The sequence below is a fragment of the Wolbachia endosymbiont (group B) of Pilophorus perplexus genome (assembly GCF_964028155.1).
GTDB lineage: Bacteria > Pseudomonadota > Alphaproteobacteria > Rickettsiales > Anaplasmataceae > Wolbachia.
The window spans coordinates 1,325,183-1,382,853 of the sequence record NZ_OZ034754.1 but is presented as its reverse complement, the minus strand read 5'-3'; the positions used below and the strand labels follow the sequence as shown (position 1 = coordinate 1,382,853).

The window sequence follows — 57,671 nt, the reverse complement described above, 5'->3', positions numbered from 1 at the left end:
CGCAATTTGCTAATATCTTTATGTCATCTAATTTAACGCTTACTCCATCTTCGTTGCGCAATAAATTTTCAAGCAATACCTTGAGTGAACAAGGCAATTTTGTTAAATTTACTCCTAAAAATTTACCAGCGTTACTTAGGTTAAAGTAGTTATATAACCTTCCATCAATATTTAAAGTCGTCTTTGCATTTAAAGAATTGTTCATCCTGTATTAGTTAAAATTGGAATTACTAGCGCTACTTTTTTGTTGTTGACTTTGCTGCTGATACATAGTTTCAAAATCTATAGGATCTAGCATAAGTGGAGGAAACCCACCACTACTTGTAGTTCTTGCAATTATTTCTCTTGCAAAAGGGAAAAGAAAAGTAGGTCCACCAATAAATAAAGCTTGTCTCACCTCTTCCTCACTTAGCTCTGTAAAATTTTCTATTGAAAAAATACCGCAATACTTTACCTCGCAAATGAAAGCTATATCATCTTTTACATCTTCATCTTTTACCGTTGCTTTGGCTTCTATATGCAAAGTAATTTCATGAAAAGGCTTTTCTTCACTTATTCCTTTTTTATTTTCTGTTCCTTCTAATTTTGCTGAATTAATATTAACCATTACATTAATATCAGGAGCTTTACTAGAAGGAAGGAATGGCGAATTTGGATTCTCAAACGAAAAATCTTTGACATACTGACCATGAATTTTCATTTTGTGTTGTGACATTTCTTACGTCTCCTTTAATTAAGTTGAGATGTTTAATACTTTCTTATATAATATATTCATTTACAAATGAATAGTAAACCTAACTATAGGTTAATATGAAAAACATATTTTTATCAATAATTAATAATATTTAGATACTTTATATATCAAGGAGTTAAGTTACCATGATAGAGCTTGTAATATATGCTTTACTAGCGGCGTTTATTTTTTCACGCTTATATAATTCTTTAGGAAGATCAGCCAGTCTCAACCTAAAAAAGCTAACAGGTGTATTGGATGTAAGTCAAAGTAAAGAAGATGTGGTAGAAAATATCGAAGATTATATTTATAGCAACGACAAAAGTTCAATAGAAACTACTTATGAACAAATATTACAAAAAAACAAAGAGTTTTCTATTTCCAATTTTATAGAAGGTTCAAGCATAGCTTTTGAATTAATAATAAAATATTTTAACCAAGGAAATTTACCTCAATTAAAATCCCTTCTGGACAAAGACTTATATAACAGTTTTGTGGATAAGATTAAACATCGTAAAGAGACACATGAGTCCATAATTGTTTCTATCGTTTCACAAAAGATCTTAGAAATAAAGTTAGTAAAAAACGTAATATTTATTGCAGTATATTTCCTTTCAGAGCAAATTAACTTCGTTAAGAATAACGAAGGAAACATCACATCAGGTAGCATGTCTACTATTAACAAAGTTGAAGATGTATGGCAATTCAAAAAAAATATTAATTCATCAGATCTAACTTGGTTACTTGTTTCTATTAACTATAAGAAGGCAAGTACTGATAAAAATTTAACAACAAATGACAACTGATGAAAAGTAGGCTACGAGAAATAGTACTTGATACTGAAACTACAGGTCTTGATACTAAATCTGGACATCGAATTATTGAGATAGGATGTGTAGAACTAATTAATCGTATTCCAACAGGTAAAACATTTCATCGATATCTCAATCCAGAAAGAGATATACCTTACCACTCATTTAAGATTCATGGTATTAGTGAGGAATTTTTGGAAGATAAACCACTATTCTCAGATGTTGCACTTGAATTTCTTGACTTCATATCCAATGACATTTTGGTGATTCATAATGCTGAATTCGATGTTAAGTTCCTTAATATGGAGTTAGGCAAGTTAAATGCTGGGTTAATTTCCTCAGATAGAGTGCTAGATACATTACCACTTGCAAGAAAAAAGTTTGTAGGATCACCTGCTTCTTTAAATGCATTATGCAAGCGTTTTGATATATCGCTAGAAGGTAGAGAGTTACACGGAGCATTAGTTGATGCTCAATTGCTTGCAAAGGTCTATGTTGAGCTTACAGGAGGATTGCAAACCTTTTTATTTAATAATGAATGTGCTCAGGACAATAACTCTACGTTTATTCAACATAAAGTGCGTAATTTAGCTCGCAGAGAACATTCACCAAGTATTAAAGAAATTGATGAGCATAAGAAATTGTTAGATAAAATTAACAACCCACTTTGGAAGGAATATATTGAATCAATCAACTAATCAATATATGATTTAACTTTATTGGAAACGCTTTAATGATAAAGTTTATAAGGTTATTGTCTAGTTTGCTAATAACAGTAGCAGCTATCTTCTTAGGTTATTGTTATTTTACTAAGCAAGGCATATTTGTTTCACAAAATACAGAAATTAAAATAGGTGGGGATTTTTCTTTGATTAACCAAAACGGGCAAATAGTACGCAGTAGTGATTTCAAAGATAAGTATATGATGATTTTTTTTGGATTTTCCTCATGTAAAAGAATTTGCCCTATGAACCTTGGAATAATTTCAGAAACACTTGCAAAGTTAGACGAGAAAACTGACAACAAGCTACAAACATTTTTTATCACAGTTGATCCTGAGCGCGATAATACAGAAAGGCTTAAAGAATTTCAGCAGCAATTTGACCATAGAATACAAATGCTCACTGGTGAAAGACAAAAAATAGATGAAGTAGTTGCAAAGTATAAAGTATATGCAAGTAAAGTAGATGGAGAAGAGGAAATTAACCATTCTTCAATGATATACCTTATTAGCCCTGAAGGAAAATATGTCACACACTTTGTAGCTGATTTAAATTCAGATGAAAGTCAATCTGATAAGATTCTGGCTGAGATAAAAAAATATGTAAGCTGAACTAAAGAGCTTAGCTTACTTTAAATTTATGCTAACAGCTATTTTGATTAAACTAAGTCGTTTTTTTAATTTTTTCTAGGATCAACTCAGCAGCTTTTTGTTCAGCAATTTTCTTACTAGGAGCGCATGCAGAAACTTTGTCATAACTCTCTATGCAAACTGATATAGTAAATTCAGGATTGTGTGCTGGTCCAGTTTGTTTTACAAGCTCATACTTCGGTAAAGGTAATTTATTTCTCTGAATCCATTCTTGCAGTGAAGTTTTAGGATCTTGAGGAGGATCGAGGATGTCCTTAGCTAGCTTTTCCCAATGTCGGATAATAAATTTCTCAACACTCTCAAGTCCGCCGTCAATATAAATTGCACCTATTAGTGCTTCAAGCGAATTTTCTAAATTTTTTAAGTTACATTTTCCTCCGTTACAACGTTCACTATTATTCATGATAATAAAGTTACCTAACTCTATTTCTTTAGCAACATTAGCAATGGTACTGCCACAAACTAAATCCGTTTTTCTTTTTGCCAATGCTCCTTCTTTTTCTTCAGGAAACATTTTAAACAGCATAACAGACACAACCATATTCAAAACACTATCGCCCAAAAACTCTAGCCTTTCGTAGCTTACAACCTGGTCTTCGCTATTTCTCTTATTTACGCTTGGGTGGGTTAATGCCTCTTCTAATATTGCATAATCTGTAAATTTATAATTAATAACTTTAGATATTGTATCGTTCAAAACTCTCATATTAATCATTCAATAGAAAAGCACTCTCTATCATACCTCTACACTAAAAAGTTAGCTCTACTTTACTAAAACAATATCAATAACTTCCAAAATTAATGTATACAACCCACTGCTTCAGTAATGTTACTAAATCCATCTCTTTTTACCAATTCTGCAAGCTCCAGATTGATTTTGTTCACAACTTGATGCCCCTGGTATACAAGAGCAGTGTACAGTTGTACTAAAGAGGCTCCTGCCTTTATTTTTTCATATGCATCAACACCACTTGAAATTCCTCCGCATCCTATCAATAGAATTCTGCTTTTAGTAAGCTTGTACATGTCACTCAATAACTCGGTTGAAAGTTGAAATAATGGCCTGCCGCTCAACCCACCACTCTCATTATAGTAAGAATCTCGACTTATCGTAGTGTTGCTTACTATTAAGCCGTCAATTTTATATTCTAGTGTAAGCTCAGCGATATTTTCTTTTGTTTGCTGATCTATATCTGGAGAAATTTTTAATATTATCGGTATGGATTCAGAGCTATCGATTGATTTCCGGGTTAGAGTGATAGATTTCAACAATTTGGATAATTCTTGTTTATTGTGCAAATCGCGCAAGTTAGGTGTGTTTGGGGATGAGATGTTCAGTACTATATAATTGCTCTTTCCATATACTATCTTTATTAAGTCAACATAATCGCTGATTTGGTCCTTTGATGTACTGTTTCTTCCTATATTTATACCAAAAATACAATTACCAAGTTTAGTTTCACTTATCTGTTTAAGAAAATAGTCTACTCCTTTATTATTAAATCCCAATCTATTAATTATTCCTTCATCTTTAATTAATCGAAAAATTCTCGGTTTTTTGTTTCCATATTGGGGATGTTTAGTTACAGTACCAGCCTCAATAAATCCAAAACCAAATGAGAGCATCGGCTTTACAACTTCCGCATTTTTATCAAAACCTGCAGCAAGACCTACAGGACTCCTAATTTTATTACCAAAAAAGTTTACATTTAAAGACTTAGGTAGTTCTATAGGTTTCCTACAGGGCATCTTTTTTAACGCCGTTATTACCAAGGAGTGAGCGATTTCAGGCGGCAGTAAAAACAATAAATTACGTAATATCATTTTGTAAAACACTTTGCTTATTTTTAGTTTATTTTTTACCATGCAACAAGAATAACTTAGAAAGCTTGAGGTTTATCAAAATAGTAAGTATATAGTTTCTATGGGTAGTAAAAACTAATTTTTCTGAAGGGAAACCAGAACTTGATCAGTATTTTCATCTACTAATTCGAGGTAGCCAAATTTGTTAATTTGAGATTTTATTAGTATAGGAATCTTATTTCGATTTAAATAAAATCCCTGTTTTGATTGTTTATTAATCCGCAACCTTACATCCCCATTTTTCCAAGCAAGCATCTTATTTATTCCAGATTTTTCTTTACAATTATCTTCATTTACAAATCCTAAGTATTCATCTTCTGAAGAAGATATTGCAATCTCGCATATTCTATACCCTACCCAATTCCCTAGATATGGATCAGTATCGTCTTTTTCGTGAAGCTTGAACTCTCCTTTGACATATTCCCATGGAGCTTTTGCATCACCTACCTTTTTTAGAAAGAGTACGTCCTGATCAAAGTTTATAATGGTCCTTGTATGAAATGTTGTTAAGCTTGTGTCCCATAATAGTTTTTCTGTGATGCTAAAATGCTCTTTATCCTTTTGCATATTTTGAAATGATACGATTATCACATCTGCTCCAACTTCTCTTCCATAGTTAACATATTGACTAGCACGCCCATGTTTGGCTGTGAATGATGACTTACCTATTAACAGAAAGTCATTAAATAACGCATTATATATAGTCTGTGCACTGTAAGCTGTACCGACGTAAACCGGCTGTTTGTTGGATGAAGGGTACTTTTCTGGTGCAAGATGAGTATACGAGCTCTTTAATAAATAGTGAAAAGTGCAACTGGTAAGCAAGAAGGGCAAACCAATCAATAATAAAACTTCTGTTAATCTCTTTGGCATTTTACTGCTTATATTTTGAATATAGTATCTTATTTTTTTAAATATTTCATTAAAAGCCACACTTCTTGTTAAAATTTGAGAAGAAAAAACGATCTAATTGGAGTAAGAGGCCGGGACCGGAATTGAACCGGTATAAAAGGATTTGCAGTCCTCCGCATAAGCCATTCTGCCACCCAGCCGTTTTTTATGCGTAGATATTAATTATATCTTTTAGCATAGATAAAGCATCCTCTTTTTTTCTTTGAAAAGTGTTGCGCCCGATAATTGAACCATTACCACCACCTTGCTTAATTTCTTTTGCCTCATTGTATATATCATCCACTGACTTTGACTCACCACCAGAGAAAACTACTATTCTTTTTCCTGCAAAGCAAGACTTTTTAATATATTCAATTCTTTTAGATAATGATTCAATATTTTCTATTTTTTCTCTTTCCAGATGATTGGTTGGAAGTTTTACTTTTATTATGTTGGCACCGAGCAAAGCCGCTATATGCGCAGCATAGGCAATCACATCAACTGCTGTTTCACCTTCTTTGGAAACCCCTTCACCACGTGGATAAGACCATAGCACTACAACAAGGCCACAAGATTTAGCCTCAGCTATAATTTTGCGAGCTTCTTCCATCATATCAAAACACTTAGCAGAACCAGGATATATAGTAAACCCAACAGCCATGCAGCCCAAACGCAGCGCATCTTTTACAGAGGCAGTTATTGCTTGATCTGAAGTTAAGCTTTTTGAGTGCAAAGAGTTAGCGCTATTAAGCTTCAAAATAAGTGGTAGCATTCCAGCATAAGTTGAAGCACCAGCTTCGATCATACCAAGCGGAGCAGCGTATGCACTTACTCCTGAATCAACTGCAAGCTGAAAATGATAATGTGGATCGTAAGCATCAGGGTTAACTTCAAAACTTTTTATTGGTCCGTGCTCAAATCCCTGGTCTACAGGGAGAATTACTAACTTGCCAGTTCCACCAAGTTTCCCATGCATAAGAATGCGAGTAAGATTCGCTTTTACTCCAGGGTTTTCACTTTCGTAGTAACTTAGGATTTGTTTTACTTCTTCACTCATTAATATCTTCAAATTTACTCAAAGTGTAGCAAAAACTATAGTTGAAGCAAAGACCTTTTTATGCTCTTGTTCCTACGCCTATATTTAAAGGTGTAACTTTAGGATCAGTAGTATGCTGTTGTGGTTTTTCTTGAACTAAATCTTCAAAATACATTTTAACAATAGGAAGAACGAGCGGCATAAGTACTAATTTGTAGTCATACCATGCAAATTTTTCTTTATAACTAAATTCCGCATCTTCTTCATATAAACACTGGGTACAGTATTCACCATATAGTTCAAAAGCTTTCACAAAAGTCCTAAGTAAAGCAATAAGTAATAAATCTAATGCTAAATTAGCTATTAGCATCGTTCCATATTGAACAGGCCAGCCATTTTGTGCAACTTCCGACATTAAACTGCATACAGCAAACGCTGCTGATATACATATTACATAATTATCAGCAGCAATAAGTAGATTGTATCTTCTATTTAACCTATCTAGATTTCCTTCTTGTGAGCCTCTTTGTTTACTTGCTGCATAGATAATACTACAAAAGGATATAATAAATAACCATGGCCAAACTCCAATGCTGAATGCATAAAATTTATAAGCAATATTTTGCACTTTGCCACTGTTAGCAAGTTGTGATAAGCAATATTTGACTTGAGGCGACGGACCAAGTACCACATTTGCTAATATAAAAAATAAACATGCTCTATTCACAGCTTTCTCTCTACGCAATAGAATCTCATTGATTCTCCTTTGTTTTTCCTGCACTTCTCGCTGTAATGTTATAGATATGCCAGCTGCTTTTAAGTCGTTAAGATATTTCTCTAGCTTATCTTTATCTGCACTAAGTTTTTTAAACTTTTCTTCAGCTATTTTTTTCTCTTTCTCTCCTACTACTTTATCAGGGTGACATTTTAATGAAGCTCTTCTAAAGCGCCGCTCAACTAACTTAAGTACATCATCAAACTCCTGGCTTATTACTTCTTCCGCTTTTATTCCCAGCCTTGAAAATAAATTCCGTAAATCTTGATTACTGTAATATTGATTTCTGGTTAAACTTGCCACTATAGCCTCATTAAAAAATAGTGACTATACTACAAATTTAATACTCAAGCAAGAATTTAAACTATATCAAAAGCAATTCCGTGTTTACCAATATAAATCCTTAATTTCTTTCCTTTAATTAATCGACGATTCAGTATTTCTTCAGCCAAATGACTTTTTATCTCTTTTTCAATCAGCCTCTCTATTGGGCGTGCTCCCATTTCTTTGCTATAACCTGTTTGCGCAAGATAAGACTTTACTTCTTCTTCCACTGAGCAGCTTATACCCTTTTGCACAAGTTGTTTTTTTAATTCCTGAATAAATTTATCCACAATGTGCAAAATGACATCCGCATCCAAATCAGAAAAGGAAATGACTGCATCAAGACGATTACGAAATTCGGGGCTAAAAACCCGTTCCATTGCTTTTTCGCTGTCACTGATGTTAAAGTTTTTATACCCAAAGCCAATAGAACTTTTGTTACGTTCAAATGCCCCTGCATTGGTTGTCATAATTAAAATCGTATTGGAAAAATTAACCTTACGTCCGTAAGTGTCTGTAACACAACCATAATCCATGATTTGTAGTAATATATTATAAATATCACTATGAGCTTTCTCAATTTCATCAAGAAGTACTACGCTATATTGATTATTAGATACAGATTCTGTAAGCAATCCACCTTGGTCGTAACCCACATATCCAGGAGGGGAACCAATCATTCTAGATATTGTGTGAGGTTCCATATACTCAGACATATCAAACCGAATAAGGTTCATACCCATATTTTGTGCTAGCTGCTTCGCAAGCTCAGTCTTACCTACACCAGTTGGCCCTGCAAAAAGATACTTTGCCAAGGGTTTATTGTAACTTCTCAGACCAGATTTAGCAATTTTAATAGAATTAACGAGAAACTCTATCGCTTGCTCTTGACCAAAAATGGCCCTATTGAGATTTTCTTTCAAAGATTTTACTCTTTGCATATCATCAAACCCGCAAGGTACGTTTGTAATCCTAGCGATAGTACTCTTAATGTCTCTACTGTTTATAATTTTTCGCCTGCTTTTTTGTAACTTACAATATGCCCCTGCTTCATCTATAACATCAACTGCTTTATCAGGTAATATTCGCCCAGTAATATACTTGTGTGAAAGTTCAGCTGCAGATTTAATGGCATGTTTCGTGTAATATACTCCATGATACCTTTCATAGTAATGCTTTATACCATCTAGTATCTTTACTGTATCATTAATAGAAGACTCTTTTACATTAATTTTTTGAAACCTCCTTGCTAATGCTTTATCCTTTTCAAAGCTATTGCTATATTCTCTATATGTAGTTGCACCTATACAACGCAACGCACCTCTTGCAAGTGCAGGTTTGAGCAGATTGCCAGCATCAAGAAAGCTGCCACTTGTTGAACCTGCTCCAATAATAGTGTGTATTTCATCAATGAAAAGAATAGCGCCAGGTTTTGCCTCAATTACTTTTATTATAGATTTTATTCTCTCTTCGAAGTCACCTCTATAGCGTGTTCCTGCAAGAAGTGATCCTAAATCCAAAGCATAAATTATGCTGGATCTCAGTGCACTCGGAACACTACCTTCAATAATTTTCAATACCAAGCCTTCAACTATTGTTGTTTTACCAACACCTGGTTCTCCGACATATAAAGGGTTATTTTTTCTGCGTCTTAGCAAGATTTCTATAGTGCGATTTAATTCATAATCACGACCAATGACATAATCTATTTTTTTGCTTCTTGCATAATCATTTAAATTTCTACAATAATTTTGTAGAACTTCTTCATCTTTTAATAATTCACCTTTATTTGCTACAGTAGAGATATCGTTATTCTTATCAAGTTTTATCTTGCGATTAGTTACATATTCTTCTATATCACCTGAATATTTTATATTGGATATGTTATAAATCAAATTAGAATCCTTTGCATTCTGTTTGCATAATAGCTCTTCAATGTATAAATCTTGCTCAGACAGAATCTCTAATAGAATACTTGCTCCATTTATTTCTTTTCTTCCCAGACGATGAGCTCGTATCATGGCTTTATGTATTATGCGTTGAAATAGCACATCAGGCTCAACTTTATTGACAGTTAATTCGGAGTTGTCTTGTAAAAAACCTTTTGCATTATTACCACGATCATTCCTTAATATAATATTATCTATATTTATGATTTCACCAGCTCTGATGTTACATCTTGATAAAACATAATTTACATCCACATCTTTGGTTAATGCTAGCAACAAATGTTCCACTTTTGCATATTTAAGCTTACAATCAGAAGCAATCTGTAACGCTCTATTTAAACTTGCCTCTAAATTTTTAGAAATCATCTATTCTCTTTAAAAGTGTAAATTTATATATAATTAGTAGCACACAATTATTAAAAAAACTGAAATCTAGCAGCTCGTTGTAGCCAAATTGAATTAAGCTACAGATTATAGTCCACACAGCCTAACATTATACCGTTGTGATAATCTCAAAACGTTATAAGCAGCAGAATTAAGATTATCAAATTGTAGGTAAATCTAATTTGGGCTAGCTATATATTCTTTCTACCATCCTCCAATCACTTCACTTTGCAGCAAGTTTACTGGAGCTTTTAAAGAATAGAAGAATAGTTAAGTACATTAATACGCTTTTTCTAGTACTCTGCTTTTCTTCTTAAATACATTGATCTTTTTTCTACCGTATTTAGCCTTTAACGTACTTGGCCTTTTAAAGATCTTTTTGCTGTTACGTTTTTGAGATTGCATACTACAATCAAAATTTGGCTCTCCTTCTTTATCTGCTAGTGCAGGCAGTCTTCTCTTATCTTGAGGTGTAACAAAAGATAATGCAAATCCTTCAGCTCCCGCACGTGCAGTTCTACCTATACGATGAACATAATCAGCTTGCGATTGTGGTACATCATAATTGATAACATGTTGAATGTGCGGAATATCAAGACCGCGAGAAGCAACATCTGTTGCAACCATGATTTGATTGCGGCCACGACGAAAAGAATCAATGACTCTTTCACGCTTGTGCTGCCTTAAATCACCATGAATTGCCAAAGCGCTATAGTCATCTTTGTGCAATTTGTCAGCTAGCTGATCCGCTCCTCGCTTTGTTTTGACAAAAATAATGATTGATCCTTTGCGCTGACATAATTGTGTAACAAGCTTGCCATATTTTTCTGATTCTGATGCATAAACAACTTCTTGTTTAATTTTTACAGAAGTTGTAGCCTGGCAATCGACAGAAACACGCTCTGGTTGATTAAGATATTTTTCAGTAAGTTTTACTATTTCTCCAGGAAGAGTTGCAGAAAACATAAGAGTTTGCCTTATTTTAGGCAAATGCTTCATAATTTCTTCAATCTGAATTCCAAAGCCCATATCAAACATACGATCCGTCTCATCAAGCACAAGAATACCAACATTCCGAGTAACTAAAGTTTTACGCTCAATATGGTCTATAATACGACCAGGAGTACCTATTATAATTTGTGGTTTTTTCTGAAGCTGATTTAGCTGCCTAAAAATAGGCTCGCCTCCGATCAACAAAGCAACTCTTAGTAAAGAACTTTGAGATAAGAGTTTTCTTATCTCACTTGTTACCTGATGAGCAAGCTCTCTGGTTGGCACGATGACTAAAGCTGAACCAATGCTTGGCTCATTCATCAATTTAGCAACCAGTGGAATAGCAAACGCTAAGGTTTTTCCAGTTCCCGTTTGAGCAGACCCAAGAATATCTTTGCCCTGAAGAGCTAGAGGAATCGCTTGCACCTGAATCGGGGTTGGAACACAAAGATTATTTTTACTTAGAGCTTGCCTAAGCAAAGTTGGAAGCCCCATTTCATGAAAATTACTCACAATACATTACCCTATTAAAAAGCTTCACGATAGACTAATCTTCCAATCTTAAATTTATTGCAGACTTTTTATCTTCTCCGTTCCTACCACGCTCTTCTTTAAGCTCATAACTTACTCTTTCCCCTTTCATTCCTCTCTTTTTATCCTCTCCTCGAAGTTCATCAGGTCTTATTCCTGAACGTTCTAATGTACTAACATGTACAAAAACGTCCTCACCTTTACCTTCTGGCTTGATGAAACCATAGCCTTTTTCAACATTAAACCATTTTATATTACCAAATTCCATATGGATAACTCCTAAACTACTAACTAACATTATTAATGTGATGAAAAACTTTGAAATTACGATTTAGAATGCTTTAAGCTTAGTTACTGCAACTAAACTTCTATACTCCATAGTCTATTCTTAACATTACATAGTAATAGTACACAATTATTGTACTTAATGCAACTAAAATTTTTAATCACTAAGTGAACCTGCTACTGTCATTTCGCTAACTTTAATCGTTGGTGAATTAAACTGCCCACAGAAAGTTAGGTCATTTGCAACAACTAAATTGCTAAACATATTTTTCAAATTGTCGGCAACAGTAATCTCGTGTATTGGATACGTTATTTTACCATTTTCTATAAAAAATCCGCATGCACCTTGACTATAATCGCCATTGATTAAATTAACACCAAAACCAAATAAATCAGTTACATATATTCCTTCTTTTACTTCCTCAATTAATTCCTTAAACGATCTATTACCATTTTTGAAATAGAAATTACTAGCTGAAGGAATAATTGCAGCATTACTTGCACGAGTTGCATTTGCGGTCGTTTCCAAGTTTAATTTCCTAGCCGAATATAGATCTAAAATCCAGTTTTGCAGTACTCCATTTTTTACAAATTCATTTCTTCTGCTCATTATTCCTTCCCCGTCAAACGGTCTTGATGTTATACCCCTTGGTAACAATGGGTCATCAATAATGCTAATCTCAGTATTAAAAATTTGATTATTTAAACTATTTCTCAAAAAAGAGCTATTATTTACAATATTGCTACCATTTATGGCAGAAGCAAAGCTCTTTACTAGCTCTTTTGCTGCTCTTTTTTCAAAAACAACCGGAAATTTGCCTGTCCTGATTGTACATGAACCCAATTGATCTATTGCTCTTTTTGCTGCTTCTTTCCCTATTGACTCCGGTGTTTTTAAATCACTGAAGTTGCATGCTACATCGTAATCGTAGCCTATTTTCATTTCATTCTTTTCTCCAGCAACAACAGAAACCTGATTAACAAAAGTTGACTTACTAAATGAACCAACAAAACCAGAAACGGTTGATAATACTGTATTTACTGAAGTATGTGAAGATGAAGCTCCTTCGGAATTAATAATATTTTTATGTGCAAGAGCTGAATTTTCTGTAGCTTCAGTAATTTCTTTTAAGTTATCAATTGTTACAACATTATTATCTGAGATATTTAAATCTGCAGAAGAGATATAATTACTGCCATCTACAGCAAAACTAATATAAGGATCTTCCTGGGCATTCTTTGCCATTTCCACCACTTGGCTCACTGCACTACTAAGATTATTCAAATCGTTTGTGGAAATATACGCAGCTTTGTTCTTACCTGCTATAGCTCTAATTCCGACAGTACAGTTTTTAGATTGTGATATTTGTTCAATTTTTGATAGACGCTGAGAAACCGAGGTCTTATTAGTTTCATATATTGTAACTTCTGCGTCTTGATTCTGCTTTTTTATTAGTTTAGTGATATCTGCTGCAATATTTAATATATTCATTTTTCATTCCTTGAGTTTCTATAAAGATTCTGCACCACCTATAACTTCAATCAAATCAGTTGTAATTGCTGCTTGACGAGAACGATTATAAAGTAATGCTAGTTTATTTAGCATTTCTTTTGTATTTCTGTTTGCTGATTCCATAGCAACCATCCTAGCACTATTTTCACTTGCTGCACTTTCAAGTAAAGCAGAATAAAGAGAAGCTGTAACATAATCTTGAGTCAAAGATTTTAAAATAAACTCAATATTTTGTGGTTCATACTCATAGCTGTAATCTGTTAGAGGACTAACTACAGAATTATCAATTAATAATGAGTCTTTACTCCATGGTTTTATTGTTTCTAATATTGGCTTTTGCATGAAGGTATTATAGAATTTACTGTAAAAAACCTTAACTTTATTGTATTTACTTAGATCTATATCACTAACCAAGGCTTCCACACGCTTTAGTGTGATTCCCTTACTATTTTCAACCTTCAAGATATTTTTAGAATTAAATCTATTTTTGCCTGTCTCAAAAGCTTTCTTACCAAAAAAAACAATGTCTACTTTCTTATCATTTGCAATTAATTTGTTTATATGCTCCTGACTAAATTTAACAACAGAGGAGTTGAAGCTGCCACATAAACCACGATCAGATGCAATAATAAATACTAGGAAAGAATCTTCATTATTGATATTTAGAATTCTTGCTAGTAACTCTTGATCCGCTGATAGCGCTAGTGAAGAAATAATGCTATGCAGCTTAGATATATGCAATTTTGAATTTGATAATTTCTTTTGGCTTTGTAATAATTTTGCTGCAGAAACCATTTGCATTATTTTCGTGATTTTCTGCACAGACTTAATATTTTTAATTCTTAAGGATAATTCCTTTAAGCTCTTCATTTTATATATAATTCTAATTTATTAAAATATATAACTGGTAATGTCTAAAAACAAGTTTTTTTGACATTGGAATCAAACCTAACTAAGAAACTCACAGATTTACTGTTTTGAGATAAAGATTATATTAAAGCAATCTCGATGTAAAAGTATCACACCTTATGGAGTCTTATAATATAAGGTAAATACAATTAAGACTATTGCAACTTGAGCACTTATAATCCCATTGCTTTAGCTCTTTATTACAATCAACACATTTCCAACCTGGATCAGGCACAGCTTCTGAGTTCATCTTATTTAGCCAGTAAATTGCTTGATCATACTCTTGTAGCATAATCTTGAGCTGTACCATAACAAGGTAGATTGATATGTAATTAGCTTTTTTCATAGCAATATCTAAATGCTGACTTGCAAGATCATATTTCCCTAAGCTAATTGAAGACAAAGCAAGCAAGCAATAACTAAAATAATAATCAGGGCGTAAGTTATATAGTCTTTCAGCGCCTTTATTATTTAACTTGATATACATTCTAGCTGATTGAGGAGTAGGATTTACTCTATACTCTTCCTCTAATACTGTGGAAGCTTTTCTGATTTTTTCAAGCTTGATATATAATTCTGCCTTTAAATAATTGATGGGCTGAAAAGTTGCATAATAACTTTGTGCTTTAGCTAAATAATCTATAGCTTTGCAAAAACTTCCTTTACTTTCGTATTGCTTTGCTAAAGCGCAATAAAAAACCGCTAACATCTTTTTACGATCAAAGGGAAGAAAAATATTGAATTTGATAGCTTCCTTTAACTTTGAAATTGCATTTATCCAATCTTCTTGCAATATACAATGCTCTATTTGAAAGGGAATAGACAAAATTTTATCATTAATTGAACTAGAGCAATATTCTATAAATTTTTGAAAGACTAACCTTTCTTGCTTTAGGTGAATAATCAGTTTATTGATCAGAAGTAGAGCTAAGTTGCGATTTTTACTTGCAATACTCGTTAAATTATGGCTGAAAAAGCTGTAATTTCCCGTTTTACCTGAATTAAAGAGCTTTACTAAAGATAATTTATCACTTTCTTCATTTAGATTTTTAATTAGCTTATTGGTGTTCTCTATATTACCTAAATCTAAGCTAAAGAAAGCTTCAAAGAGAAGCAATTCTTCCCTACTTCTTCTTCTATTTTTTATGTTAGCAAATGTTGATGAAATAGAAGAACAAAAACGTGCAACTGCAATCAATAAAAATAATAAGACTACGCAAGCAAGAATAACGAAATATAGATCAATACTTATAGTGTAATTGCCTAATTCCAATTTTATTACTTCACCACTTACCTTGATCCATATGCCAAATAAAAACGAAAAAGCAAAAATTATAAAATAAATCATGAGATGTATTGTAATAAGTGACGATATATTATTGAAGTATTCTTGAAAGCTACAATAAAATCATTCAATTTATTAAGCCATGGTTTGAATTCTGGGTATGTTAAGTCACTTATTGCGGTGGCTATGCTCTGCCAATCATTATCGCTTATTAATTCTTCAATTTCCGCAAGCTTTAACCTGAGTGGATCACTACGATCATCTATCTTTATCCAATTTGAAATGATTTTTTTAAACAAGTTACTTTTATTGTAGTTAATAACAGTCATGTTCTTCTCAAAAGACAATTTCAACCCGCATAAAGTATCTACCTCTTTCAAATTTTCCAATTCATTGACTGCATTTTCTATTTCTGGATCGTCAAGCTCTGATATCAAAGGCTTTATTGAATTTATATGATTATCAAACTTGGCTTCTTGCAATAACGAATTCTTCATCTTAATCACAAGTAGCAGCAACTTTGCGAGGTTCTTATGTCTTGAACTACCGTCACCTTGCTCACATTGAGTGTGCAGATTTCTCTTTAAATCAAATATCTTTTTCTCTACCTTAATTTGATTAACTTCAAGCAACATTTTAAGTTCATCTATCTTTTCCGTTACAATACTTATACTATTTTCACTCTCTTGCTGATTTATTTTAAAAAATATTATGTTATTTATTGTAATATAGCTAACAAACAACAATATAATTAAGAACCAACCTATGCATTTTCTCCAAGTATCATTCATAACGTAATATCTCCACAGGATCTTGAGCAGCTGCTTGTAATGCAGGAGGAATTGTCGCTAAAAATGATAAGAACAATGCAAGTGCAGAAATGTTAATCACATCTTGAGAGACTAATATCACTGGCAAACTTGAAAAAAAGTATATCATAGGATCAAACAGTTTGATGTTGGTAATGTTTTCTAAAAACACTCTAATACTTTCAATATTGAGAGAAAAAACAACCCCTATAATAGAGCCAAGACAAGTTCCTGTAAAACCAATCAGCAATCCACAAGCACAAAATATGCGCATAATGCTTCCGCTTGTTGCACCAAACGTACGCATAATTGCAATTGCAGATTTCTTTTCTTGCACTATCATCATCAAATTTGAAACAATATTAAATGCTGCTACAACTATAATTAAAGTGAGAATTAAAAACATCACATTTCTTTCAGTCTTTAAAGCATTAACATAATGGCTTTGCTGAGACTGCCAACTTTCAGCTTTCATTCCTGTTTCTTCTACTATAGCATTTGCTAGCTTATTAGCCGCAGCAATATCGTCTATAAACACTTCTATATTTCTCACACTATCTTTATAATTAAAAAAAGCCTGAGCTGATTTCATGGGCATATACATCAAGGTATTATCGTACTCAAACATACCCATATCAAATATTGCTACAACTTTATATTCTTTCATTCTTGGCATTTCATCAAGCAATACATCAAATCCTTCAGGAGATACAAGTATAATATTATCACCATAATCAATATTCAAGGCTTCTGCCAATCGTGCCCCTATTATTACTCCTTCATCGAATTTTTCCACATTACCCACAATCACATTATTTGTAACGGTAGTGTTATTAAATAAGTCTTTAGCTGATACACCACGAACTACACTACCTGCAATTCCACCATTTGCTGCAACGATCACTTGATCATTGGTCATAGAAGTAGCTTTTAATACACCTGGGATTTTCTCAATAGATTTTAACACTGCGTGGTAATCTGAATTTATGCTTCTATCAAAGTAAACATTAATATGGCCATTAATGCCAAGTACAGAGTCGAGCAGCTTTGCTCTGAACCCATTCATTACAGACATTACTACTATTAGCGTTGCAACTCCAAGAGCAATACCAATAATAGAAAACAAGGCCATTATAGAGCAAAATCTAGAATTCTTTGCTCGCAAATAGCGAATAGCCATAGTAAATTCAAAGGCAATAGACATTATACTAAGATTTAAATATCATACTTTTTATGCTTCATATAACTGTAATTTTTCCTTTACCTCAAATTAGGTTGTCTAAATTTAGCAAGCTTATAGAATATATTCAATATTCTATATTAAGACCTTCCATATATATCGTCCAATCTTACTATATCATTATCAGATAAAAACTTTCCTACCTGAAACTCAACTATCTCAAGAGGAAATCTTGTACTTTTATTCTCAATTTTATGAAACACCTTCCTTGGAATCTCTATTACATGATTTTTCGTTATAGCATATGTTTTGTCATCTAAACTAACATATCCAACTCCTGATAGTATTATATGGTACTCATCTCTATAATGGTGAAATTGCTTAGAAGTGCAGCTTAGTGGATTTATAAAAAGATATTTTATAAGAAAATCCTTGCCCATTAAAACTACACTATAAAATCCCCATGGCTTAATCTCTTTCCTTATTGGCTTTACTTCCTTAACTTTATTAATGAACAACATTAGGCTCTTACTTGGCCGTTTATAAACTCTACCTAGTAAATTTTTTGCATCATTTTCTGTCATCAAAACTGGCTCTCTTCCTTTGGTTACAGCTTGAAACGACTCAAAATTCTTATTAAATCTCTTACTTAACTCTAAAACTGAACCCCAAGTGCCAACATCCATCCAATCGAAATTGGCTTCTATCATTACAATATTTTCTGCTTTTTCTATCACTAGGTGATCAATAGATGTATCACCCATTCCTGCACAATTTTGCTGTTCTAAATACAGAAATCTCTCTCGTGGTACAAAATGCTTCATACTTTCACAACATAAATTATAGAGAGTCGGAGCAATTTTTTTTATCTCATCTATATAGCGTTTTGCTCTAAACACAAATATTCCAGAGTTCCAATAATGATCATTACTTACCTTACGCTCGGGTTTTTCTGTAAAATCTTTTACTATATGACATTTTTCTTTCTGACCATATACTGCATTTATATAGCCGTATTCAGAATTGAATTCATGAGGCTTTACCCCAAAAGTGACTATAGAGTCAGTTTCAGAGGCTAGCTTAGACGCTTTCTCAATAGAAACATAAAAACTATTCAAATCACCTATAAAATGGTCTGAAGGCAGAACTAAGATTGTCTCGTTCCTATCGCAGAGAAGCACAGCAATTAGTATTGCTGCCGCTGTCCCAATTTTAACTGGTTCAAAAACTACTTTACATTCTTGTAATGCATGTAATTCCTGCATCAATAATGACTCATATTGTATATTTGTGGTAATGATGGGTGGCATATAATCGCCTTTTAGCCTCAACAAAGTGTTGTGAAACATAGTATTCTGACTAAATATTTTCTGAAATTGCTTTGGCTTAGATAGAGGCCAAAGTCTGCTGCCACTACCACCACACAGTATTACAGGGCGCATTTAATTAAGATATTAATTATTTGATTAATATCTTATACTAACGGCAAAATGCATGCAAGTTTTTATTGTGAGATGATTAAAGTAAAAAGTAATTTAAAGTGATGGTTGACTACGAGCATTATGGAATCCCTACATTTCGTGATGAATCTTGTCTTCTTTCTCTCTCTCTATCAATATGAGGAGTGTTGCTTTTTTGATTAACGGCTTCAGTTTTGTTTTGCAACTTCCCCTTTAATTCTTCTCCAATTCCTGATTTTCTAGATTTATCTATACTTTCACTACTTTTGCTCAAACCCTTCTCCAAGTCTTTTTCAATATCCGATTTTCTAGCGTTAAGCTCTTTCCATGTACCCGCTATGCTAAGTGGCTTATGATCCTTCTGCTTCGGCTTTGGCCTTTCCCCATTTGTAACAACATTAAAGTCGCTTTTTACTTCTTTCCAACATTCTTTCAATTGGTGTTTCCACATAGTAAGATAAGCATCACCATACTTTTTCTCATTTGCTACAAATAATAAAATTGGAACCTTAAGTATTGTAGCTCCCATATTTACTAAATTTTTTACTACCACTGCAGGAGTGAAAAAAAGATAACCAAAAGATTTTGCAACTCGATTTTTTCTAGCTATCAAATTCTCTCCTAATTTCATAGGAATGAAAGTCAGCATTCTAGCACAAATCTTAGCTAAACCCGCAGCAAAAACAATAGGAACAGATATAAGACTTTTATCTAGCTCTAGATTACCATCCTGATCTCTAATTTCTGAAAAATGGGTGCTTAGCTTCTTGTAATCACTAGCGTATAGTAATTTTCCATTTCTTCCTTTTTCATCTCTATCTTTCTCATCAACTTCTCCCGTTTCATCATTGATGAAGCAACCTTTTTTAGCAAGAAAAGAAGAATTAGTTAATCTAAGTAACTTAGTATCAACCTCAAAGATCGGCAAGTGTTTTTCAAGATCTATTTTTGAAAACTTAAATGGATTATAAAATTTACTATAATCATTAACCTCACGCCTACCTTTACTAACTAAAAAGTCAATAGTAAAGTAAGATTTTTTATCAATTTCCTTAACCAAGGCTAGATCAAATTTGTATTCATTATATATAAGCTGGTACTCTGGATTTCCGTCTTTATCTTTTACAAGCTTGTCATTTTTTTTTACAACTCTCCCAGAATCTACAATCTGATCATAATTTTTTGGATATTGACACTTTCGTCCATCCTCATATATCATTACCTTTCTAAGGTCTTTGACATAAACTTGAGACTCAGATGAACTAAATAGATCCTTCACCTTTAGCGTAAGGTCTATTCCCCACTTTTTCAATGTCTCTAACATATTGCTAAACCAAAATCGCTATAGTTCAATAATAAAACTAGTACACTAATAATATATTAACATAGAACTGGCAACTTTACAAGAAAATATGCCTATAAAAGAAAAAAGTCGTAAAAGCAAGGACTATATAAGTAATGCTTGATAAGTATTTCATGCATGTAATTGTAAAAATCCTTAGAGGTACGCTGTCTATATAATCTTCACACACTACCTGCATTCCAAGAACTGCATGCCAAAAAATGCAAAACACTAGTATAACAAAAAACAAAAGCTCTAGTGGATGATTAATAGCCTGAAATAATTTTTCATTAAAAGATAAAGGGCTATCAACATAAAATGTGCAAGAAAATGAGTAAATAAACCAAGGAAATAAAAATAACAAAATCACCGCAGAAACACGCTGGATCCACCAATGATGTACTGAATTTAAAGATTGACTCATATAAATATAAATAAAAAAGCAATAGTAGAAAGAAATAGCATTATTGTTAGTAACATAGCACTTTTTAAAACACTAGCAATTTCTAAATTAAGCCCAGCATCCCACAATAAATGACGAATACCATTAAGAAAATGATACATAAAGCTTACAAAGCATAAGATATAAGCTAATTTAGCAACAGGAGTGAACAATAATGCATTTAAGCACCTTACTATAATTAACTTAGGGGAGTAAACATATAATATAAAATACCAAGAAAGTATGATTAATAAAAGAAATAGCAAGATACCAGTCAATCTATGCATGATAGAAAAAAAACTAGTAACTTGGACTTTATATATTTGTAAATGTGGGGAAAGAGGCCTGTTACTCATAAAATTTCGTTATCGAGAAATTAAAAAATAAAGTAGAAGTAAAGACAGCAGTATAGTACATAATGACACTATTATTTGAAATGGTGAATTACGTACAAAGCCTAAGGAGGTAATCCAGCTGCAGATTCCCCTACTGCTACCTTGTTACGACTTCACCCCAGTCACTGATCCCACTTTAAATAACTCCTTCCTTGCGGTTAGGCCATTAGCTTCGAGTGAAACCAATTCCCATGGCGTGACGGGCAGTGTGTACAAGACCCGAGAACGTATTCACCGTGGCATGCTGATCCACGATTACTAGCGATTCCAACTTCATGTACTCGAGTTGCAGAGTACAATCCGAACTGAGATGTCTTTTAGGGATTAGCTTAGGCTTGCGCACCTTGCAGCCCATTGTAGACACCATTGTAGCACGTGTGTAGCCCACTCCATAAAGGCCATGATGACTTGACATCATCCCCACCTTCCTCCAGCTTATCACTGGCAGTTTCCTTAAAGTACTCAGCATTACCTGATAGCAACTAAGGATGAGGGTTGCGCTCGTTGCGGGACTTAACCCAACATCTCACGACACGAGCTGACGACAGCCATGCAACACTTGTGTAAAATCCGGCCGAACCGACCCTATCCCTTCGAATAGGTATGATTTCCATGTCAAGAAGTGGTAAGGTTTTTCGCGTTGCATCGAATTAAACCACATGCTCCACCGCTTGTGCGGGTCCCCGTCAATTCCTTTGAGTTTTAATCTTGCGACCGTAGTCCCCAGGCGGAATGTTTAACGCGTTAGCTGTAATACAGAAAGTAAACTTCCCATATTTAACATTCATCGTTTACAGCGTGGACTACCAGGGTATCTAATCCTGTTTGCTCCCCACGCCTTCGCGCTTCAGCGTCAGATTTGAACCAGATAGACGCCTTCGCCACTGGTGTTCCTCCTAATATTTACGAATTTTACCTCTACATCAGGAATTCCTCTATCCTCTTTCAATCTCTAGATTAATAGTTTTAAAAGCAATTCCAAGGTTAAGCCTCGGGATTTCACTTTTAACTTATTAACCAGCCTACGCGCCCTTTACGCCCAATAATTCCGAATAACGCTAGCCCTCTCCGTATTACCGCGGCTGCTGGCACGGAGTTAGCCAGGACTTCTTCTGTGAGTACCGTCATTATCTTCCTCACTAAAAGAGCTTTACAACCCAAAGGCCTTCTTCACTCATGCGGCATGGCTGGATCAGGCTTTCGCCCATTGTCCAATATTCCCCACTGCTGCCTCCCGTAGGAGTCTGGACCGTATCTCAGTTCCAGTGTGGCTGATCATCCTCTCAGATCAGCTATAGATCATTGCCTTGGTAGGCTATTACTCCACCAACTAGCTAATCTAATATAGGCTCATCCAATAGCAATAAATTTTTCCCCCGTAGGGCGTATACGGTATTAGTTGCCGTTTCCAACAATTATTCCATACTACTAGGTAGATTCCTATACATTACTCACCCGTCTGCCACTAAGTTATACCATAGCAAGCTACAATATAACTCCGTTCGACTTGCATGTGTTAGGCCTGCCGCCAGCGTTCATTCTGAGCCAGGATCAAACTCTCAAATTTAGACTTCAACCTATAAAAGGTTGAGGGTACATCGGATAAATCCGACAAGAAATAATTTAGCTTAATACTGCTGTCTTTATTTCTACTTTAGAAATATTTTAATCTCCAACTATTCAAACAACTCTAAGAATATTATTATGTGATATAATCACTATGTCAATATGTTTTTGCAAATCAAAAGCATTAATGTATAAATATATAACTATTTGGAATATTACCATGAAAAAATACATCTTTCTGCTTGCACTCGCGCCAATGTTAGTTGGCATCACATTATACTTATTGCGCAACATTGATAACACAAAACAATCTATAACTGCAGGTGACAAGTTTTACGAAGTATTATTCTTAAAAAAAGATAATAAGTCACTGCTAGAAGAAATAGATTCAAATTGGGAGTATTTAGCAAATTTTGAACGCGCATTCAATCATATCTCAGATTCAATGCCAACAGACACAGCATCTATTATTTATAATGATTTGGCAGACGATAAAGATGCTCCTGATGTTTTGCGTGAGTTAGCACAATACTTAGAAGTAATGAGCTTACTTCACTCCAGCGGTGAAAAAACAAATAGAGATAAAATTAGTAATTTAGAATCAAATGCAGTGTACCCTTATTCAAGCCAAGAAGCTATCGCTATAGTAAAGATACACAGTAACGACATTAAAGGTGCAATTGAAATATTGCATTCATTATTAAATGATAGAGAATGTCCGACTCTAATCAAGGCCAATGCACAAGAATTACTTCGGATATACGAAAACTAAAAAACTTGCTTGCATAACAATTTGGCAGCGCATCTAATGAAATAAAGAACTTTACTTGACAAACCTCCCTATTTTATTATGGCACTAAAAGTATTTATGACTCAAAATTTGTTTTTGACTGTAGGATCAATCACAAAATCCAGTAAAAACTTAGGTGTTTATTGGTAGATTACATAAAATTATAGCGGTTTTTTAAATTTTTTCTATATTCAGCCAAGTCGCGCTTGTTAGAACATTATTACAGCACCACTTACAGCAATATAGAGTCAAAATTTCACTACTCAGAGGTTCCTTTTACCTTTTTATTTAGTAAGACTTCTCTATATTTATAGTTAATATATCAAAGAATAAACTTCACTAGCAGAATGTCATTCTAGCACTAAAATGACAAAAAGAGGATAAAATCGCAATAGTATGTATCAAGCACCGTTGTATTTTCTCTATATTTTAGATTATTTTGTTTACCCCCCTCCCTTTACCATTCAGCTACGCAGATAGTTACTACAAACCGTAAAGATGTTTAAAAGAAATCTAATTTTTTATCAACTCATACATTTCATTACCAACTTCACAACAAGGTTCTGCAGTTGGATAAAAATAATCAAAAAAGAAATAATCCTTTAGTATTTCTGTGCTGCATCCAGAATTATAGTAAGTATCAAGCCTTCCTTTAAATATCAACAAGAGTATCTTTATACTTTTTCCAAATCACCCTACCCTAAACTGGTCTACGATGTTTGATAGGTATGCATCTCGATCATTTAACCCTTTGCTCTTATATTTACCAAGCATACTTTTCATTTTAGAGTTAAGATCGAATGCTTTTATTTCAAGATCTGCACCTTTCTTCATATAATCTAAATTATTAGCTAATTTTGTATTAAAACTCTGTGTAAGCTGTTGCAGCCAGCTCTCTTGCTTTTCGTCTTTATTAAAGCTAGTATCAAACCAACCTCAGTCACATTTGCAACAATCACATGCTTTACACCATATTCATTTAGAACCAAATGCATTACATATTTCACTAACCGCTTTATTTCAATACTTTTTCTGCTTTAACATTGTTATAAGCAGTGGCACCCATAATATTATTTCCTCGATTATAATGAAAAATAAAATCTCCTTTACCTACGTCTGGATGATGTTTAATTACTGCGTTTAGTTAATCAGCTAAACGAAATTTATTGAGGAAATAAGAAAAAATAGGGTTAAGAATTTCAGATGCTGTTGCATATAAAATCGCATAGTTATGACCTTGCTGTTCATAGTATCGATCAAAAAATGAGCATCTCCATGATGACTTAAATTCTTCTAAACCTAAATACTTTGATACATATTCAACAACAGTAAGGCCATTGCTAAAAATCCTCCTTAATAAAAAGGGGCATTAAGTTTCACGTTTCTTACAAAGGATAAGTTATTAAAATTTCAATAATTACACCATTATCAGATAAACTATCACCCAGAACACAAAAATTTTTACACTTTGAATTAGAGTTATTATTTTTATTTGCCATAACATTCAATATCTAATCATACTGCTCTATAAAGCCTATAAAAAAAGAAAAATAGGGTGAAATTATAGAACTTTGGCTGAATTTTACCTATTTTTTGAGCAGCCCTTCTGCCTTAAAAGAAACCTCTAAGTTTTTTAGCACGGCTTGGATGTTTCAACTTACGTAGTGCTTTTGCCTCTATTTGCCTAATTCTTTCACGTGTAACATTAAAAATTTTTCCTACTTCTTCTAAGGTATGCTCCTTTCCATCTTTACCAAGGCCAAAGCGCATCCTTAGAATTCTTTCTTCTTTTGGTGTTAAAGTTGCAAGAACATTGGTCGTAATACCACGCAAGTCGGCAAGTATTGCAGCATCCTCTGGTTTAGAAACTCGCTTATCTTCTATACAATCACCGAAGGTACTACTATCATCCTTTCCTGTTGGAGCTTCAAGACTTACCGGATCTCTTGCTATCTTCATAACTTTGCGTATTCTTTCTAGCGACATCGCCAATTCTATACTCAATTCCTCTAATGTAGGCTCTCTACCCATTTCATGAGTCATCTTTCTTAATGCTTTGTTGATTTTACTGATAATTTCCACCATATGTACTGGTATTCTAACTACTTTAGACTGTTCAGGTATTGCCCTAGTGATTGATTGTTTTACCCACCAAGTACCATAAGTCGAAAATTTATACCCACGTTTGTAATCAAACTTATCCACAGCCTTCATAAGACCAATATTACCTTCTTGTATCAAATCAAGCAGATCAAGGCCTCTTTTTGAATACTTTTTAGCAATCGAAACCACCAGCCTTAAATTAGCCTTAATCATTTCTTGCTTTGCTTGAGAGACTTCTTGTTCATGTTTCTGTATTCTCTTGATTACCTTCTTAAACTCCTGAACTCTATCTCCTTGTACATAACTCTTAATATTGCTTAAGGCACTAGCTATATACTCACAGCTATCGTTTATAAACCTTAAGAATTTATTTTTTAATTCACCTGTAAAAAGAGATTGATTTTCATTAATCTTGAGAAAACTTATTTCACTAAACTCGTGCTCTAAAAGCACATCATCATAAACATTATAAAAACTTTCTCTATCAATATCGTACTTTCTAGCTTCAGTAATAAGATTAGCTTCTTCAAACGTGATTAGTCTATTTATTTCGTAAAGTTTTTGTGTAATTCTGGTAATAGCAGCATCACTAAACTGAATTTGTAATGCTACAGACCATATTTGATTATATAAATTTTCTAGCTCATTAGAGAAATCTTTAGAATTTTTTTTCAATACCAATGCTTCATTTGTTAAAGCAATGATCTCATCCAATGCCGTGATAACCTTTGGCAATAAATCACTTTCCATTTCAAGAACAGAAATATTTAAGTTAGCTGAACTTATGTCTTCACTCTCATTTCCCTTTTCATCATTACCTTTTTCCTCATCATTAACACAATCTCTAACATCTTCAGCTTCACTTTCTTCTTTGTCTACCATATTGAAATCAGAGTTATAAATTGCATCCAGATTTATAATTTCTCTCAGTAAAAAAGTTCCACCACTTAAATCATCACGCCATGTTTTGATTATTTTGAATGCCACTGATGTTTCAATTATTGCACGTAACATGTTATGCTTTTCAGATTCAATTTTTTTTGCTATCTTAATTTCATCTGCTCGTGACAAAAGCTTTACAGAGCTCATATCCTGTAAATACATCCTTACTGGATCATCGTTTTGCACTAAAGTTGTAGTAGTATTCAACGATGTCTCATCATCATCAAGCTTATTACCATCATTATTAGAAGGAGCTTCTTCCTCATCTTCACTACTTTCGAGTATGTTAATTCCAGAGTCTTGCAATAAAGCTATAGTGTCATCTATAAAATCAGTTGAAAAATTTTCATCTGACAACTTATCATTTATATCATCAAAAGTGATAAAACCGCCCTTTCTTATACTTTTGGTTACAAGATCTTTGATGATCTTTTTCCTATCTTCCGTACCATTAATAGTTGACATCATTACCTTTACAGTTTATAATTTTATTTCTTATTTATCAAATAAACTTACAATTAGCAAGCTTATAGTTTTATTCTTAATTTATAGTTACTTGCTACTTCATATAGTTTAAGATACTATCAATTTATTCACATTCTTCTTAATCAACTAATCTCTCTATTCTTACTAATATGGACAATCCAACTGAAAATGTTGCAATTCCAACCACTATAGCAGTAAGCATTAAGACGTGAGGTATAGGATTGGTATATAAGTGAAAATTTGAAGTCAATATAGGAGGTAAAGAATTTTTTACATACCCTAAAGATATGTAAAACAACAAAACAGATGATTGTAAGACACTTAATCCCATCATTTTTTTGATTAAGTTTTTATCATTTACAATGATATAGAAAGCTAGCACCATTAATATAGTAATGCCTACATAATTATATAGAGTCATTGTTTTTTCTTGCGAGCAAAATTTATATATATGATTAACATGGAAGAAGAGACGGTAAGCAATACACCCAGCTCCACTAAGAAAATACCCAATTTTTGACCTGTTCTACTATCAGCTGACAATATACTATAGGATAAAAAATTTTGGCCAAATAAAACTGTTATAATACCAGCTCCTCCATAGGTTAAAATACCTAGTACGTTAGTAAATTTGATAATAGAGTAAGGTATTGCTTTTAAAGTTGTAGGTATATCAAATAACATAGAATATAATATTATCCCAGAAGCAATAATTATTCCCGCCTGAAAACCTCCACCTGGAGTATAGTCACCATGAAACTGTATGTATAAACCAAAAAAAATGATAAAAGGTATCATCAAAAATGTTACTGCACTTAATACCGGATCTTTAATCACTTTCTTTCTCTTCTAATATTAACATTATACAAAGTGCAGCAGTAAAAACTACTATAGTTTCTCCAAATGTGTCATAGCCACGAAAGCTTGCTAAAACAGCTGTCACTATATTAGGAATACCAATAGCTTTTTCAGTATTTTCTACATAATAAGGAGCAACGTGCAAGTGAACTGGAGCATTATGACTGCCAAAATCTGGTAATTGAATCATAAAGTATGATAAACATGCAGTCAAAAATAACATAAAAAAAAGTGTTGTGGGGCTATGAGATAAATTTGCTTTGTAATTCTTTACCAAAGAGAGTGCTGCAAACGTAAAGACTGTGCTCAATCCTGCACCAACAGAAGCTTCAGTAATTGCAACATCTGGCGCATTCATAATCAAGTACATAAGTGCAATAAGTGAACTAAATACACACATTAGAACAGCACTTACAACCAAATGTTTCGAAAGAACTATAAAAACTGTAACCGTGAGTAACAGCAAAAGTAATATTAGATTCAGTATTTCTAGCATCTTAACCTTCTTTAATAGTCTTTACTTTTATAATAAGTACGCGCTAAAATATAACTGTTAGTTGAATTGGCTATCCATATTATAAAAATCAATAATATAACTTTAATAGTATTGATTGAAAATTCATTTTGCCAAGCAAAACCAATCAACAACAACATTGCGCCACTAGAATCTGCAATACCTGCAGCATGTAGTCTAGTATAGAAATCAGGAAATACTACTACTCCTACGCTTGAAATGACTATTAAACAAACACCTAAAAATATGAGAATGGATGCTACCATAAATTATCAAAACAACATTAATCTCATTAGCGCTATAGTTGATATAAAGCTGATGCTAGCATATAGTAATGCTATATCAATTAAAAAAAAATCATTCAGAACAATCGATATTGCTGTTATGAGTAAAACTAATTGTGTTGATAAATTATTGAATGCTAAAATCTTATTGTAAACGTCACTTGACCTAAATACTATACAACATAACATTACACTCATACAGAACAAAAGCACATAGATAGCAATACTAATCATTTATAAACTATTATAACCTCTGTAGATTTCTAAATCGGTACTTCTTCACCACTATCTTGATCATCTATTTCATCATCGTGGCTTTCTTGACTTACATCCAGACTTGTGTTAAGTTGATGATCAGAAAAATTTAACAAATTTGCTAGCTTACTTGGACTATTAATATAAGTATTATCTGTGTTTCCTTTCATGTGCTCCTTGCACCTTTTCACCAAAAGGTTAAACAACTCATGAGTATTCACCTTCTTTTCTGCTATTTCATATAAAGAAACTATCGTATCCTTATGATCTTTAAACTTAACCATTTCAACGGGATCGCTTGCCCCTGTACTCAAATCATGCGTTCTTTGACTTGCTAGCAGAACCAATTTAAAACGGTTGTGTACCTGTTCTACACACTTTTCTACAATAGACTCAACCATAAAATACCACCTTGATAAGCTTTATACTATATCACAAAAAATAAGATGTCAACTTCAGATCTATTGAGATCCAATTCTACATTCTACTTTTTCTTCTTTAGCTTTTACTGATTGATTTTCTGTTATTGTAATTGTTATCTCATGATCAAGCTTTTTCAAAAAACCTAACAGTCTCTCTAAAGAAAAACCACTTATCTTACCACTTTTAATTTGTGACACCTTTGGTTGATCAATACCAAGTTTCTCAGCCGCACAAGCTTGAGTCCAAGTATTTTTTCCTATAATTTTACTTATTATGCTCAGCAATTTTTTTTTTATTGCTTCACTATCCAGATTGTTTAATGATATTGTTTCCATAATTTTTACTCTCACATACCAACTAGCTTTATTAAATATTATATCATAATATTTAATATACCAATATATTAATAGTATATAACTTGTCAATAACTATCTGATACTCAAAATTTTAAATTGACTATAATTTTTATCAAAATACTAGTAATTTCAAACTATTATTTTGTAAAAAACTTACTATTAAAGAGAATAAGTTGAAATTGCAAAGTTTAAAATACAGAAATAATCATTTTACAAACTCGTTTTAGAGACTGTACATGATCTCAAGAAAGGAATAAACCGGAGATAGAGTATGTAAATTATGGAAACAGAGCAAGATGAGTAGGAGAAAAACTGAGTAGAGTTCTGTAGAAAGAAACAAAATCAAGAAGATTTAGGATATATTTTACATAGTGTTACAGGTCCTAAAAAGTGGCTTCAGTGAATCAACAATGTTTTCAAAATGGCAAGATTATTTTAATAAATGAAGTAAAAAACATAGCGGAAGTAAAGAAAGTGTTTTGAAATATATATAAAAAAGTAATTGCAAAGAAACAAATAAAAGGATGTAACTGTAGAAATCTTTGCCGTATTGTCAAAAGGTAAGTCTCTAATACTCTTATAGAAAAGTGTAGACAATTGTGATAAGCAAAATTCAATACTAGCTTACAAATCGTCTTCTTGCTTCCACCGCTTTGCTTCTAAAAAGATTATGAATAGACCCTTATATCCGAAATTTATACCTCTATATTTTAATATAGGGATTCATTTCAATTTTTAAAGTTTCTATTTAATAAGAATGCTATATCATATTCGTAATTTAATTTAAATATCTGTTGCTTCTGAAATACTATTTGGTTAGTAAATAAAATCATGTCTAATACAGAAAAAATGAAAAAGGATGTTGCTGTAATTATGGGAAGCGAGTCGGATTATGGCACTATGGTGCATGCTATTAACCTATTAAAAGAATTGGAAATTTCACATGATGTATTTATAATATCCGCACACAGAACACCAGAGAGACTCTTTAATTTTACTAAGTCTGCTCAAGAAAAAGGCTTTAAGGTTATTATAGCTGGTGCAGGAGGAGCGGCTCATTTACCTGGTATGACTGCATCGCTTACTTATTTACCTGTTATCGGTATTCCTGTGCATAGCAAGCAATTAAATGGGCTAGATAGTCTATTATCTATAGTGCAGATGCCAAAAGGTGTTCCAGTTGCAACAATGTCTATAGGAGAGAGTGGAGCATGCAATGCCGCTATTACTGCTGCATCTATATTGTCGATTTCTAATAGTGAAATTGCAGATAGATTAAAAAAATGGAGAGAGGGGCAAACTAAAGCAGTAAAAGAAAAACCAACATTATAATGGCAATAGTTCTTTTAGATACAAAAACCATAAATCGTATAGCAGCAGGAGAGGTAATAGAAAGGCCTGCAAGTGTGGTAAAGGAATTAGTGGAAAATGCAATAGATGCCAGAAGCTCAGAGATAGAAATTAAGATAGAAAGTGGTGGGCGTAACCTCATTACTGTAATCGATGATGGTAGCGGAGTAAAAAAGGATGATTTAGAACTTGCGTTTATGCGCCATGCTACTTCAAAATTGAGTGACAGTGAATTGATAGAGATCAAGCATCTTGGCTTTAGAGGAGAAGCTTTGCCTTCAATTGCAGCAGTAAGCAGAATAAAATTATCATCTAAGGCAAGCAAAGCAGATCAAGCATGGTCTATAAGGTATGAGGCTCACTTTTACCCACAATTTTGAGAGGTCATGATGTGAAGCATAACTATGCTCTCCTTAAGATTTTCATAGCCCCGCCATAGAGTCATAGCCCCTGGTAAATTATCACTTTTTCTATTCATAAATCCACCTAATTTTCCTAACCAAATAATAGCTTGTTTTATGTTTGGAGGTTCTTCTGGTAATGTAGCTACTTTATGCTCACGTATGAAAAGGGCCTTCCACTCTTCATTGCTTAAAATTTTAGTACAGGTTTCCATGGTGCGCCAAGAAGTGCTTGGAGAACAGTTGGTGAAAATCCAACACAAACAAAGTCTAGCCAACAGTTTGGAACAGACCACTATGTTGCATGAGGTAACGAGTGTAATAGAGCTAGTGGGATGGACAATGCAGGGTACAACGAAAGTGAAGGGATTGAGTTCCGAAATACCTGAAGACATAGAGGTCGACATTTTCATGGCCATGGAAGACAGCATGAAGGATAGCGTAAAGGCAAGTTATCACTCACTCTATCGGGATCTGAGACCGTGCCATGTATTGAAATGGACTTCAAGTGAACTTGGGAGATCCTATGCATTCCTACAAAGGTACGCTGGAACAAGTCAACAAAGGCAAGAACTAGCGGAAGATGCAGGGGAAGTCGGACTGATTGATAGTACTCAGAATGTGGGAAAGCCACGTACAAGGGGAAGCGATCAGCAATATAGTAACTGGAATAGGGATTGCTAGGCCAATACAACGGAGGTTGGAATAACATGCAAAATAAACTAAACCAGATAGCAGTAAGAGCAAAGCAAGATAAGCGACTAAAATTCACATCGTTAGTCCATCTGATAAATACAGAGAATCTTGCGAGATGTTATAAAGAACTGAAGCGTAACAAGGCTTGTGGAGTAGACCAGATAACAGTGGAATCATACGGAGAAAATCTGAATGAGAAACTCGAAGTGCTAGTAGAAAGTATGAAGAGGAAGCAATATCAACCACAACCAGTAAAGAGGGTATATATACCGAAAGCTGGAAGTAAAGAGAAACGCGGACTCGGAATACCATCGACCGAGGATAAATTAGTACAGATTATGCTGAAGAAGATACTAGAAAATATTTACGAGGCAAACTTTCTGGACAGCTCATATGGATTTCGACCTGGAAGAAACTGTCATCAAGCGGTAAATGCACTAGATAAAGCAGTTATGTACAAGCCAATAAACTACATTGTAGAAGTGGATATCAAGAAGTTCTACGATAATATACAGCATAAATGGCTAATGAGATGTCTAAGGGAACGAATAACTGACCCAAATTTGCGGTGGTTAGTAAAGCGGTTTCTCAAGGCAGGGATAGTCGAAGCTGGAAATTATGAAGCAACAAAACAAGGTACACCCCAAGGTGGTATAGTAAGTCCTGTATTAGCAAATATATACTTACATTATGTGTTGGATTTATGGATAGAAAAGAAATTTAAACCAAGATCCAGAGGATATATACAACTAATAAGGTTTTGCGACGATTTTGTGGTTTGTTGCGAAAGTAAGGTAGACGCGGAAGAATTTCTGGAATTACTGAAACAAAGGCTAAATAAATTTGGGTTGGAAGTATCTGAAAACAAGACCAGAGTAGTAAAGTTTGGCAAGAGGGAGTGGCAACAAGCGATAAGAGAGAAACGAAGGACGGAAAGTTTCAATTTTCTGGGGTTTACGCACTATGGTGCAAAAAGTCGTCGTGGTAGATTAATAATGGGACATAAAACCTCAAAGTTAAATCTAGCCAGAAAACTAAAAGAAATCAAGGAGTGGTTGAAAATAGTCCGCGGAAGTATTCGACTTAAAGCTTGGTGGCAAGTACTGAAGGCTAAATTAACAGGACACTATAACTACTTTGGTATTAGCGGAAATTATTGGTGTTTGAAACAATTTTACACATCAGTAAGAAAGCTAGCATTTAAATGGATAAATCGGCGTAGTCAGAAAAAGAGTATGACCTGGGAACAGTTTGTACACTACGTAGAAGTAAATCCATTACCAAAGCCAAAAATACATTTTTCTTTATATGCATAAGAGGGACGACTGTGAAAACTAATATTGATGAGCCGTGTGCGGGAAATCTGCAAGCACGGTTCTTTAGGGGGAGTTGTAGTAATAAAACTCAAACGAGAGGAGTAAAGCTACAGCTTCTACCGAACGGATTTGATAAAGCGACTTTTGTTAAATATAAAATTTTAAATGCAATAATGCTCTTTATAGCAATTAATTTCTGTAGCCTTTCCTTTGTAGTTAAACGAGAGCTTTCTATTTTACATCCTGATTTTAAAACCCTGAAATACTCCTCAATTTTCCATCTTAGCTTATACCAATTTATCCTTTCTATAGCATCTAAAGTGCTATTAACTGGTACATTAGTCAACAAAGTCCAATCAATAGCTTCCAATCCTTCAGGAGGATTTGTTTCTTTTGCACTTACCACATATACAGGGATTTTATCACTTATTTTATGCACTCTGTCTTTTGATCCATAAATTGAAGAAGATCTGATAGGTATATAGCCTTTCATATACTTAACTTCAATATTAGCTTTCCTTGATCTTTGGTTTCTACCTTTATTAACTTCTAGAGAAATTTTCTTCTTTACTGGCAGTTGAGTGATGCGTGTTTGCAAATCTGTTTTTCCAATTTCAGTGCAGATAAATCTTCTATTAGTTCGATTACGGATTACATAAAAACTACCTAATGTCTCAGTGATCCATAAAAATTTGAAGATATCTGCCTCTCTATCACCAAGGGTAACAAGTTGTACATTTGCAGGAAGGTTGTTTATGCTTTCTTTGAGAGCTGTTATCCACTTATAACTTTCTTTTTCTTCTATGGAGGTACGGTATTTCCTGTTTGCTTTTTCTTGTGACGTTTCTTTTTCCCTAATAGAACGTGCCCAACATTGTTGAGAAGATAGACCTAAAGGTAATCCGTCTTTGCTGACTATTAAGGCACTGTGCAACAGTAAACCCATTTTATGCTTCGTATAAGCTTTAGAAATACTACCTAGCCTCTTGGTTTTTATATGAGAGTCAAAATCCAAATAACTTGTATCTTGAACTGAAAAAACAAACTGATTTCCTTTCATTCTCTCCATAGTTTCTTTGTAATGGGAAGAATAAATTTCCTTATCCTTAAGCTTTTCATTGCTAAATAATCTGTATGCACCCTTAGCTTCTTTCCATCCACTACAGCTTTGATTAATTGATCCAGACGCCTTACCCTCTATACAATAGCCTGTTTTAATAAGTCTCTTATTAAGTCTTGTATCTCCTAAATTAACGTGTTTTAACTCTCTTTCCAGCCATTTATCCCCTAAGCCATCAGTATATTGCACATTTGTACTTACTTCACTCATTTTAATCCCAAATTTATTTGGTATCCATTTTACTCGCTTTTTTATTTGTGGGTAAAAGTGAGGTTGAAAAAGGAGTGAATGTAAATGCAGCAGATGTAGGAGGATATACAGCACTGCACCTAGCGGTAACGGAGAAACGTCTAGAAATCGTGAGAGAATTGATAAAATCAGGAGCAGAAGTAAATGCTGAGGAATATGGAAATAAATGCATACCTCTACACCTTGCGTGCATGGTAGGAGAAAAAGAAATAGTGGAGGAGCTAGTAAAAGCAGGAGCAGAAATAGAGCAAGCAGATAAATTTGGAATGACAGGGATGGATTATGCGAAAACCAGTAAAGAAGTAACTGAAGTATTGAAGAAAGAAATAGACAGAATTGAAAAGCTATTTATGAAGGGCTAAAAATATGGAGAAAGAAGTAGAAAAGAAAGTAATGAATTTAGAGAGAAAACCTTTGGATGAACTGAGAAAAATATGGAAGAAGGTATATGGGGAAGAGGCGCCTAGATACTCAAAGAAATATCTGATACCGAGACTAGCATATAGAATACAGGAGGAAGCGTATGGAGAAATGTCAAGAAAAGGAACAAAAAGACTAGAGTATCTAGCAGATCGGCTAGAGAAGGGAAAAAGAATAAGTAGTGACAAACTGCCAGTAGCAGGAACAGAGCTAATATTAGAGAGAGGGGAAGAAACGCATGCGGTAATGGTAACAGACAAGGGTTTAATCTACAGAGAAGAATTTTTTACGTCATTGTCAGCAGTGGCAGGAAAAATAATGGGAATGAGCTACAACGGACCTTTATTATTTGGGATGCGTGATAAAAATGAAAATTGAAGAGAATAAAATGCTAAAAGAAGTAAGGTGTGCGATATATACAAGAAAATCAAATGAGGATGGACTAGAACAAAAGTTTAACAGTCTTGATGCGCAACGTGTAGCATGTGAAAAATATATAAAAAGCCGAGAAGGATGGGTAGCATTGGCAAAAAGGTACGATGATGGCGGATTTTCAGGAAAGAATTTAGAAAGACCAGCAATAAAGGAATTATTTGAAGATGTTAAAGGAGGAGAAGTAGATTGTGTAGTAGTATATACTCTGGATAGGCTATCAAGGGAAACAAAAGATAGCATCGAAGTAACATCATTTTTTAGAAGACATAGAGTAAATTTTGTAGCAGTAACGCAGATATTTGATAATAATACGCCAATGGGAAAATTTGTACAAACGGTATTGTCAGGAGCAGCACAACTAGAAAGAGAGATGATCGTAGAAAGGGTAAAAAATAAAATAGCAACATCAAAGGAGCAGGGGTTATGGATGGGTGGAACTTTACCGCTTGGATATGATGTAAAGGATAAAGAATTAATAATAAATGAGAAAGAAGCAAAAGTGGTAAGTTATATATTTGAAAGATATTTGGAGCTGAAGTCAATGGCAGAGTTGGCAAGGGAACTAAATAGTCAAGGTTACAGAACAAAATTAGATATCTTTAAAAAGGCAACAGTAAGGAGAATAATAACAAATCCAATATATATGGGAAAGATAAGACATTATGAAAACCAGTATGAGGGAAAGCATGAAGCAATAATAGAAGAGGAAAAGTGGAAAAAAGCACAGGAATTGATAAGGAATCAACCATATAGAAAGGCGAAATACGAGGAAGCGCTATTAAAGGGAATAATTAAGTGCAAGAGCTGTGATGTAAATATGACGCTGACATACTCAAAAAAAGAAAATAAAAGGTACCGATATTATGTGTGCAATAACCATTTAAGGGGGAAGGATTGTGGATCAGTGAACCGAACAATAGTTGCTGGAGAAGTGGAAAAAGAAGTGATGAAGAAAGCTGAACAGCTATATGAAAAATGGGGAGAAAAAGCGGAAGAGTGGAAAAATTTAAGCTTTGGAAAGCAGAAAGAAGTAGTGAAAAAGTTAATAAAAGCAGTATTGGTGAGAGAGGATGGAATAGAGTTATGTTCTGAATCAGAGGAAAAATTTATATCAATAAAGAAGAAAGGAAACAAATGTACAGTAGTAGAGCCAGAAGGAAAAACAAATAATGCATTGCTAAAAGCAGTGGTGAGAGCTCACCTATGGAAACGGCAACTAGAGGAAGGAAAATACGCAAATATAAAAGAGCTGAGTGCCAAAATTAATATAGGTACAAGACGTATACAGCAAATTTTAAGATTGAATTATTTAGCTCCGAAGATTAAAGAAGATATAGTAAATGGGAGACAGCCAAGAGATTTGAAATTAGTTGATTTGAGAGAAATACCGATGCTGTGGAGTGAGCAATTGGAGAAATTTTATGGATTAGCAACCTAATTGAACAATTAATAAGTTGTTAATATAACTAATTTATAAAATTAAATATTGTAGAGCAAGGAAAGTAATGCCAAAGTTTAAAAAGATTAAGAACGCAAAAAATGTAATCTATGAGCTGGCAGGTGATCAGGATAATTTTACCAATGAAGATAAAAAAAAGCTTTTCAAGCTGTTAAAGAAGATAGAAAACGGTGAAAATATTAGTGGAAAATTTAATAAATCTAATTACAACACGCAGAAACTTCTTACAAAAAAAATAATTTACAAGGATGAGAAAAAGGAAGGGACTCTGACGCTACTGTGCCACTCTGTGTTCTATAAAAATAATCAAGCTTTTGAGGAGCTTTTACAAGAAGCAATAAATCAAGGAATCTTAAAGGATGTTCTTAGTGAGGAATTGATCCAAAAATTGCCGAATGGTCTAACAATAACTTACACTGCACTGGTATCCTGCATATTAGAGGAAGATAGTAAAGCTATTAGAGCAGTTCTAGAAGCTTCTAAAAAGAATGGTATTTTAAAAGAAATTCTCAACCAAAAAGTGAAAGTAAAGAAAGCAGAAGGTAAAGAGATAAGCCATACACTACTTGACTATGCTAATAAACACAATTGCAAAGAAAGTGCACTGATTCTGAAGGAGTTTGAGGAAATTCTGAATATAGAAGTTGAAGCTGCAAGTAGTAATGTTGAAACTAGATGTGAGGGTATCAATAAAGACTGTAGAGATCTTGAAATACACGAAACTATGTTTGCAAATAGTGAAGAAACCCAAAATATTTCAACAGGAAGCAAAGATATTAAGCCCACATGTGAAACCAGTGTAAAAGAGGAAAACAAAGACGAAGAAAATTCTTTAAATTTTATTACTGATGAGCAAGAAGAAATCGTTAATATATTTGAGAAAGATGCAGAAAATAACACTGAGTGGCACAGAGAAAATCGTCATACAAATCAACCCATCTGTAAAATCAATAAGAAAGACCAAAATACTTTTACGCAAACTAATATGCAAGAGCCAAATAGGTCATTTCAAGCTGAACCATATTTTCATATTAGATCTAGCATTACCAAAGATAAAAAATCATCAAATCAACCCATTTTAGCTGGAGTTATTGGTGCAGTGTTATTAGTAAGTGGTATTGTGTTTTATATTATGGAAATACATATACTAGGGATAGTTATTGGAATTGCTGGGTTAGCTTGTGTAAGTTTTGCATTGTGCAGTAATTTAGAACCTAATACCAGGCTTGAAAAAGTAGAGCGTCCTACTATCCATTCTTCAAACCCAAATTATGGATTAGATTTGAGGTAAGTTATTGGTGCGCCAAGAAGTGCTTGGAGAACAGTTGGTGAAAATCCAACACAAACAAAGTCTAGCCAACAGTTTGGAACAGACCACTATGTTGCATGAGGTAACGAGTGTAATAGAGCTAGTGGGATGGACAATGCAGGGTACAACGAAAGTGAAGGGATTGAGTTCCGAAATACCTGAAGACATAGAGGTCGACATTTTCATGGCCATGGAAGACAGCATGAAGGATAGCGTAAAGGCAAGTTATCACTCACTCTATCGGGATCTGAGACCGTGCCATGTATTGAAATGGACTTCAAGTGAACTTGGGAGATCCTATGCATTCCTACAAAGGTACGCTGGAACAAGTCAACAAAGGCAAGAACTAGCGGAAGATGCAGGGGAAGTCGGACTGATTGATAGTACTCAGAATGTGGGAAAGCCACGTACAAGGGGAAGCGATCAGCAATATAGTAACTGGAATAGGGATTGCTAGGCCAATACAACGGAGGTTGGAATAACATGCAAAATAAACTAAACCAGATAGCAGTAAGAGCAAAGCAAGATAAGCGACTAAAATTCACATCGTTAGTCCATCTGATAAATACAGAGAATCTTGCGAGATGTTATAAAGAACTGAAGCGTAACAAGGCTTGTGGAGTAGACCAGATAACAGTGGAATCATACGGAGAAAATCTGAATGAGAAACTCGAAGTGCTAGTAGAAAGTATGAAGAGGAAGCAATATCAACCACAACCAGTAAAGAGGGTATATATACCGAAAGCTGGAAGTAAAGAGAAACGCGGACTCGGAATACCATCGACCGAGGATAAATTAGTACAGATTATGCTGAAGAAGATACTAGAAAATATTTACGAGGCAAACTTTCTGGACAGCTCATATGGATTTCGACCTGGAAGAAACTGTCATCAAGCGGTAAATGCACTAGATAAAGCAGTTATGTACAAGCCAATAAACTACATTGTAGAAGTGGATATCAAGAAGTTCTACGATAATATACAGCATAAATGGCTAATGAGATGTCTAAGGGAACGAATAACTGACCCAAATTTGCGGTGGTTAGTAAAGCGGTTTCTCAAGGCAGGGATAGTCGAAGCTGGAAATTATGAAGCAACAAAACAAGGTACACCCCAAGGTGGTATAGTAAGTCCTGTATTAGCAAATATATACTTACATTATGTGTTGGATTTATGGATAGAAAAGAAATTTAAACCAAGATCCAGAGGATATATACAACTAATAAGGTTTTGCGACGATTTTGTGGTTTGTTGCGAAAGTAAGGTAGACGCGGAAGAATTTCTGGAATTACTGAAACAAAGGCTAAATAAATTTGGGTTGGAAGTATCTGAAAACAAGACCAGAGTAGTAAAGTTTGGCAAGAGGGAGTGGCAACAAGCGATAAGAGAGAAACGAAGGACGGAAAGTTTCAATTTTCTGGGGTTTACGCACTATGGTGCAAAAAGTCGTCGTGGTAGATTAATAATGGGACATAAAACCTCAAAGTTAAATCTAGCCAGAAAACTAAAAGAAATCAAGGAGTGGTTGAAAATAGTCCGCGGAAGTATTCGACTTAAAGCTTGGTGGCAAGTACTGAAGGCTAAATTAACAGGACACTATAACTACTTTGGTATTAGCGGAAATTATTGGTGTTTGAAACAATTTTACACATCAGTAAGAAAGCTAGCATTTAAATGGATAAATCGGCGTAGTCAGAAAAAGAGTATGACCTGGGAACAGTTTGTACACTACGTAGAAGTAAATCCATTACCAAAGCCAAAAATACATTTTTCTTTATATGCATAAGAGGGACGACTGTGAAAACTAATATTGATGAGCCGTGTGCGGGAAATCTGCAAGCACGGTTCTTTAGGGGGAGTTGTAGTAATAAAACTCAAACGAGAGGAGTAAAGCTACAGCTTCTACCGAACAAAATCTTGATTTTTTTAGCTAAGTCTAATCGAATTTAAAAGATGCTCATTAACTTTTCCATCGTAAATCTCGTAATTATAAGTTATCGATCTCTTTTTAATTATTAATACATAATTCAGGTTTCAGGAGTTATAACCTTTCTTATAATAGTCCGAATGCGATAAGACATATGTTGATGGCTATATATAGCCAGTAGCGCATGATGATCTGTTGGGACTATTGTAAAAAGTTCTATAACTACTATTTTTGAGTTTGACCATACTTAGTTAAAAAAGTCAAAATTTTCAATAATTTATCTGAAATCTAATCCAGAATTCGAATTTTATGAGAGCAATACTTCTACGTTTGTATAGCAATCACAATCCTCGTTTAAAGAGTAAGATTGGTCAATTAATGTAGCCATTTTCCTACCTTTTCCACTACTTGTTAATTCATATATATCAGCTGAATAGTGACATGGACAATTTGGATTAGCAGTCCCTTCTGTGATAAAAAACGATGGCTTATGATTAAGCAACTTGCAGAAATTTGGTTTATATTCCTTTCTCATACAGTTTAAACTTATATACTTATATTCATCTGAAACGTTTGAGTATTGTGAATCATACTTTTTATGTTCAAAAAACTCATTACCCAAGAAATTACAAAATGTTAATTGATAATCATCATTACTACTGGACTGAACAACTTTAAGGTAATGAAAATCTCTAGGAATTTCTACCTCTTTTTCTTTTGTAGTATAGTTATGTATGAGAAACTCATTGTTAAACATATGATAGACAATTTTCGGTAAAGTAGATATACACTCACCATTTTCTACTTCATACATATCATACTCCGATAACTTCTCTTCTTGCTGAAAAGTCAAACTCTGTCCGGCCTTAATTGAACTTTCTGTTGTTTCTGATATACTACACTCCTTAGTCTTAGTTAAGCTTTCTATTATTTTTGATATCTCACTGATTTCTATATCATGTTTATTTTTTGTGTATTGATATTTATAGCAACTACCATCTTTACACACCGGAAGACAGTTTCCATTTTTGTCTGATACAAAGATATTATCTTCTTCTATTGTAAAATAAAGCCTACCTTCTTCTCCTTTAATCTTCTGTAGTGCTGGATCATCTTCATTATAAAAATCAATGAAGGACAATATTCCAGTTAATGTACTCAAATCATCATTTAAATAAGATAATCCGAGAGCAAAGTCTGAGATACTACTCCCTTCCTTCAATACAATATTTATTTCTTGTGTTTTAATCGTTTCCAAAATATCACTTTTTTTTTCACTAATAATATCTCCCTGCTCTATAACTAGGTCCTTTACTTCGCCATTTGTGTTGTGCACCTTCAGAGGCGAGGCTCCTTTATATAAAAATATTTTATCACCCTGCTTCTTTAACTTTAAACCATTAGTATCATCACCCAGCTCAGCCGTACCAATGTGTGAATGGATAGTATATTTGTTATTATTGTGCTTTAATCTTTAATATGTAGTAGGCAACTCAATTAGCTTTTTATAAAGTGGATTCTTATCGTCTATTTCAAATGTATACTTTTTCATGCTATTACCTTAAATAACCAACAACTTGCTGATTAATAGCACTGAGGCTACTAGGAGGAGAGACATAACTCATAAAACTCCTTGGCTGTTCATTATTTGCCACTATGTTTTCAGTATTAACGAAAGCTCTTTGCTGCTCATTTAATCTTTTTTCCATATGATCTCTAAAAGTAGACAAACATTTACTAGTTTGTTTGTAATTAGGGAGTGATTTTTTCGCAGTTACACACAAGAACTTCAACAACTCGTTATGATTTTCATCATTAAGTAATGACTTATTGACAATGGTTGACTGCAGTTCTACTGGATCAAAATTTAGACTTTTCTTTGAAATGCCAAATTTCACAGCTGTTGCTCCTAATACTTCTTCAAATTTTGTTACAATATCTGCTGCATCTATTATTTTTGCCACTTCCTGTATTTCATTTTTTATTTTATATTCATCCTGTCCTGCCGCAGGGTAAAAGAAATTTATTACTTGAGATATAAATGAAGTTGGTCTGCTTGCTCCGCTTGTCACTGGTGAGTTTATTATTTCCCTCTTATCTCTTTTCTCTATAACACAACTTGTATCATCAGGCTGTATTACACAGAACATCTTTTGTGTTTGACTATAAAAAGTTTGAGTATTAGATTCTGAGACAGATGCATCACTTGCAGATTTTTTGCTAGCATTGCAGAAAACTTCAGCTTTCTTTGTGAAGTTTTCTGTTTTATTGTGTAGTTCTATAATGTTATCATTAGCATTTTTAGCTTCTTTAGCAAAACTTTCTGAAGCATTTTTGGCTACCTCTGCTGAATCTTTAGCATTCAGAGTTTCATTCTTTACTTTTTTTATCTCATACAAAAACTTATCAGCTAATGCAGCACCTATTCCATCTTCTCCCTTGGGACCTGGTATTCCCGTTAGACCAGTATCTCCTTTACTACCCTTAAGACCAGATCTACCAACCTGACCTTTAGGTCCTTGCAAACCTATCTCTCCCTTAGGTCCTGGCAACCCATCTGATCCTTTTGGACCTTGCAATCCATTCGCACCTGGACCTCCTTTCTCACCTTTAGAACCTATCTCTCCTTTCTCACCCCTATCACCTTTTATTCCCATAGCCCCTTCTAATCCTTTAGGACCTATATCTCCTTTTTCCCCTTTTGGACCTTGGACTTCTCCTGGATTTTTCCTTAGTTCTTCTGAAATGCTTTGTGTTAGCTCGGTATTATTTGCAAGTTTTTCTACTAATGTATGATTAGCACCACGTAGTAACACATCTGCTAGCTCTTCCATTCTGTTATCAGCTAATGCAATAGCTATTCCTGTTTGAATATCTTGATTACTAATGATTCTTCCTGTAACTTGCTTCTCTAATACTAAATCTCCGCCTTGGTCACGGTATTCAAGCACCTCATTAGCAATAGTTCCATTATTAATTAATTTTTGTGCAACTTCTTCAGGACTTGTATCTCTACCTTTATCACCTTTAGAGCCAGTATCTCCTTTGAAACCAATATTTCCTTGATCACCTTTAAGACCAGGTACACCTGGAGCTCCAATATCTCCTTTAGGACCTAAGTCTCCTTTCGAACCTGGTAACCCATCTGATCCTCTTGGACCAATATCTCCTCTCTCACCTTTTAGACCTTTAGAACCAGGCTCACCTTTCCAACCCCTTGGTCCCTTCGTTCCACTTTCACCTCGCACACCTTTATCACCCTTTAGTCCAGGTGTACCTGGTATTCCAGTATCTCCTTTCGTTTGTCCAGGATTTTTTCTCAACTCTTCTGCTACTCCTTTTTGTAAGGCCAGATCATTAACTAAGATCTTTTTACCTTGATTATCTTTTGCTTCTAGTACTGCTCTTCCTAGTTCACCTACTTTTTTAGTGTCAAGGAACTGATGAACAATATTTTCAATTATTGTTTTTGTTGCGCTTGCATTGCCTTTTAATTGAGCATAATCAAGCAAGGACTGAATTAATTTTTCCTCGTTTATTTCTTTCTTCACCATTTCTAGAGCTTTTATTTGCTCATTTAAATCACTATGAATCAGAAGATACTTAGCAAGTCCCCAATTACTTACCTTATCTTTTACAAGAGTTTGAGCTTCTTTCTCGCTCATACTACTTCTACGAACAAGTAGTTCAGCAAGCTTTTCTGCAAAATTTTCATATTTATTGAAGGCCATAGAGTCTGGATTATTTTTCTTTGTGGCATCACTTGTTACCTTACTCACAGTATCTTTTACAATGTTTTTTGCTTCCTCTAAAGAAAGTTTATTTACTACTCCTTCAGTAAATTTTACTGCATCAATTTTATTCACAAATTCCTGCGAGTGGATATTAATCTTATCGGCAATCTGAGTTGCAAGATTTTTACCTATGATACCCTTTGTATTAAGAACTGCTTCCACTAACTCAGCTTTTTTACTAGTAACTAATTCAGTTGCAATTTCTTGAGCATTTGGGGTATCCCCCTTATTCCCTTTTTGCCCAGGAGTCCCCGGTTTACCAGGAATACCATCAAGACCTGGAATACCCGGAGGACCAATAGGTCCGGGTTCACCTTTGTTACCTGGGTAACCCATTATTCCATGTTCACCCTTCGGACCTGGAAAACCTCTCTCTCCTTTCTCTCCAGGTCTACTATCCCATACTAATTCTCCGGGCTCACCTTTTTGGCGGCCGTAGGAGCCTGGAAGACCTCGCATACCCCTTTCACCTGGCTCACCTTTTAAACCGGGTACTAATGCTATGCTATTATTTAAACTTTTAACTATTCTTTCTAAATCTTCAATTCTTTGTTCTAATTTTTTATTATTCACAGTAACCTCCAGATCATGTAAATAGTAGTAATAAGCGTATAAATAGTGACTCTGCTGGTCAAACTCCTCCTCCTCATCATCATCATCATAATCTGTATAAGCATATTCTCCTTGCTCAAAGCTCTCAGGTGTCAGAGCATAAAATCTCTCACATTTACCATACTTACTTAACATGCATCCTACATAATTGTCATTATTCAATCTTTTTATTCTAAAACGAGGATTAGTCTTTTTAAGACTAAGATTAGCACCAAATTGATCTATGGTATCGATAGAAACATTTCCAGAGAATAGCTCTAATTTTTTATTACTAAAGCTAGTAGCAATATTATTCAATATCCCAATTTTATTACCACGTATACCATATACTTCAGCACTTTTATAAGTACTTGATAGCACTTCTTCTGGTCCCCTTAGAAAATTCTTTCCAACGCCTATTCTAAGTCTCTTATCAGGCAGCTTTTCAAGCTCTTTTAAGACAAAATCTATGTCTTGATTACTCATTATATCTTTTGGATCTACTAGAACCCTACTATTTATTAGCGGTACAAAATTGACTGAACACTCTCCATCATAAGAGAGAATATAATCCTGACCTTGATATTTTATGAAATTGCTAGGTATAGAATTAAAAGTAGCTATTTTGACAATATTTGTATCATTATAGTAAACATAATAATAATATTGATCTTCATTATTAACTAGAACCAACTTATAATCACTTTCTACTTTTTCTAGCTTTAAGTATAGCTCTTGTTGATAAAAATTAGTTAGTATACTGTTCGTAGGGTTCATCTTGAAATTAGAGATGATAAAATGGTGATGTTTATCAAAGATATATGACGTATAAGGTAAATTAATCTTTTCTTCATCATTTATTTTGACAGTTACAAGCTTATTTTTACCATCACAAAAAGCACCTCCCGGCTCTAAATTAAAACGCATCTTAACCCTCCTGATCTTAATATATATTAACTATCATAATCCCCTACCATAAGCTCTTGCATTTACTTTTAGTAGCTGATTTCTATTAACTTCTTCTAAAAAGCTAGATGGATTTTCCATTGTACAATCTGACTGTCTAATAGTCTTACCTAACTCTTTAAAAACACTACTATTTCTTTCGAAATACCCATTTTCTATGGCTGTCAAAACACTTTCTCCCCCTAAAAGACAATTTTGTTCTAAATTTGATTTATTCTCTAACTTATTAAACCTTACTTTATCGATAAGCCTCACCTCTATTTTATTACTATCTTTCTCATTAGGACATAGATGAATACTGATCTCTCCTACTTCAGTGGTAAAAGACATTTCAATGATATCTCCCGAGAACTCTGTATAATTTCTCTTTCCTCCTATATTTTCAACTCTAATTATACTGTTTCCAACTTGAAGTATACCAATGTTTAGATTTAAATCTTTAGCTTTTTGATTATTTAATATCCTTGAAACTTCAACAATACTATTTTGTGGATAATCTATGCAAAAATATCCATTATCTATTTCTAATTTAAAATAATGCTCATCAACTTGCTCACTTTTATTCATAATACTTTCAAGTGCTAATTCCTTAAGCTTTGAAAGTTTTTCGGATCGTTTACTCAAAGTGTCTACATCTGCACAAATTATGTTTACAAAATCTTCATGTTCTTCATCGCTAAACTTGTTTAAAGATACACCTTCTGATATTATCTGAAATATCTTCTTCTTATCTAAAAATTCATAAATTCGAGTAGTATCAGCAGAAAAGTATAGCTTTTTCAACGTGTCAGCTATACGATCTATCAAGGACATATCAGATTTATATGGAAAAGTGAACATTATTCCTTGCTCCAGTGCTTCACTTATAACTTTATCAAATCTTTTTTCTTGTTCCTTGTAATCTTCTTCGTTACCAAAGTTACCTAAAACATCTAGGTCATCAAGGATCTTATCTATTTTTTGCCAAATACTTTCATACTTTTCTTCTTCTCTTGTATTCAGTTTTACTTTCGCTAAAGAAAAAGAATCTTTTTGACGAATTAAAACAAAAGTATCTTTTTCTTTATGAATTATGGCTTCATCATAGAATAGTTGACTGTAACGCCTACCAAAACTTTCATCATAATCAGGGCAAGGGCTAACATTGTCACTTTCACTATCCGTTTCGTTCCATACTTCAATTGGGAAATCATTATTATCAATAATATGTTTAATTTTCACTTCAGGTACAAACTGAAGCTTTGCTATTTCTTCTCTTACGTTTTCTTTGTTTATTTCATCTGCAAGAGACACTTCATTACTAATATAGAAATTTTTCTGTTTTAAACTTTCGTTTTCCTTCTGCAGACTACTGAATTCTGCAAATAGCTCTTTATACTCTGATAAATAAATACACAATTGATCTCTTATATCATTAAGTTCCTTCTTTTTTTCTAGTATCTGATTTTCATAATTACCTTTCAAATCCTCTATACTGTTTATCACCACTGTACTTTCTTTTCTTACTCTGTTTAACTCAGCTTCAGTCAAATCCAGTTTTTGCTGTAACTCTTCATTTATTTTGTCTGTTAACTGAATTTCATTCTTTGCCTCTTTTAATTGGTTATTTAAGTTCTTAATTACATCACTTTTGTTCTGAGTTTCTAATAATAATATTTCTACTTTCTGTTTTAGCTGTTCGATGTCTTGATCATTTTCAGTTAAACTTCTCGTCCTTTTTTGTAATTTAACTTCAAGCTTTTTAATTTTCCCTTCTAGGGTTTGCATTTCTCTGGTAAGTTCACTTACTTCTTCGTAATACTCTTCTACTCTTTTCTTATAGTGTTTTTGTAACTCTACATTTTTTTTAAGATCAAAATTTTCCTGTTGTAGATTTTCTATTTTGCTTTCTAGACTGTCTATTACTTGATTTTCTTTACTGCTAATCTCAAATACCTCTTCAGGAAAATGTGCAAATTCACAAGATGAAATGCCTTCAAGGCCGTTACTACCAAATAAATTATATTGTACTACCTGCTTTGAACTAAACATACCTATACCCCCTACTAAAATAAACAAGTAATATATTGTATGCGCTATATATCATAAATACAATCGGTTTGAATATAATCTATTTACTAATTCGTATTGTGAATTTTTATAGAATAGATTTAGGTGTAAAATATTATGATACCATTAAAGTAGATGGATAAAGCACAGTCTTTTTTGAGAGGATAAATTTTATGAAAAGACCATACTAATTAGTGTTATAAGGAATTGAATTATTTACTTTCTCCAAAAAACATAAAAAGATCGTATATTTGTGAGAACAATTTAAGCAAAAGCTGCGTTATGAAAATAGAAGCTTGAAATTTTTGCAACAAAGCCAAGTAAATTGGTTCGCATGTAAATATGGCTGAAGTAGGCTAATATAGCTGCTTTTACTATATAATAAATTGATATAAAGAAAAGTTCGCACGGATCTAGCGGTAGACCAACGCATCCCAAAACAAACTCTTCTCACCGCCCTTGGTTTTGAGTGTTGGAAATGGCTATTTTGCTTGAGATCTTAAGAATATATTTTGCTAAATTAATAGCAATTTGCTTGCGGAATAATTAAAGTAAATTTGTAACAAAAACATACTTTAAAAGTAATAAAATGTCGTATATTGAGCCTTTTTCCCAAAACTACTCCAAGCTAAAAAATTTCCTAAAATAGTGATTGACAAGTTTTAAAAGTGGAGTAGTATGCTTAAAATATCCTTAAGGGCTAATTCATTATGGTACTCGAGAGAGTTAAGGGTCAAAGCATTTTTTCATTCATTGTAAGGGAGGTAATTATGGATCGTGGAGACATTGCAGAAGTTTTGTTTTTATCTATTAAGGAAGATGATCCCTACAGGGCATCTAAGCTTATTCAAATTGAACGTTGGTGCTATGCAAATTGGAAGATACATGCAGGGTATGGTGAAATAAGAAATAATTTTCTTGCACAAGTGTTATCTAGTGAAGATTGCTGGGAGAAAGTTAATAATTTACATGGAGTTAAACTCAATGGACAAATGGTAGGTAAAAAATTAATTGCACTAAGTTCAGATAGCAATCCAAATCCTTTTGGTACTAGTAGATACAAAATTGCATGTGAGTGTTGTTTGGAAGATGAAATAAGAGCTATATTTGAGGAAAGAAAAGAGGAATTGTCTGCTCAAGGTAGAAGTAGCTTGCTAGAGTATAACCACTTAGTTAGGTGTTATGGAGAAGGTCCTATAGCACAGTTTTGGTCACATTTAATTAGTGGGCATCTTGATAAATTGGATTTGAGGGGTCGTCATCAATATGAGTATGGGCTTGATTGTGCGGTAGATTGGAAAAAAGTAGAAGCAGTGGAGTTCTTTTGGAATAAAATAAAATCCTTACCTGAGAATGAAATGAGTGCAGAAAAGAAAGATGAGATCTTAATGAAAAATGCAATTTATTCAGCAGGACCTAATTTTCGCGTTTATCCTAATATATTTGAGTTTTTCCTTAATCAGATAAGTCCTGATAGATATCCGGAACTTTTGAAAAGGGATTTAGTGAAAAATGGTCATTATGGTTCTTTAAATAGAATGATAGATATGCTTAACTTTGATAAATTTCAGAAGTTATTTGATTATTTACAACCAGGTAATATTTCAGAAAATAGTTATCATACCCGTTTGTACTCTATAAGAATACAAGACTATTCAGGATATTATGTAGATGCAGCTAAAAAGCTTTTCATGCACATATGGATAAAGGAAGGGTTTGATAGCCATCGTGCACTTGTAATAAATGAAGAAGTAATGGATTCATCTTTTTCTCATACAAATCTATTAGTACGTTGGGTGAAGAAGGGTACTATGGAACCGGTATGGGCGGTGCTAGATAAGCTGGACTCTAATCAAATAAAAGAATTCATGAGTTGCAAACAAGCAGATTACATACGTTCTATATTAGAGCAAGGAGATCATTATTCATTAAATAAGTTTTTAGCGTATGGTAAGTTTGCTGATAAAGAACTCGATCAAAAAAACATACCTGGCCCAAGTGGTGATTTAGCTGAGGTAGAGATTAGTAAACAATCTTATGTTGGGTTAAGTGATCATTAAAAATATTATATGTCCAAAAGGAGGATTATATGCCTAAAAGAAAACAAGGGGAAGTTGATAATGAAGGAGTACAGGACTTTGAATTAATAGAGTTGTTAATTAGAGAAAGAGAAACTGCTCCAAGCACTTCGACTCAACGAGGAAATGATTTTGAATCTTTCAAAGCAAGGTTTCAATCATATATAGACCAGATTCCATCGTATTTACATTCAGTAGGTAAAGAAGGATTTTTTCCTCATTTCTTTTTAGGAAGCTTTTCTACCTTGATAGATACAGAGATTGCAAAAAAGCTAGATATTGAAAAAATATATTTTAGGTTTGATGGTTCGAAGACTCTGAAGGTCACTGTTACAAAAAAAGGGGAAATCAAAAGTTCACAAGATGCTATTGATAAAGTGAACCTCTTTGTTATTGCAGATTCTGGTAGTAAAAATAAGGAGTTTAGTCATGGTGAGCTAGAAGAAATATTAAGTCAAATGAACGCTCCAGGAAAGACTCAGTATGTCAGTAATGCTAAGAGTGAGCTTGAGGTTAAGCTGGTAGAAATTTCTAAAAATGCTGATAACGAAATGACTGTCGAAATAAAAAATACAAAGTTGGATAAGAATGACAAACGCCTTCAATTTACAGAGATAAAAAAAGGAAAATGGAATAAACCAGAGAATGACATAGCTAAGCTTACTAATTCTGATAAAAAAGAGGTGGAAAAATCTTTGGACAAAGTTCTTAAAAAAGTTAGTAAAATCCACTCTGAATATAAGGGTTCGCTTATCTATGCTGATAAAGCAAGAGAAGCAGCACATCATGGGTTTATGGCAGGTGCTTTAGTGAATTTCCGCTATAGGTATAATCTCAGGGTTTACTTAGAGCAATTTGCAGGAAGAGGTTATGCTGACATTGTTTTAGTGCCTCGTGGTGAAAAACGAGCATTAGATGCTATTCCTATTATCATAGAGATGAAAGCTGCTACTAAAGAAGAGTTAAAAGAGTTAGAGAAAGGAGGTAAAACAAAAGATGGAAGTCAAACTACGCCAGCTGTCGCTTTAAAGCAAGCTGAGGATTACACAAAAGGTTTTCAACCAAATGTAATGAGAGTTTTAACTACTGCAAATGATATTCTATGCGTTGGCGTAAATCTTGATTATCCATCTGCTATTTCAGATATCGCTACTAAATCACGTGATCAAGAAATCACTCCTCTCTTTAATAATATACTGGAATCTATTGATAAGCAAAATAATGGTGAGATTACACAAGAACAATTAAAAACACAGATTCAAGAGAATATAGAACGTATCTATCATACATTTCCTGGTACAGGAGAGAAGGGAGATAGTCACTACTTTAGTAGATTTTTGTCAGGGCAGTCTCTATTATTAAATGAAGTTCGAGCTTTAGGAAGCAGTTTTAGAAAGCACGTTTTTATTTATGGAGAAAATATACCCACAGAAGCTCAACCTGAACCTAAATCTCAACGTCTTAAAGATCAGAAAAGTAAAGGGCAAGGTGCCGGTCAACCATCTCACTTGGATCGAAGCCATGGAGTTGTGACAATGGTATTTATTCCAAGCAATGATCAAAAATCAGTTTGTGCGATGAATATTGTTGAGACAGGTGGAAGAGATAATGCGATGAACAAGGGAATTCCTCTTGACAAACTTAAGCAAGAAATAGGAAACAGAAAAATAGTTGAACTAAATCTTAATTTTAACATTAAGAAAAAATCAAAATTTGAAGAGTATTTTAGCGTGGAGGTGGGAGAATCCGTTTCCCTAGAGCAGCATAATGGAAGAGAAACTAATAAATTTGAAGGTAATTTTAAAGATATTCCTTATCCTGCCGAGTTAAAGGAAACATTTGATGCAGTACTAGAGTCTCAGCTTGCTTCTTCACAAGATCAATCTCAATCAATAGGAAAGTATAAGGAGTTATTTGGAAAATTAGGTGAAGCAGTACTACCTTTTAAAGTTTTAATAGAAAGGGAAGCACATACTCAAGCTGTATTTCATGGAGCATTTAGCCACTACAGTGATATAAAGTTAGGAGAGTCACAAGAAAACAGAGCGTTAGTGTTAACAGAGTTTCAAACTGGAAGGGGAAAACGTATTGATATGGTTGTTCATGGTATTAAGTTTGCAGACCAAGCTAGCAGTGCTAAAGAATACGATCCAGTAGGGTTAGAACTTAAAGGACCAAGGGAGGGTAAGACAGCTGATGCATTGGTAAAGGAGGCAAATGATCAGATAAATACAGAGTATGTAAAAGGTGTAACTTATAAAACACTTACAGATGGAAAGGAAGTGGCTTTTATGGGTGTTGTATTTGATAAAGGTGCAAATAGTGCAGATTCTCTTATTTTAATGAGCAAAGATGAGTTTGCTTCTGTTAAAGTAATTCATAGCTCTATCTTTAGTTTTAGTCAGCAACAATGTTCTAAAGGAAGGAAACAGCGCAGTACAGGTATGGCCTGTATAGATTCACGTGATGAAGAAGAGATTACAAAGGAAGAAAAAGAAAGATTTATTAAAGAGTTGTTTGGTATTGAAGCTTATGACACAAAAATTATAACTATAGATTCTCCTCAAGTGAGGATTGATGGTGGTAAAATGAGTGTAAAATTCAAAGACAATGACGGTAATGATAAAGAATTAATAATAGATGATGCTGCAAATATTAAAAGTGTAGAAAATTATATACTAGATAAGGAAAATCTTGAAATAAAGTTAAAAGTAAATAGCGATAAAGAGTATGCTATAATAGAAGAAGTTAAAGAGCAAGGTAGTGAATATTACTTAAGAGTTGATGATTATAGAATAAAATTGGATAGTATATTTCAAGATGGGAAAGAAGTAATCTTTAATAAATTACATCAACTATCAAATGATAAGCAGTTGTTAGAGAATAAAAAATATATTGAAGATATAGGTGGTGTTCAAACTAACCAAGATTACAATAATATTGTAGAGGAAATTAAACAGAACTTGCTAGCAAAAGGAGTTAGGGAAGATACTTTCGACAGGTTTAAAAGTCATTTTGATGATCTTGGTGAAAAAGTTTTTGCAGATTATATTAGTAATGTAGAAAGCAGCCTTCAAGAAAAAGGAATTGCATTTAATCGTGATAAATTTGATTCAGCGAAAATAAAAGGAGCAAAAGGTGGAAAGTTTTTTTCCATGATGGCTATATATGACTTGCTTGATAGTATAGGTGATACAGCAACACTTGGACGACATAATAATGATGCTTTAAAGCAAGTATTTGGTATCAATGGTATACTAGATGCTATGGATGATGTTAGGACGAGTGTAAGTATTTCTCCTAGTAGTAAAGTAGGAAAACTGATTGGTAAAATACCAGGGCCTGCACGTCAAGCTTTTGTTAAGGTTATCAGTAATCCTGTAGTTCAAAGTATTACATTTGCAACCATTGCTTATCAATTTGGATATAGTATAAATGAAATAACTCAAGGTAATCATCATCCATTAAATTATTATTGGACAGCTAGTAGTAGTGTAAAATTAGCGAGCATGAGCATAAGACCTATGAGTACAGGAATTAGTTTTGCAATAAAAAGTGTAAGTACTGCTACTAAGATTTTAAGAGGGTTATCTATTGCAGGCAAAGTTTTAGGCAAGGTAGCAGTAGTTACTATGGTTGCTGATGTATTGATAACAATTGGTGTAGAAATCGATGAAAGAATGGAGTATACCAAAGCAATAGCAGAGCAAATACCTCTGTTACCTGGTAATGAGCAGGCAGAAGTCTTTTTTGCAAAGGTAATCAGGTTTTTTACAGGGAGAGATGTAGAAAAGGAGTATGAAGATAAAATTAGAATAAAAGGCTATTTAAATCATGTAAAAGAAGTGGCTACCCAGTTGTTAAATGATAATTATAATATAGCTGCAGTTGTACAATACGTAATCTCCATTGAAGAAAAATATAGCGAAATAATTAAAAATATGGGTGCACAGCCTATATGTATTATGCCATCGCCGTATGGTCCTGATTGCGCGACGCGGATGAGTTGGATATGTGATTTAGAAAAAAAATATGATAATATCTCTTTTGATAAGATTAACACAGCTTCTAATGTGAAGAACGATCTCTCTTCCCTCAATATATCTAAAACACTACCTATGAAGTCTTATACTTTGGTCATGAGCGAAAGTTGGGAAAGATTTGTCTGTGAAGTAAAAAATAGTTTTCAATGTCATCAAGAGTTAAACGAGAAAGAAATTTATGTTGTTAATACAAATGCAAAACATATTCCTCACATGACTAAACATGAATATGAAGACCTTGGCTTAAGAATTGTAAATGCACCATTAAGAAACCCGACACAAAGATCTCAATGCAGTAAAATAATTAATACAAAACATACGGATGATGGATTTTCTCCATGCAATACCAACAAAATCCATAGGAATTGTCAAGAGACCTTTACTCTTTCAGGTGAACCTTTTATTTTTACTAATCCAACAAGAAAAAGTTCTAATAGCAAAAAAGAAAAAATGTTCCTCAAGGATTCGGTGTTATACATTTCAGGACCGAAAACGTTGACAGCAGCTGCAAATTATCCAGCAGTAATGCATATTCCAGAGGGTAGTAATATACGTTATATTGGTTCTAAAAATAATGAAACTATTTTTATTATTGATAATCTTGCATCTGGTACTCTTGAAGGTGGGGTAGAGAAAGAAAATGTTGTAGTAATGAACGTCAAAACTAATAATGTTGTTGCAGATTTGCACAATGGAACGATACATTATGGCAGTACTAATTACATAAAATTGACTGGCATATATAACTATGTATCTAATTCTGACAGCAAACAAAATATTACTACCCACTGTAGGACTAAGTTGATTAACGCAAAAAATGCGGAGGTACAGCAAAATTCATTTAACTGTACAGATAAAGATTACGAAGTTAGGGTAGTGAATAAAGAAGACGTGCATCACAGAGGATTAAAGCAGACAATATTTATTGTTAACGAGAATAGTAATAATGCTAAGATAGTGAGTGATTTGAATTATACAGAAAAAATTAAAAAGAATGTAGATGTAATAAACACACAAGTTGCTGATATTACATGGTTAAAGGTAGGTAAAAGCATAGAAGGAAGTGGCTATAATCTAGATCTTTTGTCTGACAGAACACAAAATGTTGTTTCAAGTATTAAAATAGATAGTTTTAAAAACCTAATAATTCAAGCAAAACGCCTTGGAATTATAGAATCTATTATAGTACAGGATAAATCTTTGTCTGATATGGTTGAAGATGCTAAGTATCAAAAATTGAATGACTTAGGGAAGGATATTGATGAAAAAATCATGCAAAATAGTGAAAAAAAGTTAAAAGCAGTCATACAAGTAAGTATTTTAGATTTTAAATGGGCTAATATTTATCAAATTGCAAAAGGTATTGCTAATTATAATAACCTAGGTATTCCAGTATCTCAAATAGAAGTTGTTAAAAATTACATGGGAGTACCTAATGAAAAAACGATAATTGCTGATATGTATTCAGATCAAATAATTGTTGATTTTGGTTACAATAACTCCAACTTTATAGTAGGAGGAACATATTACTACTATAGGGTAGTATGTAATTATTATCAAGATATAACAGTAGAAGGAAGAAAAGGGCAAGATCAGTACGTTGTCAAATTACCGGAATATAATCACATATTACAACAAGAGGATTTACGACCTTCTATAGAACTTGACCTTAATCTAAAGATAAAAAACAAAGCAGTGCTTTACCAAAACATACCTGATGATATTATCGATCTTACTGCATTGAATGTGGCAGATGTGAATAGTATAAATGTGAAAAAGGGTAGAAGGAGTTACTTCAACAAGTGTGATAAAAAGCAAGTTTCTGATCTTACAGTGGATAGCTTAGAAATAAAAGATGTTAAAATATCGATTAGTAAGGGTGTTAGATGGTCTTTATCTATTGGTTTAGTTGATTATTTTAGAGGCCCAGAATATCAGAGTATTGTATTACGAATAAATAATAAGTTTTACAAAATCAATAATGCAAATTTGAAGCTTGAGCCTGCAGAAGTGAATACTAAACCTTTCAAGTATTACCAACCAGGTGAGCAAGAGCTACAGATTTATCATAATCAGCCTATTAATAAGAATATTATTGGTCTAGTTGACTTAAAAGAAAAGTCTATATTAGATTTTGATGTGGAAATTGTTGATAATGGCCTATTGCTGTTACATAAAAACAATACCATTACAAAAGTAGAGAATTGGGATGTATATCAACCTGCAAGAAAAATGATATTTGCTTTCAATGATACAATAGTTTCAGATTCAAACTGTATAGCTTTTACTTGTAACTCAAACGATATTATAGAGGCTTTTAACAAAGCAAAAGAAACTTTATTAAAAGAGCAACTATTTAATGCTATAAAGCAGGATAACATTAATGAAGTTAAAAGTTTAATTAGGAGAATTGCAGACAACGTCGATGTTGATATTGAGGGTAAGCATGAATTAATATCTTTACATATAGCTATTCAAGAAGGTAGGTTAGATGTAGTTAAACTTCTTTTTAATAGAGGATCTGTTAATGTTGAAGATAAAGACATTCATGGTTATAGCCCTTTACATTGGGCTGCTCAGGAAGATGAACTAGGTATAGCTGAGTTTCTTGTTGATAAAGGTATTAATACTAAAGATAGAAGCAAAGATGGTAATACACCTTCAGACTTAGCTGATCACAAAGGCTATACACATATAGTGAAATTTTTAGAGCAAGTACAATTAGATAGAGAATTGTTGACTGCTGCAGGAAGTGGTGATCTTAATAAAGTTAAAAACCTTATCAAACAAGGGGCTAGTTTAAAGGCTGAAAATAAAAATGACCTGTATTATACTCCTTTACACTATGCTTCTTTAAATGGTAGTTTAGAAGTAGTAAAATATTTTATTGAAAATGGAGCTGACTCTAAGGCTAAAGACTTGTTTGGTAGGACTCCTGTACACGTTGCTTCTTTAAATGGCAGTTTAGAAGTAGTGAAATATTTTATTGAAAATAGAGCTGACTTAGAGATTAAAGATAATAGTAATAGAACTCTTTTACATTATGCTGCTTTGAATAATCATTTAGGAGTAGTGAAATGCCTTATCAAACATTGGGCTAATATAGAGGCAGAAGATAATGACGGTAGAACTCCTCTACATTATGCTGCTTTGTATGGTTATACAGAAGTAGTAGAATATCTAATCGAAAATGGTGCTGATTTGGAAGTTCAAGATAATAGTGATAGAACTCCCTTAGACTTAGCTACTCAGAAAGGTTGCTTGGATATTTTAAAACGAGCACGATTAAACAAAGAACTATTGATTGCTGTGGAAAGTGGTGATTTCGATAAAGTTGAAGGTCTTATCAAGGATGGGGCTAGTTTAGAGGTCAGTGATAGAATGGGTAAAACTCCTTTACACAAGGTTTCTTGGGGCGGTCGTTTAAAAGCAGTAGTATGTCTTGCTAAAAATGGAGCTAACTTAGATGCTAAGGATAGAATGGGTAAAGTTCCCCTACATTATGCTTCTGAAAGAGGTAACTTAGATGTGGTAGAATATCTTGTCCAAGAAGAGGCTAACTTAGAAGCTAAAGATGACGGTAGTGTGACTCCTTTACATTATGCTTCT

General features: G+C 33.6%; 48 protein-coding genes, 1 tRNA gene, 1 rRNA gene and 2 pseudogenes (2 of these 52 running past the window's edge). 17 read left to right on the top strand and 35 right to left on the bottom strand.

All coding sequences use genetic code 11. The features are described from left to right. Both acnA and secB read right to left on the bottom strand, forming a co-directional pair. Positions 1-205: the 5' portion of an aconitate hydratase AcnA gene (gene acnA / locus ABWU28_RS06730; RefSeq protein WP_052264762.1), read on the bottom strand. Its footprint begins 2,417 nt before the window's first position; the window shows 205 of its 2,622 coding nt (coding positions 1-205); it begins with the start codon at positions 203-205; its stop codon lies beyond the left edge, outside the window. Between the two features lie 6 nt (positions 206-211). Continuing rightward, on the bottom strand, positions 212-715 hold the full coding sequence (gene secB / locus ABWU28_RS06725; RefSeq protein ID WP_007302467.1) for a protein-export chaperone SecB: 504 nt from the start codon (positions 713-715) through the stop codon (positions 212-214). 164 nt (positions 716-879) lie between these two features. On the opposite strand from secB, the gene ABWU28_RS06720 reads away from it, so the two are divergent. Genes ABWU28_RS06720 through ABWU28_RS06710 form a run of 3 tightly spaced genes read left to right on the top strand, consistent with a single transcriptional unit; the run spans position 880 to position 2,878 of the window. After that, a complete protein-coding gene (locus tag ABWU28_RS06720) occupies positions 880-1,539 on the top strand; it encodes a Tim44/TimA family putative adaptor protein (protein WP_007302466.1) in 660 nt (219 codons plus the stop codon). Continuing rightward, positions 1,539-2,243 (top strand): DNA polymerase III subunit epsilon, encoded by a 705-nt coding sequence (dnaQ, locus tag ABWU28_RS06715; RefSeq protein WP_007302465.1) that lies wholly within the window; start codon positions 1,539-1,541, stop codon positions 2,241-2,243. The genes ABWU28_RS06720 and dnaQ overlap by 1 nt, the downstream gene beginning before the upstream one ends. A 35-nt stretch (positions 2,244-2,278) precedes the next feature. Then, entirely contained in the window at positions 2,279-2,878 is a 600-nt protein-coding gene (locus ABWU28_RS06710; RefSeq protein ID WP_007302464.1) for an SCO family protein, read from the top strand. A gap of 52 nt (positions 2,879-2,930) precedes the next feature. Here the strand turns inward: ABWU28_RS06710 and rnc are convergent, their stop codons facing one another. From rnc to ABWU28_RS06615, 19 genes are all read right to left on the bottom strand, one after another. Continuing rightward, positions 2,931-3,623 (bottom strand): ribonuclease III, encoded by a 693-nt coding sequence (gene rnc, locus ABWU28_RS06705; RefSeq protein WP_353275733.1) that lies wholly within the window; start codon positions 3,621-3,623, stop codon positions 2,931-2,933. A gap of 92 nt (positions 3,624-3,715) precedes the next feature. Further along, positions 3,716-4,783 carry a quinone-dependent dihydroorotate dehydrogenase gene (locus ABWU28_RS06700; RefSeq protein WP_007302462.1) on the bottom strand — a complete coding sequence of 356 codons (1,068 nt, stop codon included), beginning with the start codon at positions 4,781-4,783 and terminating at the stop codon, positions 3,716-3,718. Positions 4,784-4,855: 72 nt separating this feature from the next. Then, the gene (locus tag ABWU28_RS06695; protein ID WP_052264760.1) at positions 4,856-5,653 is read right to left on the bottom strand and encodes a hypothetical protein; all 798 of its coding nucleotides are present in this window, start codon (positions 5,651-5,653) and stop codon (positions 4,856-4,858) included. 107 nt (positions 5,654-5,760) lie between these two features. Next, positions 5,761-5,832, bottom strand: a tRNA-Cys gene (locus ABWU28_RS06690). Positions 5,833-5,837: 5 nt separating this feature from the next. Continuing rightward, positions 5,838-6,728 carry a class I fructose-bisphosphate aldolase gene (locus ABWU28_RS06685; protein WP_007302460.1) on the bottom strand — a complete coding sequence of 297 codons (891 nt, stop codon included), beginning with the start codon at positions 6,726-6,728 and terminating at the stop codon, positions 5,838-5,840. Positions 6,729-6,786: 58 nt separating this feature from the next. Further along, complete coding sequence (locus ABWU28_RS06680) at positions 6,787-7,785, bottom strand: hypothetical protein (RefSeq protein WP_007302459.1); 999 nt, start codon at positions 7,783-7,785, stop codon at positions 6,787-6,789. Positions 7,786-7,841: 56 nt separating this feature from the next. Next, positions 7,842-10,121, bottom strand: a complete 2,280-nt coding sequence (locus ABWU28_RS06675) for an AAA family ATPase (RefSeq protein ID WP_007302458.1) — start codon at positions 10,119-10,121, stop codon at positions 7,842-7,844. Positions 10,122-10,418: 297 nt separating this feature from the next. Then, complete coding sequence (locus ABWU28_RS06670; RefSeq protein ID WP_012481988.1) at positions 10,419-11,645, bottom strand: DEAD/DEAH box helicase; 1,227 nt, start codon at positions 11,643-11,645, stop codon at positions 10,419-10,421. A gap of 34 nt (positions 11,646-11,679) precedes the next feature. Beyond that, complete coding sequence (locus ABWU28_RS06665; protein WP_007302456.1) at positions 11,680-11,931, bottom strand: cold-shock protein; 252 nt, start codon at positions 11,929-11,931, stop codon at positions 11,680-11,682. 174 nt (positions 11,932-12,105) lie between these two features. Continuing rightward, a complete protein-coding gene (locus tag ABWU28_RS06660; protein WP_007302455.1) occupies positions 12,106-13,440 on the bottom strand; it encodes a TldD/PmbA family protein in 1,335 nt (444 codons plus the stop codon). Positions 13,441-13,458: 18 nt separating this feature from the next. Beyond that, positions 13,459-14,331 carry an ATP synthase F1 subunit gamma gene (atpG, locus tag ABWU28_RS06655; protein WP_007302454.1) on the bottom strand — a complete coding sequence of 291 codons (873 nt, stop codon included), beginning with the start codon at positions 14,329-14,331 and terminating at the stop codon, positions 13,459-13,461. 166 nt (positions 14,332-14,497) lie between these two features. Continuing rightward, the gene (locus ABWU28_RS06650; protein WP_019236883.1) at positions 14,498-15,718 is read right to left on the bottom strand and encodes a tetratricopeptide repeat protein; all 1,221 of its coding nucleotides are present in this window, start codon (positions 15,716-15,718) and stop codon (positions 14,498-14,500) included. Continuing rightward, complete coding sequence (locus ABWU28_RS06645; RefSeq protein ID WP_007302451.1) at positions 15,715-16,446, bottom strand: hypothetical protein; 732 nt, start codon at positions 16,444-16,446, stop codon at positions 15,715-15,717. Before ABWU28_RS06645 ends, ABWU28_RS06650 begins: the two co-directional genes overlap by 4 nt. Next, the gene (locus tag ABWU28_RS06640; protein WP_353275185.1) at positions 16,439-17,668 is read right to left on the bottom strand and encodes a lipoprotein-releasing ABC transporter permease subunit; all 1,230 of its coding nucleotides are present in this window, start codon (positions 17,666-17,668) and stop codon (positions 16,439-16,441) included. Before ABWU28_RS06640 ends, ABWU28_RS06645 begins: the two co-directional genes overlap by 8 nt. A gap of 116 nt (positions 17,669-17,784) precedes the next feature. Then, complete coding sequence (locus tag ABWU28_RS06635; RefSeq protein ID WP_353275184.1) at positions 17,785-19,086, bottom strand: sugar phosphate nucleotidyltransferase; 1,302 nt, start codon at positions 19,084-19,086, stop codon at positions 17,785-17,787. 118 nt (positions 19,087-19,204) lie between these two features. Further along, complete coding sequence (locus tag ABWU28_RS06630; protein WP_353275183.1) at positions 19,205-20,428, bottom strand: hypothetical protein; 1,224 nt, start codon at positions 20,426-20,428, stop codon at positions 19,205-19,207. Positions 20,429-20,504: 76 nt separating this feature from the next. Beyond that, entirely contained in the window at positions 20,505-20,870 is a 366-nt protein-coding gene (sdhD, locus tag ABWU28_RS06625) for a succinate dehydrogenase, hydrophobic membrane anchor protein (protein WP_353275182.1), read from the bottom strand. Continuing rightward, complete coding sequence (gene sdhC / locus ABWU28_RS06620) at positions 20,867-21,244, bottom strand: succinate dehydrogenase, cytochrome b556 subunit (protein ID WP_353275181.1); 378 nt, start codon at positions 21,242-21,244, stop codon at positions 20,867-20,869. The genes sdhD and sdhC overlap by 4 nt, the downstream gene beginning before the upstream one ends. 102 nt (positions 21,245-21,346) lie before the next feature. Further along, a 16S ribosomal RNA gene (locus ABWU28_RS06615) occupies positions 21,347-22,850 on the bottom strand. Positions 22,851-23,003: 153 nt separating this feature from the next. Between ABWU28_RS06615 and ABWU28_RS06610 the strand changes: the two genes are divergently transcribed. Further along, on the top strand, positions 23,004-23,621 hold the full coding sequence (locus tag ABWU28_RS06610) for a hypothetical protein (protein ID WP_029237695.1): 618 nt from the start codon (positions 23,004-23,006) through the stop codon (positions 23,619-23,621). A 708-nt stretch (positions 23,622-24,329) separates the two neighbouring features. On the opposite strand, the gene ABWU28_RS06605 is transcribed toward ABWU28_RS06610, so the two are convergent. From ABWU28_RS06605 to ABWU28_RS06565, 9 genes are all read right to left on the bottom strand, one after another. Further along, positions 24,330-24,473, bottom strand: coding sequence for a hypothetical protein (locus tag ABWU28_RS06605; protein ID WP_007302443.1), 144 nt, complete (start codon positions 24,471-24,473; stop codon positions 24,330-24,332). A gap of 777 nt (positions 24,474-25,250) precedes the next feature. Beyond that, positions 25,251-27,149, bottom strand: coding sequence for an RNA polymerase sigma factor RpoD (gene rpoD, locus ABWU28_RS06600; RefSeq protein WP_353275180.1), 1,899 nt, complete (start codon positions 27,147-27,149; stop codon positions 25,251-25,253). Between the two features lie 139 nt (positions 27,150-27,288). Continuing rightward, positions 27,289-27,591 (bottom strand): cation:proton antiporter subunit C, encoded by a 303-nt coding sequence (locus ABWU28_RS06595; protein WP_052264668.1) that lies wholly within the window; start codon positions 27,589-27,591, stop codon positions 27,289-27,291. Further along, positions 27,588-28,007, bottom strand: coding sequence for a Na(+)/H(+) antiporter subunit B (locus ABWU28_RS06590; RefSeq protein ID WP_007302439.1), 420 nt, complete (start codon positions 28,005-28,007; stop codon positions 27,588-27,590). The genes ABWU28_RS06595 and ABWU28_RS06590 overlap by 4 nt, the downstream gene beginning before the upstream one ends. Next, complete coding sequence (locus ABWU28_RS06585) at positions 28,000-28,524, bottom strand: DUF4040 domain-containing protein (protein WP_010404272.1); 525 nt, start codon at positions 28,522-28,524, stop codon at positions 28,000-28,002. The genes ABWU28_RS06590 and ABWU28_RS06585 overlap by 8 nt, the downstream gene beginning before the upstream one ends. 11 nt (positions 28,525-28,535) lie before the next feature. Continuing rightward, complete coding sequence (mnhG, locus tag ABWU28_RS06580; protein WP_012481981.1) at positions 28,536-28,808, bottom strand: monovalent cation/H(+) antiporter subunit G; 273 nt, start codon at positions 28,806-28,808, stop codon at positions 28,536-28,538. 6 nt (positions 28,809-28,814) lie between these two features. Then, positions 28,815-29,060, bottom strand: coding sequence for a monovalent cation/H+ antiporter complex subunit F (locus ABWU28_RS06575; protein ID WP_012481980.1), 246 nt, complete (start codon positions 29,058-29,060; stop codon positions 28,815-28,817). A gap of 29 nt (positions 29,061-29,089) precedes the next feature. After that, the gene (rpoZ, locus tag ABWU28_RS06570; protein WP_007302435.1) at positions 29,090-29,482 is read right to left on the bottom strand and encodes a DNA-directed RNA polymerase subunit omega; all 393 of its coding nucleotides are present in this window, start codon (positions 29,480-29,482) and stop codon (positions 29,090-29,092) included. 60 nt (positions 29,483-29,542) lie between these two features. Further along, complete coding sequence (locus tag ABWU28_RS06565) at positions 29,543-29,839, bottom strand: helix-turn-helix domain-containing protein (RefSeq protein ID WP_007302434.1); 297 nt, start codon at positions 29,837-29,839, stop codon at positions 29,543-29,545. A gap of 852 nt (positions 29,840-30,691) precedes the next feature. Between ABWU28_RS06565 and purE the strand changes: the two genes are divergently transcribed. Next, positions 30,692-31,192 (top strand): 5-(carboxyamino)imidazole ribonucleotide mutase, encoded by a 501-nt coding sequence (gene purE, locus ABWU28_RS06560; RefSeq protein WP_007302433.1) that lies wholly within the window; start codon positions 30,692-30,694, stop codon positions 31,190-31,192. After that, positions 31,192-31,566 (top strand): annotated as a pseudogene (gene mutL, locus ABWU28_RS06555) (DNA mismatch repair endonuclease MutL); the annotation flags it as partial. The gene purE and the pseudogene mutL, both read left to right, overlap by 1 nt. 8 nt (positions 31,567-31,574) lie before the next feature. On the opposite strand, the gene ABWU28_RS06550 reads toward mutL, so the two are convergent. Beyond that, on the bottom strand, positions 31,575-31,826 hold the full coding sequence (locus tag ABWU28_RS06550) for an IS4 family transposase (RefSeq protein ID WP_353275179.1): 252 nt from the start codon (positions 31,824-31,826) through the stop codon (positions 31,575-31,577). A gap of 82 nt (positions 31,827-31,908) precedes the next feature. Between ABWU28_RS06550 and ABWU28_RS06545 the strand changes: the two genes are divergently transcribed. Together ABWU28_RS06545 and ltrA (ABWU28_RS06540) are read left to right on the top strand one after the other, a co-directional pair. Beyond that, positions 31,909-32,295, top strand: coding sequence for a hypothetical protein (locus ABWU28_RS06545; protein ID WP_353274937.1), 387 nt, complete (start codon positions 31,909-31,911; stop codon positions 32,293-32,295). Between the two features lie 26 nt (positions 32,296-32,321). After that, positions 32,322-33,623 carry a group II intron reverse transcriptase/maturase gene (ltrA, locus tag ABWU28_RS06540; RefSeq protein WP_353274935.1) on the top strand — a complete coding sequence of 434 codons (1,302 nt, stop codon included), beginning with the start codon at positions 32,322-32,324 and terminating at the stop codon, positions 33,621-33,623. Between the two features lie 88 nt (positions 33,624-33,711). On the opposite strand, the gene ABWU28_RS06535 is transcribed toward ltrA (ABWU28_RS06540), so the two are convergent. After that, complete coding sequence (locus tag ABWU28_RS06535) at positions 33,712-34,953, bottom strand: IS4 family transposase (protein WP_353275178.1); 1,242 nt, start codon at positions 34,951-34,953, stop codon at positions 33,712-33,714. A 62-nt stretch (positions 34,954-35,015) separates the two neighbouring features. Here ABWU28_RS06535 and ABWU28_RS06530 point away from each other — a divergent pair. The 7 genes and pseudogenes from ABWU28_RS06530 to ABWU28_RS06500 all read left to right on the top strand — a co-directional run. Beyond that, a pseudogene (locus tag ABWU28_RS06530) lies at positions 35,016-35,354 on the top strand (ankyrin repeat domain-containing protein); the annotation flags it as partial. Between the two features lie 4 nt (positions 35,355-35,358). Further along, entirely contained in the window at positions 35,359-35,790 is a 432-nt protein-coding gene (locus tag ABWU28_RS06525) for a DUF2924 domain-containing protein (protein ID WP_353275177.1), read from the top strand. 10 nt (positions 35,791-35,800) lie between these two features. Beyond that, the gene (locus tag ABWU28_RS06520) at positions 35,801-37,285 is read left to right on the top strand and encodes a recombinase family protein (RefSeq protein ID WP_353275731.1); all 1,485 of its coding nucleotides are present in this window, start codon (positions 35,801-35,803) and stop codon (positions 37,283-37,285) included. A gap of 67 nt (positions 37,286-37,352) precedes the next feature. Continuing rightward, positions 37,353-38,597, top strand: a complete 1,245-nt coding sequence (locus ABWU28_RS06515; RefSeq protein ID WP_353275176.1) for a hypothetical protein — start codon at positions 37,353-37,355, stop codon at positions 38,595-38,597. A gap of 88 nt (positions 38,598-38,685) precedes the next feature. Beyond that, the gene (locus ABWU28_RS06510; RefSeq protein ID WP_353274937.1) at positions 38,686-39,072 is read left to right on the top strand and encodes a hypothetical protein; all 387 of its coding nucleotides are present in this window, start codon (positions 38,686-38,688) and stop codon (positions 39,070-39,072) included. A gap of 26 nt (positions 39,073-39,098) precedes the next feature. Continuing rightward, the gene (ltrA, locus tag ABWU28_RS06505) at positions 39,099-40,400 is read left to right on the top strand and encodes a group II intron reverse transcriptase/maturase (RefSeq protein ID WP_353274935.1); all 1,302 of its coding nucleotides are present in this window, start codon (positions 39,099-39,101) and stop codon (positions 40,398-40,400) included. Positions 40,401-40,411: 11 nt separating this feature from the next. Continuing rightward, positions 40,412-40,564 (top strand): hypothetical protein, encoded by a 153-nt coding sequence (locus ABWU28_RS06500; protein ID WP_353275175.1) that lies wholly within the window; start codon positions 40,412-40,414, stop codon positions 40,562-40,564. Positions 40,565-40,848: 284 nt separating this feature from the next. Here ABWU28_RS06500 and ABWU28_RS06495 read toward each other — a convergent pair whose 3' ends face one another. From ABWU28_RS06495 to ABWU28_RS06485, 3 genes are all read right to left on the bottom strand, one after another. Next, positions 40,849-41,877: a hypothetical protein gene (locus tag ABWU28_RS06495; RefSeq protein ID WP_353275174.1), complete on the bottom strand. Its 1,029-nt coding sequence runs from the start codon at positions 41,875-41,877 to the stop codon at positions 40,849-40,851. A gap of 220 nt (positions 41,878-42,097) precedes the next feature. After that, positions 42,098-45,853, bottom strand: a complete 3,756-nt coding sequence (locus ABWU28_RS06490; protein ID WP_353275173.1) for a collagen-like protein — start codon at positions 45,851-45,853, stop codon at positions 42,098-42,100. Between the two features lie 33 nt (positions 45,854-45,886). After that, complete coding sequence (locus ABWU28_RS06485) at positions 45,887-47,923, bottom strand: hypothetical protein (RefSeq protein WP_353275172.1); 2,037 nt, start codon at positions 47,921-47,923, stop codon at positions 45,887-45,889. 788 nt (positions 47,924-48,711) lie between these two features. On the opposite strand from ABWU28_RS06485, the gene ABWU28_RS06480 reads away from it, so the two are divergent. Together ABWU28_RS06480 and ABWU28_RS06475 are read left to right on the top strand one after the other, a co-directional pair. Next, complete coding sequence (locus ABWU28_RS06480; protein WP_353275171.1) at positions 48,712-50,001, top strand: hypothetical protein; 1,290 nt, start codon at positions 48,712-48,714, stop codon at positions 49,999-50,001. Between the two features lie 29 nt (positions 50,002-50,030). Beyond that, positions 50,031-57,671, top strand: the 5' portion of a protein-coding gene (locus ABWU28_RS06475; RefSeq protein ID WP_353275170.1) for an ankyrin repeat domain-containing protein. 1,623 nt of this gene lie beyond the right edge of the window; 7,641 of the gene's 9,264 nt are visible here — the first part of the coding sequence; its start codon is at positions 50,031-50,033; its stop codon lies beyond the right edge, outside the window.

Bases quoted from the DNA above. Each gene is read 5' to 3' on its own strand.
- ABWU28_RS06550 (WP_353275179.1), bottom strand. From the start codon at position 31,826: ATGGAAACCTGTACTAAAATTTTAAGCAATGAAGAGTGGAAGGCCCTT.
- ABWU28_RS06585 (WP_010404272.1), bottom strand. From the start codon at position 28,524: ATGCTAGAAATACTGAATCTAATATTACTTTTGCTGTTACTCACGGTT.
- sdhC (WP_353275181.1), bottom strand. From the start codon at position 21,244: ATGAGTAACAGGCCTCTTTCCCCACATTTACAAATATATAAAGTCCAA.
- ABWU28_RS06490 (WP_353275173.1), bottom strand. From the start codon at position 45,853: ATGCGTTTTAATTTAGAGCCGGGAGGTGCTTTTTGTGATGGTAAAAAT.
- ABWU28_RS06665 (WP_007302456.1), bottom strand. From the start codon at position 11,931: ATGGAATTTGGTAATATAAAATGGTTTAATGTTGAAAAAGGCTATGGT.
- ABWU28_RS06485 (WP_353275172.1), bottom strand. From the start codon at position 47,923: ATGTTTAGTTCAAAGCAGGTAGTACAATATAATTTATTTGGTAGTAAC.
- ABWU28_RS06645 (WP_007302451.1), bottom strand. From the start codon at position 16,446: ATGAATGATACTTGGAGAAAATGCATAGGTTGGTTCTTAATTATATTG.
- sdhD (WP_353275182.1), bottom strand. From the start codon at position 20,870: ATGAGTCAATCTTTAAATTCAGTACATCATTGGTGGATCCAGCGTGTT.
- ABWU28_RS06675 (WP_007302458.1), bottom strand. From the start codon at position 10,121: ATGATTTCTAAAAATTTAGAGGCAAGTTTAAATAGAGCGTTACAGATT.
- purE (WP_007302433.1), top strand. From the start codon at position 30,692: ATGTCTAATACAGAAAAAATGAAAAAGGATGTTGCTGTAATTATGGGA.
- ABWU28_RS06515 (WP_353275176.1), top strand. From the start codon at position 37,353: ATGCCAAAGTTTAAAAAGATTAAGAACGCAAAAAATGTAATCTATGAG.
- ABWU28_RS06695 (WP_052264760.1), bottom strand. From the start codon at position 5,653: ATGCCAAAGAGATTAACAGAAGTTTTATTATTGATTGGTTTGCCCTTC.
- ABWU28_RS06720 (WP_007302466.1), top strand. From the start codon at position 880: ATGATAGAGCTTGTAATATATGCTTTACTAGCGGCGTTTATTTTTTCA.
- ABWU28_RS06480 (WP_353275171.1), top strand. From the start codon at position 48,712: ATGGATCGTGGAGACATTGCAGAAGTTTTGTTTTTATCTATTAAGGAA.
- ABWU28_RS06520 (WP_353275731.1), top strand. From the start codon at position 35,801: ATGCTAAAAGAAGTAAGGTGTGCGATATATACAAGAAAATCAAATGAG.
- ABWU28_RS06545 (WP_353274937.1), top strand. From the start codon at position 31,909: ATGTTGCATGAGGTAACGAGTGTAATAGAGCTAGTGGGATGGACAATG.
- ABWU28_RS06535 (WP_353275178.1), bottom strand. From the start codon at position 34,953: ATGAGTGAAGTAAGTACAAATGTGCAATATACTGATGGCTTAGGGGAT.
- ABWU28_RS06700 (WP_007302462.1), bottom strand. From the start codon at position 4,783: ATGGTAAAAAATAAACTAAAAATAAGCAAAGTGTTTTACAAAATGATA.
- ABWU28_RS06510 (WP_353274937.1), top strand. From the start codon at position 38,686: ATGTTGCATGAGGTAACGAGTGTAATAGAGCTAGTGGGATGGACAATG.
- atpG (WP_007302454.1), bottom strand. From the start codon at position 14,331: ATGAAGAGCTTAAAGGAATTATCCTTAAGAATTAAAAATATTAAGTCT.
- ABWU28_RS06660 (WP_007302455.1), bottom strand. From the start codon at position 13,440: ATGAATATATTAAATATTGCAGCAGATATCACTAAACTAATAAAAAAG.
- ABWU28_RS06610 (WP_029237695.1), top strand. From the start codon at position 23,004: ATGTCAATATGTTTTTGCAAATCAAAAGCATTAATGTATAAATATATA.
- ABWU28_RS06635 (WP_353275184.1), bottom strand. From the start codon at position 19,086: ATGCGCCCTGTAATACTGTGTGGTGGTAGTGGCAGCAGACTTTGGCCT.
- ltrA (WP_353274935.1), top strand. From the start codon at position 39,099: ATGCAAAATAAACTAAACCAGATAGCAGTAAGAGCAAAGCAAGATAAG.
- secB (WP_007302467.1), bottom strand. From the start codon at position 715: ATGTCACAACACAAAATGAAAATTCATGGTCAGTATGTCAAAGATTTT.
- mnhG (WP_012481981.1), bottom strand. From the start codon at position 28,808: ATGGTAGCATCCATTCTCATATTTTTAGGTGTTTGTTTAATAGTCATT.
- ABWU28_RS06575 (WP_012481980.1), bottom strand. From the start codon at position 29,060: ATGATTAGTATTGCTATCTATGTGCTTTTGTTCTGTATGAGTGTAATG.
- ABWU28_RS06525 (WP_353275177.1), top strand. From the start codon at position 35,359: ATGGAGAAAGAAGTAGAAAAGAAAGTAATGAATTTAGAGAGAAAACCT.
- rpoZ (WP_007302435.1), bottom strand. From the start codon at position 29,482: ATGGTTGAGTCTATTGTAGAAAAGTGTGTAGAACAGGTACACAACCGT.
- ltrA (WP_353274935.1), top strand. From the start codon at position 32,322: ATGCAAAATAAACTAAACCAGATAGCAGTAAGAGCAAAGCAAGATAAG.
- ABWU28_RS06605 (WP_007302443.1), bottom strand. From the start codon at position 24,473: ATGAAGAAAGGTGCAGATCTTGAAATAAAAGCATTCGATCTTAACTCT.
- dnaQ (WP_007302465.1), top strand. From the start codon at position 1,539: ATGAAAAGTAGGCTACGAGAAATAGTACTTGATACTGAAACTACAGGT.
- ABWU28_RS06630 (WP_353275183.1), bottom strand. From the start codon at position 20,428: ATGTTAGAGACATTGAAAAAGTGGGGAATAGACCTTACGCTAAAGGTG.
- ABWU28_RS06650 (WP_019236883.1), bottom strand. From the start codon at position 15,718: ATGATTTATTTTATAATTTTTGCTTTTTCGTTTTTATTTGGCATATGG.
- ABWU28_RS06565 (WP_007302434.1), bottom strand. From the start codon at position 29,839: ATGGAAACAATATCATTAAACAATCTGGATAGTGAAGCAATAAAAAAA.
- rpoD (WP_353275180.1), bottom strand. From the start codon at position 27,149: ATGTCAACTATTAATGGTACGGAAGATAGGAAAAAGATCATCAAAGAT.
- ABWU28_RS06685 (WP_007302460.1), bottom strand. From the start codon at position 6,728: ATGAGTGAAGAAGTAAAACAAATCCTAAGTTACTACGAAAGTGAAAAC.
- ABWU28_RS06710 (WP_007302464.1), top strand. From the start codon at position 2,279: ATGATAAAGTTTATAAGGTTATTGTCTAGTTTGCTAATAACAGTAGCA.
- ABWU28_RS06640 (WP_353275185.1), bottom strand. From the start codon at position 17,668: ATGTCTATTGCCTTTGAATTTACTATGGCTATTCGCTATTTGCGAGCA.
- ABWU28_RS06595 (WP_052264668.1), bottom strand. From the start codon at position 27,591: ATGACTCTATATAATTATGTAGGCATTACTATATTAATGGTGCTAGCT.
- rnc (WP_353275733.1), bottom strand. From the start codon at position 3,623: ATGAGAGTTTTGAACGATACAATATCTAAAGTTATTAATTATAAATTT.